We start from the raw sequence: 52,908 nt of genomic DNA, 5'->3' as shown, positions 1-52,908 counted from the left end.
GATGTAAATCAAATACGCCTTTGTCTACCACTTAATGGGTATCCATATGATTTGTCAGGATTTTTATAAGTTATGGAAAAGGCAGACTTTTTTGTTTTGTACTTTTTGTGTACAAAATGAGGTGAAAAAATGCGCGGCTCATATCGGGTCGCGCGACCCCGGATCCACAGGAGAGAAGGCATGACAACCGCACCACTCTGGCTGATACAAAACGTCCATCTGGCGGATCGCGAGGGTTTATGGCAGATAGCGATCGATAAGGGCCGTTTNTCCCGCCGTTTATCGAACCGCATATTCATCTGGATACCACCCAGACGGCAGGCGAGCCGCACTGGAACCAGTCCGGCACGCTGTTTGAAGGGATCGAACGCTGGGCGGAACGCAAGGCGCTGCTCAGCCATGCTGACGTCAAAGCCCGCGCCTGGAAAACGCTGAAGTGGCAGATCGCCAACGGCATCCAGTTTGTGCGTACCCATGTGGATGTTTCTGACCCGACGCTGACAGCGCTGAAGGCGATGCTGGAGGTGAAGCAGGAGGTCGCGCCGTGGGTGGATCTGCAAATTGTGGCGTTTCCGCAGGAAGGGATCCTCTCTTATCCCAACGGCGAGGCGTTGCTGGAAGAGGCGCTGAAGCTCGGCGCAGACGTGGTCGGCGCGATCCCACATTTCGAATTTACCCGTGAATACGGCGTTGAGTCACTGCATATCGCCTTTGCGCTGGCGAAGAAATACCATCGGCCGCTGGATATCCATTGTGATGAAATCGACGACGAACAATCGCGGTTTGTCGAAACCGTGGCGGCGCTGGCGCTGAAAGAGGGGATGGGGCCGCGTGTCACCGCCAGCCATACCACCGCTATGCATTCTTACAACGGCGCGTACACGTCGCGCCTCTTCCGCTTGCTTAAGCTGTCAGGGATTAATTTTGTGGCTAACCCACTGGTGAATATTCATCTGCAGGGGCGCTTTGATGATTACCCGAAACGCCGGGGCATCACCCGCGTAAAAGAACTGCTGGCGGCGGACATCAACGTCTGTTTTGGTCATGACGACGTGTTCGATCCGTGGTACCCGCTGGGCACCGGCAATATGCTGCAGGTGCTGCACATGGGGCTGCATATCTGCCAGATGATGGGCTATGCACAAATCAACGACGGCCTGAAGCTAATCACTCACAACAGCGCGCGCACGTTCGGGCTGAGTGATTACGGTATCGCTACGGGAAACCCGGCAAATCTGGTGATCCTGCCGGTGGAGAATGGTTTTGAAGCGGTGCGGACGCAGTCGCCGGTGCGCTGGTCAATTCGTCAGGGGCGAGTGATTGCCACGACGCAACTGGCACAAACGTGGGTGCAAACGGACAGCGGCGGGGAAGAGGTCTTTTTTACCCGAAACAGCCCCTTTGCCAGCGACAAAGGGGCGTAAGGCTTAGTGGGACGCCGCGGCTGCCACGTTATGCTGGCGGTGGCGGGTCACGAAACCGAGAACGAAACACATCACGAACACGACGGCGTACAGCACGTTGGCCGTCATCAGCGCGGCCTGTGGGCCGCTGTGCGCCACAATCGGGCCAGTGACAACGAAGGTCAGCATGGTGCCGATAGTGCCGCAGGTCAGTACGAAGTTCACCAGCTTCGGTGAGGCCACTTTGGTTTGCTGAGAGCCGAGGGTGATGATCGAGGTGTAAATGGCGCTGGAGAAGAAGCCGAGCGTCAGAATGAACCACGGCATATGCTCCGGCGAACCGGTGATGAACAGGTACATCAGCACGGTCGCCATTCCGGCCAGCACGGTCAGAATGCGTTGCAGATCGAAGAAGCGCAGGATGAAGCTGAACGCCCACATGCCGAACATGTACGACATCCAGAAATCACTCACCAGCTTGCCCGCGTCGTTCAGGCTCATGCCCAGGCCTTTCGCGTACTCCGGCACCCAGGAGATAAAACCCAACTGCCCGAGGATGTAGCACAGCGCGGCAATGGAAAGAAACAGCACGCCAATGCCCCATTTCTCTTTCGCCACCGGCTCGTCGCTGACCTGCGCTTTTTTACCCAGAACCGGGAATTCACAGCCGAAGGTCAGCAGGAAAATCGCTACGTAGACCAGACCGATGCAGGCATAAACCCAGTACCATTCGATGCTGCGCGCCAGTAAAACCGCGGCCACCATCGGGAAAATCATTCCCGCCATGCTGAAGAAGGAGTCGGTGAACAGCAGACGCGCGCCACGCTGACGGCCTTCATACATGTGGGTGATCAGGAAGGTCCCGATGGACATGGTGATCCCGCTGACCAGACCCAGCACAAACATGCAGGCGGAGAACAGTGCCAGGCTGTGACTGAACATCAGGCCGGCGACGGCCAGCACCATCAGGATAAAGCCAAATCGCAACTGTGTTTTTAAGGGCACGATTTCCATCAGCCAGGCGTTCAGGAAGATAGAGATCAGAATGCCTGCGTTGAGGAATGTGAAGGTGTTACTCATACTGGATACAGGCAGATGGAAGTAGTCCGCGATGTTCCCCATCACCATCCCGGTGACGATCACCAACGCACCGGTGAGGGCGTAGGAGAAAAAGCTGATCCATGTAAGCTTGATTCGGTTGCTGTTAGTCATTGACTGGCCTGTGTATAGAGGTGTAAAGCGCATTGACAGCGCGCTGAGCGAACAGATTTTATTCGTTCAGGTGATGTAATCAAACGTTTATTCTGAAATCGGCGGGTGATTGCAAACATTTTCGTGACTGACATCACGTTTTTATATCGGCAGTTCCGGGGTTCAGGCCGTTACAATTGTGTCTGTCAGGTAAAATTAGGTAAATGACTGGCCTGGGTTGAGANAGGCTTTTAAGAATAAAGCCACTCGCTACTGTTACTGCACCCGTTAAGGAATTCGCATGCTCAAATCAACACTGGCGGCGGTCGCTGCCGTCTTCGCATTCTCAGCTATTTCTCCTGCGGCTCTGGCAGCAAAGGGCGATCCGCATGTGCTGCTGACGACCTCTGCGGGGAACATTGAGCTGGAACTGGATAAGCAAAAAGCGCCAGTTTCTGTCGAAAACTTCCTGAACTATGTGAACAGCGGTTTCTATAACAGCACCACGTTCCACCGCGTGATCCCGGGCTTTATGGTTCAGGGCGGCGGTTTTNCGCAATACTCGCGGCACCATCTCCATGGCGCGTACCGCCGATAAAGACAGCGCCACCAGCCAGTTCTTTATCAACGTCGCCGATAACGCCTTCCTTGACCACGGCCAGCGCGATTTTGGCTATGCGGTGTTTGGTAAAGTGGTGAAAGGAATGGACATTGCGGACAAAATCTCCCAGGTGCCGACGCACGATGTTGGTCCTTATCAGAATCGGCAAAAGCCCTGCCGTAACGCCTCTTCGCGCGGGTGCCAGCACCCGCGTCATCATGACCTCCCTGCGTAACTGATAATTGCTGCTTATACTTGTGGCAAACAGGGGACGATCAGTGAGGTCACATGAAACCACTCACCGAAAAGCAAAAAGCCCAATGCTGGGAACGAAGCCGTAACGTTAATTTCCAGGCCAGCCGCCGCCTGGAGCGCGTAGATATTCCACTCGTTACGCTGAATGCCGATGAGATCCAGGTGCGCCTTGAAGAACTGAGGAGGCACTATGAGCGATAAATACGGCAACGATCGCGATGCGTATCTCTACCCCGGCCTGAATGTGATGCGCAACCGGCTGAACATTCACCAGACGGAGCGGCTGGAGCAGGCCGCGTATGAGATGACCGCTCTGCGTGCCGCCACGCTGGAACTGGGGCCGCCTGCCCGCGGGTTGCCGCATCTGTGTGCCATTCATCACCATCTGTATCAGGACATTTTCGACTGGGCGGGGGAATTTCGCGAAGTCGATATTTACCAGGGCGACACCCGCTTCTGCCATTTCGCCTACATCGAAAAAGAGGGCAACGCCCTGATGCAGGAGCTGGAAGAAGAGGACTATCTCGTCGGGCTGAACAAAGACGAGTTTGTCGAACGTCTCAGCCATTACTATTGCGAGATCAACGTGCTGCACCCGTTTCGGTTAGGCAACGGGCTGTCGCAGCGGATTTTCTTTGAGCAACTGGCGATCCATGCGAATTATCTGCTCGACTGGCGGGATATCGATCCTGCAGCCTGGGCGCAGGCCAATCAGAACGGCGCGATGGGCGATCTGCGCGAGCTGAATGCAATCTTCCGTAAAGTGGTCAACGACGCGCGGGAAACTGAGTAGAATAGGGCGGTTTTTTGTTGTGGAGCCGCCATGATCCTGCTGATTGATAACTACGATTCGTTTACCTGGAACCTCTACCAGTATTTCTGCGAGCTTGGCGCTGGGGTGGTGGTCAGGCGTAACGATGAGATTACGCTGGCGGACATCGCCGTGCTGGCACCGGAAAAAATCGTTATCTCCCCCGGACCCTGCACGCCCGATGAATCCGGGATTTCGCTGGACGTTATCCGCCATTACGCCGGTAAACTGCCGATCCTCGGCGTGTGCCTGGGGCATCAGGCTATCGGCCAGGTATTCGGTGCCACCATTGTGCGGGCTGCAAAAGTCATGCATGGTAAAACCTCGGCCATTACGCACAATAATCAGGGCGTTTTCCACGGGCTCAATAACCCGCTCACCGTCACGCGCTACCATTCGCTGGTGATTGACCCGGGCACGCTTCCCGACTGTTTTGAGGTGACGGCACGCAGCGACAGCGGTGAAATCATGGGGATACGCCACCGCGAGTGGGATCTTGAAGGCGTGCAGTTTCACCCCGAAAGCATCCTCAGCGAACAGGGGCACGACCTGCTCGCCCGGTTTATCCATCGCTGAATGTAGTTGTCTTTGACTGATTTTTTATGCATATTTAATGAGTAATTTCTCATAATTTGCTGCACAGAAGGTGGTCAAGGCATGGCAACTGAACAACCTGCAATTACCCGCGCAACATTCGATGAAGTGATCCTGCCGATTTATGCCCCGGCGGAGTTTATTCCGGTGAAGGGCAAAGGCAGCCGGGTGTGGGATCAGCAGGGCAAAGAGTATGTTGATTTCGCGGGCGGCATTGCGGTCACCGCGTTGGGGCATTGTCATCCGCAACTGGTGGCGGCGCTGCATGCGCAGGGTGAGACGCTGTGGCATACCAGCAACGTGTTCACCAATGAACCGGCACTGCGCCTCGGTCGCAAGCTTGTCGACGCCACTTTCGCCGAGCGCGTGGTGTTTATGAATTCGGGGACGGAAGCGAACGAAACTGCCTTCAAACTGGCGCGCTATTATGCCTCGACGCGCCACAGCCCCTATAAAACCAAAATCATCGCTTTCCATAATGCGTTTCACGGCCGTTCGCTGTTTACCGTCTCCGTTGGCGGCCAGCCGAAGTATTCCGACGGCTTTGGCCCGAAACCTGCCGATATTATTCACGTCCCGTTCAACGATCTGCACGCGGTGGAAGCGGTGATGGATGACCATACCTGCGCGGTGGTGGTGGAGCCCATTCAGGGCGAAGGCGGCGTTACGGCGGCCTCGCCTGAGTTTCTGCAAGGGTTGCGCGATCTGTGCGATAAACACCAGGCGCTGCTGGTGTTTGATGAAGTACAGTGCGGCATGGGGCGTACCGGCTCGCTGTTCGCCTACATGCACTACGGTGTGACGCCGGATATTCTCACCAGCGCCAAAGCGTTGGGCGGCGGTTTTCCCATCAGCGCGATGCTGACAACGGAGGCGATCGCCAGCGCCTTTCACGTTGGATCGCACGGCTCTACTTACGGCGGTAACCCGCTGGCCTGTGCGGTGGCGGGTGCGGCGTTCGATATCATTAATACGCCGGAGGTGCTGAATGGCATCAAAGCGAAACGCGAGCTGTTTGTGCAGCATTTGCAGCAGATCGACGCGCAGTTTGATCTGTTCAGCGATATCCGCGGAATGGGCTTACTGATTGGCGCGGAGCTGAAACCGCAGTATCAGGGTCGCGCGCGGGATTTCCTCTACGCCGGGGCGAACGCCGGGGTGATGGTGCTTAATGCCGGGCCAGATGTGATGCGCTTTGCGCCATCGCTGGTGATCGACGACACCGACATTGTTGAAGGGATGACGCGCTTTGCGCAGGCGGTGAAAGCCGTTATTGCAGCGTAGTTTTGCCGAAGCGTTTGGTCAGCCAGATGCCGTGATGCGGCCGCTGGCGCCAGGCCACCGAGGAGATGGTGTGCATCGTATTCAGGTGGCCGAGAACCCGCTGCAGATGCTGTTCCATGGTGCTTAACGCGCCGTGGGACAGCGTTTCCGGCGACTCCATAATATTCGCATCGCCGCTGCTTCCCGCCTCATCATATTCCAGCCGCTGCTGACAACGCTGCAGGGCAATTTCACAGGATTGTAGATAGCGCTGCGCCAGATCCGGCGTCAGCATCGTGTGCTCGCGCGCCAGTGTGGTCATGGCGTTGATATGCTCGACGATAAACTGGCTGTGCGTCACCCACAGTTTCATATCTTCCAGATAACGGGTGTTGAAACCGGGTTCCTGCATCGCCTGGTTGAGCGAGTTAAACAGCGCGTTGTGCGCCTGATTAACACGCATCCGCTGATATGCCAGCGCAGGCGCCTGCGGATCGTTACTCAGAATTAAACGGATGGCCTCCTGATCCGCCTCCAGCGCATCCTGGGCGTTTTTACGCAGCAAACCGCTCTGCCACTGCGGCCACAGCCAGACCATGCCGCCAAAGGCAATCAGACAGCCAATTACCGTATCGATAAAGCGGGCGACGATAAACTGCTCGCCGTTCAGCGTCAGGATCTGAATGGTGAATACGGCAGTCACCGTAAAGCCCACCGTCGCCCAGCCGTAAGCTTTACGAACAATCAGGTAGCTGACGAGGGTGATCACCAGCATAGCCGACAGCGTATAGCCTTCCGGAACGTGGAAGTGCAGTGCGCCGCCGACAATAAACAGCCCGACGAGCGTCCCGGCGGCGCGGTGGAAAATGCGCACCCGCGTCGCGCCGTAGCCGTTTTGCGTCACCAGCAGAATGGTCATCAGGATCCAGTACGGTTTCGGCAGATGCAGCGCGGTTCCCATCAGGCTGGCGATACTCAACATGACGCTGATACGTGCGGCGTTGCGCAGGGCGGAGGATTTCAGCGACAGATAGCTTTTCAGCGCCGGGATCACCGGCAGGCNTTATCGGGATGCTGATCGGCGATTTTCTCCAGCGCACCAATTTGCTTCTCCATACTGAAACGGCTGGGATAGCGGTGATAGAGAATGTCGTCCGCCAGCACCCGCAGGCGGGCGGCAACGGTCTGCGCATTCCAGCGGATCACCGCTTCCGCGTGGCTGCGCTCCACCAGTTTCTGCACCTCTTCGGGCTGGTGGAGGCTGACGGAAATATGCTCCTGAAGATCCAGTCCCACTTGAAACGCGNATCCAGAACCAGAGCCAGTTAAACAGCCCGTACCACAGCGTGCCGAGCGCATAAAGCAGCAGTGGCTGCCAGACGGGCATATTCCCCGCCAGGCTGAGGGTGAAAATCGCGGCAATCAGCGAGGCAGGCAGCAAACGGGCATGCAGTGGGCTTATTTCCGCCGTAACGCCCAACAGCATCGTCAGGGCGGTCAGGATCACCGGCAGTGGAACGTCCCGCGCCAGCGACAACTGGACGATAAGGCTGCAACCCGCGAACAGCGAGCCGCCAATAATCAGGCGTTTGAAAAAGCGCTTATGCGGGGTATCAAGCCCGGCGATGTTGCAGCAGGCGGGAACCAGCGAGAAGAGTAAACCGTGCTGTAGCTGGCCGAAAAGCAGACCCACAATCACAGGGAGAGATAACACCAGCGTCTGTCGCAGTGCGTAGTTAACTTCCGGGTGNAGTCGACGCCACATGAAAAAAGAAAAACGGCGCGTTGTGTTGTGCAACGCGCCGTCGGGCTGTATTAGCGGGTACCGTATACGACGATGGTTTTGCCGTGCGCGGAGATCAGGTTTTGATCTTCCAGCATTTTCAGGATACGACCCACGGTTTCGCGGGAGCACCCTACGATCTGACCGATTTCCTGGCGGGTGATTTTGATCTGCATACCGTCCGGGTGGGTCATGGCGTCTGGCTGTTTGGCCAGGTTCAGCAGCGTCTGTGCGATACGGCCGGTCACGTCGAGGAAGGCGAGGTTACCCACTTTCTCGGAGGTGACCTGCAGACGACGCGCCATTTGGGACGAGAGGCGCATCAGGATGTCCGGGTTAACCTGGATGAGCTGACGGAATTTTTTATAAGAAATTTCAGCCACTTCACAAGCCGTTTTGGCGCGCACCCACGCACTACGTTCCTGCCCTTCTTCAAAGAGGCCTAATTCACCGATGAAATCGCCCTGGTTCAGGTAAGAAAGAATCATCTCTTTACCCTCTTCATCCTTGATGAGTACAGCCACCGAGCCTTTCACGATGTAATACAACGTTTCTGCCTTTTCACCCTGGTGAATCAGCGTGCTCTTCGACGGGTACTTATGAATGTGGCAATGAGACAAGAACCATTCGAGTGTCGGGTCTGTTTGCGGTTTGCCAAGCACCATGTGCGATTATCCTCTGTTATAAGCTGTCTCCAGCGGCATCAGCGTACAGCCACTGGGTTGCAATCGAATTCTTCCCGATACCTGGGAAGGGGCTGATAAAATAATAATAACCAGCCAGTAATGTGATGTCCTCTGCATACATGCACTACTTCATAAGTATCACTGTAGCATCTCGTCTGTTTTAGCATAGCTTTTCCCGCCTGTCTCCTGGTGTCTCGCTTCAGCATGACGCAGGTCGACTTCCGTTGCGAGAAATGTTATGTGCGCGTAATCTGAGAAGAAAATTGCAACCTGGGAGTTAAAAAATATGCAAGCGCGTGTGAAGTGGATTGAGGGGCTGACCTTCCTCGGCGAGTCAGCCTCAGGACATCAAATTCTTATGGATGGAAACTCCGGGGATAAGGCTCCCAGTCCGATGGAGATGGTGTTGATGGCCGCAGGCGGCTGTAGCGCTATCGACGTGGTTTCTATTCTGCAAAAAGGGCGTAACGAGGTGACCGATTGTGAGGTTAAACTGACCTCGGAACGTCGCGAAGAAGCGCCCCGTTATTTTACCTCTATTAACCTGCACTTCATCGTGACAGGAAAAAGTCTGAAAGATGCGGCGGTGTCCCGTGCGGTGGATCTTTCAGCGGAAAAATACTGCTCTGTGGCGTTGATGCTCGAAAAAGCGGTGAAGATTACGCATTCGTACGAAGTGATCGAAGGCTAAGGGTCTGGGCGGGTAGCACAGCGCTTACCCGCCTGCGGTTTTAGCCGATTTTCTTGCCTTCCATAATCCGCTGTACCAGCGGCATCATGATAAGCTCCATCGCCAGCCCCATCTTGCCGCCCGGCACCACCAGCGTATTCATATGCGAAATGAACGAGCCCTGTAACATAGCCAGCAGCCAGGGATAATCGATGCCTTCGAGATTGCGGAAGTGAATCACAACGAAGCTTTCATCCAGCGAAGGAATGCCTTTGGCGGCGAACGGGTTGGAGGTGTCGACGGTCGGTACGCGCTGGAAGTTAATATGGGTGCGCGAAAACTGCGGCGTGATGAAGTTGATGTAGTCTTCCATCGAGCGAACGACGGAATCCATCACCGCTTCCCGCGAATGGCCGCGCTCGCCGGTATCGCGGATCAGTTTCTGGATCCACTCCAGGTTGACGATAGGCACCACGCCGACCAGCAAATCGACGTGGCTGGCGACGTCGTGATCGTTAGTCACCACGCCGCCGTGCAGCCCTTCATAAAATAAAACGTCAGTCGGTTCCGGCAGCGGCTGCCAGGGGGTAAAGGTGCCCGGCACCTGATTCCACGGAACGGCTTCGTCATAGGTATGCAGATATTTCCGCGACTGACCTTTCCCGGAAAGGCCGTACTCGCGGAAGGTCTGCTCCAGCAGACCAAAATCGTTCGCTTCCGGACCAAAATAGCTGATGTGCTTTCCCAGATCGCGCGCCTTACGGATGGCCATGTCCATTTCCGGGCGGGTAAAGCGGTGAAAACTGTCGCCTTCCACTTCGGCTGCATGTAAATCCAGCTGGGCGAAGATCTTACGAAAGGCAAGGCTGGTGGTTGTGGTTCCGGCACCACTGGAGCCCGTGACGGCAATCACCGGATGTTTGGCAGACATAAGCGAACTACTCCCTGAATGGGTTCTTAGTCGGGTGAGTCGCGGAACTGCGAGCGGGGCATGATATTGACCGTCTCGTGAAGTTCAGACCAGATAAGCACGGCCTCACCGTTTTGTAACTGTCGTTTGACGTCAGCGACTTTATCTTTTAGCGAACGTTCATGTTCACCATAGTCTGTGCCTTCGCGTAAGACAAAGCTTTCAATCAGATTATCCAGCGTTTCCGGGGGCAGTTCCTGCCAGGGAATTAACATGATTGCACTCCCAGCCAGCGGCTTAACCAGTCCGGAATGCGCTTCTCCAGCCACATTTCCGGCTTACGCAACGTACCGCCCACAAAGCCCACATGGCCGCCGTGGTCGGTCAGTTGATACTCCACATTCACCGGCAGATGCTCTTTGGGCGGAATGGAGTGGTGGTCCATAAACGGATCGTCCTTCGAATGGATAATCAGCGTTGGTTTTGTCACGTGGCTTAACACCGGCATCGCACTGCACTGGCGGTAATAATCAAGCGCATCGGCGAAACCGTGAATTTTTGCGGTGATCAAATCGTCGAAGTCGCGAATGCGGCGCACGGCTTTTAGCTGGCGTAAATCGACCGGCAGCGTGCCAGGATACGCTTTCAGCTTCCGCGCCGCGTTCGCTTTCAGCAGGTTCAACAGATAGCGCTGGTAGACGCGCGANNCCCCCCGCCGCATCCAGCGGCACCGCATCGCCCTCTTTCGCCAGCAGGCAGCCGAGCATATTACCGCCGAGGGAATAGCCAACCGCCGCCGTCGGCACCTCGCCAAATTCGCGACGCAGCCAGTGCAGAAACCAGGTGCCGTCTTCAGTTTCACCGGAATGGTAAATGCGTTCGTTGCGGTTCGGTTCGCCGCTACAGCCGCGAAAATGCATTACCACGCCCAGCCAGCCGCGCTGCTTCGCCGCATGGACTAAGCCATGCGCATAAGGGCTGTGCAGGCTACCTTCCAGACCGTGGAACACCACCAGCCGGGGTTTATGCCGCGCCTGCGCAGGATCTTCGCTCCACGCCAGATCGACGAAATCGCCATCGGGGAGTTCCAGCCGTTGCCAGTGCGGCGTGAACTGTAATTTGCGGCGAATGAGCCGGGGCAGCATCGTTTGCAGGTGGCGGTTGCTGCCGCCCCGCATCGGAATAAATGCGGCGCTGTCGTTCAGCGGAATGTCGACTTCAACAGGGGTAATCTGAGCCATAAATTGTGCGAGGTATCCAAATAATCAGCGTTTACTATACCGTCACTCCACGTTCGTGTTTGTGAAAATGAGGCAAATGGCGCAGATTTCCGCCGTTAGTTTTCCTGCTGCATCTGCTCGAGCTGTTCCTGCGCTTCCAGCCACGCCATTTCACAGTTCTCGAGACCTGATTTCGCGTTGGCCTGCTGTTGCAGGCAATCCGTCAGCTCGCTTTTACGCTCGGGATCGTACAGCGCGCTGTCGCCCAGTTTTTCTTCCGCCTGTGCCAGCTGGGCGTGCAGTTTTTCCATCTCTTTTTCTAAACGGGCGATCTCTTTGCGCAGCGGTTGCGTCTGTGCGCGAAGCTCCGCGTCACGGCGCTTCTGATCTTTACGCGCCTGTGCGCTGTTGACGTTTTCTTTCGACGCCTCCGCAGGCTGATTTTCCTGTTTCTGAACATCGCTCAGCCATTGCTGATAATCATCCAGATCGCCGTCAAAAGGCTCCACTTTACCGTCATGCACCAGACAGAGATCGTCAGTCGTCGAGCGCAGCAGATGGCGATCATGCGAGACCACCACCAGCGCGCCTTCGAACTCGATCAGCGCTTCGGTCAACGCCTGACGCATGTCGAGATCGAGGTGGTTGGTCGGTTCGTCGAGCAGCAGCAGGTTAGGACGCTGCCAGACGATCAGCGCCAGCACCAGTCGCGCCTTTTCGCCGCCAGAGAAACGGGCGGTGTGTTCGCTCACTTTATCGCCCTGGAAACCAAAGCCGCCGAGATAGTCGCGCAGTTTTTGTTCCAGCTCCTGCGGTGCGAGGCGGGCAAGATGCTGGATCGGCGATTCGTCCGCGCGTAAAAATTCCAGCTGATGCTGGGCGAAATAGCCAAGCTTGATGCCCTTCGCCAGACCAATGTCACCGCTGACCGGCGCCAGTTCGCCCGCCAGCAGCTTAATTAGCGTCGATTTACCGGCTCCGTTGCGGCCCAGCAGACCAATGCGCGAGCCCGGCACCAGATTCAGCTTGATGGAGTCGAGGATAATCCGCTCGCCATAGCCTGCGCTGACCTTTTCCATTTTCAGCAGCGGGTTCGGCAGACTTTCCGGCGCGCGGAAGCTGAAATGGAATGGGTTGTCGACATGCGCCGGGGCGATGAGCTCCATGCGCTCCAGCATCTTAATCCGGCTCTGCGCCTGCTTGGCTTTCGTTGCTTTCGCGCGGAAACGATCGATGTAGCTTTGCAGATGCGCGACGCGTTGCTGCTGGCTTTCATACATCGCCTGCTGCTGTGCAAGACGCGTAGAACGCTGGCGTTCAAACGAGCTGTAGTTGCCGGTGTATTCGAACAGGGTTTCCTGTTCGATATGGATAATTTTATCGACCACCGGATCGAGGAAGTCGCGATCGTGAGAGATAAGGATCAGCGTGCCCTGATAGCTTTTCAGCCATTTTTCCAGCCAGATCACTGCATCAAGATCGAGGTGGTTGGTCGGTTCATCGAGCAGCAGCAGATCGGAACGGCAAATCAGCGCCTGCGCCAGGTTAAGACGCATGCGCCAGCCGCCGGAAAAATCACTGACCGGGCGTTCCAGCTGTTCATTGCTGAAACCCAGACCGTGTAGCAGGCTGGAGGCGCGGGCGCGGATGGTCCAGGCGTCGATGGCGTCCAGTTTGCCATGGACAGTCGCGATTGCATGGCCGTCATTGTGCTCGTTGGCGAGCTTCAGTTCGGCTTCCAACTGGCGATATTCGCGATCGCCGTCGATCACATAGTCTAACGCCGGTTCCGGCAGCGCCGGGGTTTCCTGATTGACCCACGCCAGTTGCCAGTTGCCCGGATAGGTGAAACTGCCGGCATCGGCGGCGATCTCATTTTTCAGTAGCGCCAACAGCGTGGATTTTCCACAGCCGTTTTTACCCACCAGACCGACTTTTTGCCCGGGGTTGATGGTAGCGGTGGCGTTTTCTATAAGGACGCGAACGCCGCGACGAATTTGTAACGAGGAGAAAACAATCATAAGGCGCCGTATGTTCAGACTATGTTAATTTGTCATTATGATAATGTAAGTTGTGGGCAATTTACCGCACCGGGCCGCCATGGTAGCCCAAAACGATGACGATAGACAAAACCGGGAGGGGAATGATGTCCCAGCCAGCGAAAGTTTTGCTGCTGTATGCCCATCCGGAATCTCAGGACTCGGTGGCGAATCGGGTCCTGCTTAAGCCGGCACTGCAGCTCAGTAACGTAACGGTACATGACCTTTACGCACACTATCCTGATTTCTTTATTGATATTCCACGCGAGCAACAATTGCTGCGCGAGCATGATGTGATCGTTTTTCAGCACCCGCTGTATACCTACAGCTGTCCGGCGCTGCTGAAAGAGTGGCTCGACCGCGTGCTCAGCCGCGGGTTTGCCAGCGGGGTGGGAGGAAACCAGCTCGCGGGAAAGTACTGGCGTAGTGTGATCACCACCGGTGAGCCTGAGGCCGCGTATCGTCACGATGGTCTGAACCGCTATCCGATGAGTGACATCCTGCGGCCGTTTGAACTGACGGCGGCGATGTGTCGTATGCACTGGATGAATCCAATCATTGTTTACTNGCGGGCCCCCCCCCCAGCCGACGGAAGCGCTGGCCAGCCACGCGAAAGCCTATGGCGAATGGCTGGCGTCACCGAACGTCACAGGAGGCCTTTGATGGAAGGATCGGATCTGATGCTGGCGGGGGTGATGTTTTTATTTGCGGCGGTNGTCTGGGCATCGGCGCGGTGTTGGGCTATCTGCTGGCGGGGATCGCCATTGGCCCGTGGGGGCTGGGATTCATCAGCGATGTCGATGAAATCCTCCATTTCTCTGAGCTGGGCGTGGTGTTCCTGATGTTCATCATCGGGCTGGAGCTGAACCCGTCGAAGCTCTGGCAATTACGACGTTCTATTTTTGGGATTGGCGCGCTGCAGGTGGCGCTCAGTGCGGCGATACTNNCGTGGCAGGCGGCAGTGGTCGGCGGCATTGGTCTGGCGATGTCTTCAACCGCCATGGCGCTGCAACTGATGCGCGATAAAGGCATGAACCGCAACGAGGCCGGGCAACTCGGTTTTTCGGTGCTGCTGTTTCAGGATTTAGCCGTGATTCCCGCGCTGGCGCTGGTGCCGCTGCTGGCGGGCACGGGAGACGAGCATCCTGACTGGATTAAAATCGGCCTGAAGGTGCTGGTTTTTGCCGGGGTGCTGGTTGGCGGGCGATTCCTGCTGCGCCCGGTGTTCCGTTTTATTGCCGCGTCGGGCGTGCGGGAAGTGTTTACCGCCGCGACGCTGCTGCTGGTGCTCGGCTCGGCNCGCGCTGGGGTTGTCGATGGCGCTGGGAACGTTTATCGCCGGGGTGCTGCTGGCGGAGAGCGAATATCGCCACGAACTGGAAATCGCTATCGATCCGTTTAAAGGGCTGCTGCTGGGGCTCTTTTTCATCTCCGTCGGCATGGCGCTGAATCTCGGCGTGCTCTATACCCATTTGCTGTGGGTGGTCATAAGCGTTGTCGTGCTGGTGGCGGTGAAGACGCTGGTACTTTACGGTCTGGCGCGGGTATACGGGCTGCGTAGTTCGGAGCGGATGCAGTTTGCCGGGGTACTCAGCCAGGGCGGTGAATTTGCCTTTGTGCTTTTTTCCAGCGCCTCATCGCAGCGCCTGTTTCAGGATGACCAGATGGCGCTGCTACTGGTGACCGTCACGATTTCGATGATGACCACGCCGCTGCTGATGAAAACGATTAATGCGCTGCTCTCCCGCCGCTTTAACGCTCCGGAAGAGGAGGGGGAAGCGCAGTGGGTGGAAAACGATAAGCCGCAGGTGATTGTTGTGGGCTTTGGCCGTTTTGGTCAGGTGATTGGCCGTTTGCTGATGGCCAACAAAATGCGCATCACCGTACTTGAGCGCGATATCAGCGCCGTTAACCTGATGCGAAAATATGGCTATAAAGTGTATTTCGGCGATGCCACGCAGGTGGAACTTTTGCGTTCCGCAGGGGCGGAGGACGCGCAGTCAATTGTGATCACCTGCAATGAGCCGGAAGATACCATGAAGCTGGTGGAGATTTGTCAGCAGCACTTCCCGCATCTGCATATTCTGGCGCGAGCGCGAGGGCGCGTTGAAGCGCATGAGTTGTTGCAGGCGGGTGTTAAGCTCTTCTCCCGCGAGACCTTTTCCAGTGCGCTGGAGCTGGGGCGCAAGGCGCTGATTTCTTTAGGCATGCATCCACATCAGGCGCAGCGTGCGCAGTTACATTTCCGGCGGCTCGATATGCGTATGTTGCGCGAGCTGATGCCGGTGCATACGGATACCCAGCAGATCTCCCGCGTCCGTGAGGCGAGACGCGAACTGGAAGAGATTTTCCAGCGAGAGATGCAACAGGAACGACGCCAGCTGGATGGCTGGGACGAATTTGAATAGAAGGTGAACCATGGCGGTGCGTAAACGTTTTATTGCAGGGGCGAAATGCCCGGCATGTCAGGCGCAAGATTCGCTGGCAATGTGGCGAGAGAATAATGTTGATATTGTTGAGTGTGTTAAGTGCGGACACCAGATGCGCGAGGCAGATAAAGAAGCCCGCGAGCACGTTCGCAAAGACGAGCAAGTGATTGGCATTTTTCATCCGGAGTAGCGATCTTCGCCGTCTTTTTTTAAGCTAGTGGGTACACGGGTGCAGAATTCCGCTACAATCTGCGCCACTATTCTTCCCATGCTCAGGAGATATCATGAAAGTAGCAAAAGACCTGGTGGTCAGCCTGGCCTATCAGGTACGTACAGAAGACGGTGTGTTGGTTGATGAGTCTCCGGTGAGTGCGCCGCTGGACTACCTGCATGGTCACGGTTCCCTGATCTCCGGCCTGGAAAACGCGCTGGACGGTCACGAAGTGGGCGACAAATTTGATGTTGCTGTAACGGCAAACGATGCTTACGGTCAGTATGACGAAAACCTGGTTCAGCGTGTGCCGAAAGACGTCTTCATGGGCGTTGATGAGTTGCAGGTAGGCATGCGTTTCCTGGCTGAAACCGACCAGGGTCCGGTTCCGGTTGAAATCACTGAAGTTGAAGATGACCACGTTGTGGTTGATGGCAACCACATGCTGGCTGGCCAGAACCTGAAATTCAACGTTGAAGTGGTTGCCATTCGCGAAGCGACGGCGGAAGAACTGGCTCATGGTCACGTTCATGGTGCGCATGACCATCACCACGATCATGACCACGACCACGACGGTTGCTGCGGCGGCCACGGTCATGATCATGAACACGGTAAAGGTGGTTGCGGCGGTCACGGCGGCTGCGGTTGCCACTAATTACCCATCACCAGAAATCCAGCGGGTATTCTAAGGTTTAAAAGATAAAGCGGAGAAATCTCCGCTTTTTTTTCGCCTTAATAATGTGGCGGTGGCGTCTCTTCGGATTGCGCCGCAATCTGTGACGGCTGGCTGGCTTTCAGCTTTTCCGTCATCAGACGGATATGATCGCGCATCTTCGCCATCTCCATTTCATGGGCGGTGACGGTTTGATTCAGGTCTTCAATGGTGACCTCCTGAAACGCCAGTCGACTCTCTAATTCTGCCAGTCGCGCTTCCATTGTTTTGTCGCTCATCATTGACCCCCTGTTCTGAAATAGTCGCGGCGGATTCTACTTAATTTTACGATTCTTCGCAGCTTTCCGTCGCCGGTCAGGAAACTAATTTACACAAAAATAGTCTCAAAAGACGCGATATTCAGGAGCGTTCGTATGTAGATTTCTTTTGCAACGTTTTATAGTACGCTTCTCATTTACGTTAACCCTGGGGCGAGAGATGCCCCGGCCCTGGAGAGATGGATGAAATCATTTTTTAAAGTAACGCTTCTGGCGACCACAATGGCCGTAGCCCTGAATGCGCCGCTGGCATTCGCTGCTGATGCTGCTAAACCAGCCGCCGCAGCTGACAGCAAGTCTGCATTCAAAAACGACGACCAGAAGTCCGCTTACGCCCTGGGCGCATCGCTGGGTCGTTACATGGAAAACTCCCTGAAAGAGCAAGAGAAACTGGGCATCAAACTGGATAAAAATCAGCTGATCGCCGGTGTTCAGGATGCTTTTGCCAATAAGAGCAAACTCTCCGATCAGGAAATCGAGCAGACCCTGCAGGCTTTCGAAACCCGCGTGAAGACCTCTGCTCAGCAGAAAATCGAGAAAGACGCTGCAGATAACGAAGCGAAAGGCAAAACCTTCCGTGACACCTTCGCCAAAGAGAAAGGCGTGAAAACCTCTTCTACCGGTCTGCTGTATAAAGTAGAGAAAGAAGGGACCGGTGACGCGCCGAAAGACAGCGATACTGTGGTGGTAAACTACAAAGGCACGCTGATCGACGGTAAAGAGTTCGATAACTCCTACACTCGTGGCGAGCCGCTGAGCTTCCGCCTGGACGGCGTGATCCCGGGCTGGACTGAAGGCCTGAAGAACATCAAGAAAGGCGGCAAGATCAAGATGGTTATTCCACCGGATCTGGCCTACGGAAAAACCGGCGTTCCGGGCATCCCGGCTAACTCTACGCTGGTCTTTGATGTTGAGCTGCTGGATATCAAACCAGCACCAAAGGCAGACGCTAAACCGGAAGCTGCCGCGGATGAAAAAGCCGCTGAAACCAGCAAAAAATAAGGCAATCAAAGCCGCCGCCCTACAAGGCGGCGGTTTTTTTATTTCAGGGCAGATATAATTAACACTGGAAAGCGCCTTATGCGCTGTATTACCTTAGATGCCCTTAGAATGATGATGATGAGCCTGCCCTGACCATCTAACGACAGGCTCCTGAAAAGGAGTGCTTTTTTTCATGTCCAGGTCGCTATTAACCAATGAAACCAGTGAGCTTGATTTACTGGATCAACGTCCTTTTGAGCAAACCGACTTCGATATCCTTAAATCCTACGAAGCGGTCGTGGACGGGTTAGCGATGCTTATCGGCTCCCATTGTGAAATTGTGTTGCACTCTTTGCAGGACCTCAAGTGTTCGGCCATCCGTATTGCGAACGGCGAACATACCGGGCGCAAAATCGGATCGCCAATTACCGATCTTGCCCTGCGCATGCTGCACGATATGACCGGAGCAGATAGCAGCGTTTCCAAATGCTATTTCACACGCGCCAAAAGCGGCGTGCTGATGAAGTCGGTCACCATTGCGATTCGCAATCGGGATCAGCGCGTCATCGGCCTGCTGTGCATCAATATGAATCTTGATGTCCCGTTCTCCCAGATTATGGGCACCTTTATTCCGCCGGAAACGCCGGAAGTGAATTCGCAGGTCAACTTTGCCTCTTCCGTTGAGGATCTGGTTACCCAGACGCTGGAGTTCACCATTGAAGAGGTTAATGCCGATCGGAACGTTTCAAATAACGCCAAAAATCGCCAGATCGTCCTTAACCTTTACGAAAAAGGGATCTTCGATATTAAAGACGCCATCAACCAGGTGGCAGACCGCCTGAATATTTCGAAGCATACGGTGTACCTCTATATTCGTCAGTTCAAAAGCGGCGATTTCCTGGGGCAAGATAAGTAATGCGATTTGCCCTGATGGTGACGGGCCCCGCCTACGGTACGCAACAGTCCAGCAGCGCGTTGCAGTTTGCACGCGCGCTGGTCGCGGAAGGGCATGAGCTTGCCAGCGTCTTCTTTTATCGCGAAGGGGTGTATAACGCGAATCAGCTAACGTCGCCCGCCAGCGATGAGTTTGACCTGGTGCGCGCGTGGCAACAGTTGCATGAGCAGCAGGGCGTTGCGTTACATATCTGCGTGGCTGCCGCGCTGCGTCGTGGCGTCACCGATGAAACCGAATCCCGCCAGCTTGGCCTTCCGTCCTTTAACCTGCAACCCGGCTTTACGCTGAGCGGGTTGGGCGCGCTGGCTGAAGCGACGTTAACCTGCGATCGGGTGGTGCAGTTCTGATGAAACGCGTCGCTTTCGTTTTTACCACTGCGCCACACGGCAGCGCCTCAGGGCGCGAAGGGCTGGATGCGCTGCTGGCCACCTCTGCGCTGACCGATGAGATCGGCGTGTTCTTTGTGGGTGACGGCGTGCTGCAAATCCTCGGCGGGCAGCAACCGCAATCTGTACTGGCGCGCGATTACATCGCGACCTTCAAACTGCTGCCGCTGTACGATATCGAACAGTACTGGCTGTGCGCGGCCTCGCTGCGCGAGCGCGGCATTCGCGGCGACGCGGAATGGGTGATTGACGCTGTAGCGCTGGAGCCCGAGGCGCTCCGCCAGCAGCTCGATCGTTTTGATGTCATTCTCCGTTTCTGAGGCACTCATGCTCCATACTCTAGGTTGTTCTCCCTGGCATGCGGATATCGACGCACTCTTGCGTCTGGTGAAAGCGGGCGATGACCTGCTACTGCTCTCCGACGGCGTGCTGGCAGCGGTTGAGGGAAGCCGCTTCATTGAAATCCTGAAAAAGGCCCCCATATCGCTTCATGCACTACAGGAAGACGTTGAAGCCCGGGGTCTTTCCGGTCAAATTTCGAGCAGTGTCGTCAGGGTTGACTATACTGACTTCGTCAGACTCACCGTCAAACATCCAGGGCAGCTGGCCTGGTGAAAACGAGATCGTTGTATATTTCTTGACACCTTTTCAGCGTGGCCCTAAAATTTCGCGTCCTCATATTGTATGAGGTCGATTTATTACGTGTTTACGAAGCAAAAGCTAAAACCAGGAGCTATTTAATGGCAACAGTTAACCAGCTGGTACGCAAACCACGTGCACGCAAAGTTGCAAAGAGCAACGTGCCTGCGCTGGAAGCATGCCCGCAGAAACGTGGCGTATGTACTCGTGTATATACCACCACTCCTAAGAAACCGAACTCCGCACTGCGTAAAGTTTGCCGTGTGCGTCTGACTAACGGTTTCGAAGTCACCTCCTACATCGGTGGTGAAGGTCACAACCTGCAGGAGCACTCCGTGATCCTGATCCGTGGCGGTCGTGTAAAAGACCTCCCGGGTGTTCGTTACCACACCGTTCGTGGTGCGCTTGACTGCTCCGGCGTTAAAGACCGTAAGCAGGCTCGCTCCAAGTACGGCGTGAAGCGTCCTAAGGCTTAATGGTTCTCCGTTAAGTAAGGCCAAACGTTTTATATTAATGTCAAACTTAACTCTTTGAGTTTTGGACAATCCTGAATTAACAACGGAGTATTTCCATGCCACGTCGTCGCGTCATTGGTCAGCGTAAAATTCTGCCGGATCCGAAGTTCGGATCAGAACTGCTGGCTAAATTTGTCAATATCCTGATGGTAGATGGTAAAAAATCTACCGCAGAATCAATCGTATACAGCGCGCTGGAGACCCTGGCTCAGCGCTCTGGTAAAAATGAACTGGAAGCTTTCGAAGTAGCCCTCGAAAACGTGCGCCCGACTGTCGAAGTTAAGTCTCGCCGCGTTGGTGGTTCTACTTATCAGGTACCAGTTGAAGTCCGTCCGGTCCGCCGCAATGCTCTGGCAATGCGTTGGATCGTTGAAGCTGCTCGTAAACGCGGTGATAAATCTATGGCCCTGCGTCTGGCGAACGAACTCACTGACGCTGCAGATAACAAAGGTACTGCAGTGAAGAAACGTGAAGACGTTCACCGCATGGCAGAAGCCAACAAGGCGTTCGCACACTACCGTTGGTAATCCCTTCGGAGTTTTAGTCACCAGGCGGGCGCTTCAGGTAAGCAGCCCGCACTGGGTTACCTAATCTGAACGCCTAAAGAAACAAACGAGGAATCAAATGGCTCGTACAACACCCATCGCACGCTACCGTAACATCGGTATCAGTGCGCACATCGACGCCGGTAAAACCACTACTACCGAACGTATTCTGTTCTACACCGGTGTAAACCATAAAATCGGTGAAGTTCATGACGGCGCCGCTACCATGGACTGGATGGAGCAGGAGCAGGAACGTGGTATCACCATCACGTCCGCTGCGACTACTGCATTCTGGTCTGGTATGGCTAAGCAGTATGAACCGCATCGCGTAAACATCATCGACACCCCGGGGCACGTTGACTTCACTATCGAAGTAGAACGTTCCATGCGTGTACTCGATGGTGCGGTAATGGTTTACTGCGCAGTTGGTGGTGTTCAGCCGCAGTCTGAAACCGTATGGCGTCAGGCGAACAAATATAAAGTTCCACGCATTGCGTTCGTTAACAAAATGGACCGCATGGGCGCGAACTTCCTGAAAGTTGTTGGTCAGATCAAATCCCGTCTGGGCGCGAACCCGGTTCCGCTGCAGCTGGCAATTGGTGCTGAAGAAGGTTTCACCGGTGTTGTTGACCTGGTGAAAATGAAAGCCATCAACTGGAACGATGCAGACCAGGGCGTTACCTTCGAATACGAAGATATCCCGGCTGACATGCAGGACCTGGCTGACGAATGGCACCAGAACCTGATCGAATCCGCAGCTGAAGCTTCTGAAGAGCTGATGGAAAAATACCTGGGTGGTGAAGAACTGACTGAAGAAGAGATCAAAAAAGCTCTGCGTCAGCGTGTTCTGAACAACGAAATCATCCTGGTAACCTGTGGTTCAGCGTTCAAGAACAAAGGTGTTCAGGCGATGCTGGATGCGGTAATTGATTACCTGCCATCCCCGACTGACGTACCGGCAATCAACGGTATTCTGGACGACGGTAAAGATACGCCGGCTGAGCGTCACGCTAGCGATGAAGAGCCTTTCTCTGCACTGGCATTCAAAATCGCTACCGACCCGTTCGTGGGTAACCTGACCTTCTTCCGCGTGTACTCTGGTGTGGTTAACTCCGGTGATACCATCCTGAACTCCGTGAAAGCCGCGCGTGAACGTTTTGGCCGTATCGTTCAGATGCACGCCAACAAACGTGAAGAGATCAAAGAAGTTCGCGCAGGCGACATCGCTGCAGCGATCGGTCTGAAAGATGTGACCACAGGTGACACCCTGTGCGATCCGGATCATCCGATCATTCTGGAGCGTATGGAATTCCCGGAACCGGTAATCTCCATCGCCGTAGAACCGAAAACCAAAGCTGACCAGGAAAAAATGGGTCTGGCTCTGGGCCGTCTGGCTAAAGAAGACCCGTCTTTCCGTGTGTGGACTGACGAAGAATCTAACCAGACCATTATCGCAGGTATGGGTGAACTGCACCTCGACATCATCGTTGACCGTATGAAACGTGAATTCAACGTTGAAGCGAACGTCGGTAAACCTCAGGTTGCTTACCGCGAAGCGATTCGCGCGAAAGTTACCGATATCGAAGGTAAACACGCCAAGCAGTCTGGTGGTCGTGGTCAGTACGGTCATGTTGTTATCGACATGTACCCGCTGGAGCCGGGCTCAAACCCGAAAGGTTACGAGTTCATCAACGACATCAAAGGTGGTGTAATTCCTGGCGAATACATCCCTGCCGTTGATAAAGGCATCCAGGAGCAGCTGAAGTCTGGTCCGCTGGCGGGTTACCCGGTAGTTGATCTCGGTGTGCGTCTGCACTTCGGTTCTTACCATGACGTTGACTCCTCTGAGCTGGCGTTTAAACTGGCGGCTTCTATCGCCTTTAAAGATGGCTTTAAGAAAGCAAAACCTGTTCTTCTTGAGCCGATCATGAAGGTTGAAGTTGAAACGCCGGAAGAGAACACCGGTGACGTTATCGGTGACTTGAGCCGTCGTCGCGGTATGCTGCGTGGTCAGGAATCCGAAGTGACTGGCGTTAAGATCCACGCTGAAGTTCCGCTGTCTGAAATGTTCGGATATGCAACTCAGCTGCGTTCTCTGACCAAAGGTCGTGCATCATACACCATGGAATTCCTGAAGTATGATGATGCGCCGAACAACGTTGCTCAGGCCGTAATTGAAGCCCGTGGTAAATAAGCCGCAGGGTTAAAACCAAAGTCCCGTGCTCTCTCCACGAGGGGAGAGCACTATAGTAAGGAATATAGCCGTGTCTAAAGAAAAATTTGAACGTACAAAACCGCACGTCAACGTCGGTACTATCGGCCACGTTGACCATGGTAAAACTACCCTGACCGCTGCCATCACTACCGTACTGGCTAAAACCTACGGTGGTGCTGCTCGCGCATTCGACCAGATCGATAACGCGCCGGAAGAAAAAGCACGTGGTATCACCATCAACACTTCTCACGTTGAATACGATACCCCGACTCGCCACTACGCACACGTAGACTGCCCGGGCCACGCCGACTATGTTAAAAACATGATCACTGGTGCGGCTCAGATGGACGGCGCGATCCTGGTTGTTGCTGCGACTGACGGCCCGATGCCGCAGACCCGTGAGCACATCCTGCTGGGTCGTCAGGTAGGCGTTCCGTACATCATCGTGTTCCTGAACAAATGCGACATGGTTGATGACGAAGAGCTGCTGGAACTGGTAGAGATGGAAGTTCGCGAACTGCTGTCTCAGTACGATTTCCCGGGCGACGACACCCCGATCGTTCGCGGTTCTGCTCTGAAAGCGCTGGAAGGCGATGCAGAGTGGGAAGCGAAAATCATCGAACTGGCTGGCTTCCTGGATTCTTACATTCCGGAACCAGAGCGTGCGATTGACAAGCCGTTCCTGCTGCCGATTGAAGACGTATTCTCCATCTCCGGTCGTGGTACCGTTGTTACCGGTCGTGTAGAGCGCGGTATCATCAAAGTGGGCGAAGAAGTTGAAATCGTTGGTATCAAAGAGACGGCGAAGTCTACCTGTACTGGCGTTGAAATGTTCCGCAAACTGCTGGACGAAGGCCGTGCTAAAGAGACGGCGAAGTCTACCTGTACTGGCGTTGAAATGTTCCGCAAACTGCTGGACGAAGGCCGTGCGGGTGAGAACGTAGGTGTTCTGCTGCGTGGTATCAAACGTGAAGAAATCGAACGTGGTCAGGTACTGGCGAAGCCGGGCACCATCAACCCGCACACCAAGTTCGAATCTGAAGTGTACATTCTGTCCAAAGACGAAGGCGGCCGTCATACTCCGTTCTTCAAAGGCTACCGTCCGCAGTTCTACTTCCGTACAACTGACGTGACTGGCACCATCGAACTGCCGGAAGGCGTAGAGATGGTAATGCCGGGCGACAACATCAAAATGGTTGTTACCCTGATCCACCCGATCGCGATGGACGACGGTCTGCGTTTCGCAATCCGTGAAGGCGGCCGTACTGTAGGTGCGGGCGTTGTTGCTAAAGTTCTGAGCTAATTATTAGCTTTGAATAAAAAAGGGCGCTTCGGCGCCCTTTTTGCTTTTTGTTATTTCCCGGAAACATTCGTATGCATTTTAATCGCTGTCACCGCCGCGGTTTCTTAATTGTGCTATTGTAATCATAACTATTCTCATTTACACTTTGCGCATAAAGTAAGCGGGAGTGATTATGTTCGTTTGTTTGTGCAATGGTATAAGCGATAAAAAAATACGGCAGGCCGTTCGCCAGTTTCATCCACAGTCGTTTCAGCAACTTCGCAAGTTCATTCCCGTTGGAAATCAATGTGGTAAGTGCACGCGTGCCGCTCGCGAGATAATGCAGGATGAATTAACCCAGATGCCGGAATATAAAGAGATCGCCTGAGGCGTACTCTTTTTTTTGACATCCCTGTAGCCCCATCTACGCTTCAATAAGTGGAAGCGGAGGGACTATAAAATGAAAGGTGATGTTAAGGTTATAAATTATCTCAATAAATTATTGGGAAATGAGCTTGTCGCAATCAACCAATACTTTCTCCATGCGAGAATGTTCAAAAACTGGGGCCTGATGCGCCTCAACGACGTTGAGTATCACGAGTCCATCGATGAAATGAAGCATGCCGATAAATACATCGAGCGCATTCTTTTTCTCGAAGGTATTCCCAACCTGCAGGACCTTGGCAAACTCAACATCGGTGAAGATGTAGAAGAAATGCTGCGCTCCGATCTCGCGCTTGAGCTTGATGGTGCACAAAATCTCCGTGAAGCGATTGCCTATGCTGATTCCGTTCACGACTATGTCAGCCGCGATATGATGATCGAAATCCTTGCGGATGAAGAGGGTCATATTGACTGGCTTGAAACTGAACTGGATCTGATTACTAAACTGGGTCTGCAGAACTATCTCCAGTCGCAAATCAAAGTGGAAGACTGAGTACCGTCTCCCAGCTACAAATCCAACCCGCTGCCGCCAGAAATGGCCCGAAAGGCAGCGGGTTTTTTATGGGGCGCAGGGAAAGCGCATCAATCGCCTGGATACAAAAAAACAATAACGCCAGGCTTGCCGCGATACACACGAGCTGTGGAAGCTGCTGCCAGCCGTGCCACGCACCTAACGCCGCCAGAAATTTCACATCGCCATATCCCAACCCTTCCTGCTTGCGAATCCAGCGGTATCCCCAATAGACGGCGGCGAAAGCCAGATAACCAATGATGGCGCCGAGCACGGACAGTGGAAGCCATTCCGGGAATAAGCAGAGATAAAACAGTATTCCACTCCACAGCAGTGGGCAGGTAAACCTGTCAGGTAACAGGTGCGATTTGAGATCGTGCCAGCCCAGCGTCAGCGTCAATCCGGCGTAAATAAGGAAGAAGGGGAGAGCAGCAATCATCGATTTAACCCGTTAGCCAGAATAAGTCGCCGCAGTGTCGGCGCAACGGCAGTGTGGCTGCAAAAGACAAAATGGGGTGTTGCGTAGCGCTATCCAGAGAATCTCCGTTCGTTGCCGTTGTTGAGGTAAAAACGCCAGTCAGGATCGCATCTCCGGAGTGTTTAAAGAATAAACACAGCTTGCTTCGCGGCGAGATTTGCGTATAATGCGCGGGCTTGTCAAAATTGACGGCGAGTTCGATATGAACTCTGACGGAGTTAATTTTCCGTCAAACAATGTTCCCAATCGGGGAACTACGTAAGAACGGTTACACTCCCCCATCAATCGTAATGGGTGTGAGGAGTAATCATTTTCGTTTATAAAATAATTGGAGCTCTGGTCTCATGCAGAACCAAAGAATCCGTATCCGCCTTAAAGCGTTCGATCACCGTCTGATCGATCAATCAACCGCGGAAATCGTCGAGACTGCTAAGCGCACTGGTGCGCAAGTCCGTGGTCCGATCCCGCTGCCGACCCGCAAAGAGCGCTTCACCGTTCTGATCTCCCCGCACGTCAACAAAGACGCGCGCGATCAGTACGAAATCCGCACTCACAAGCGTCTGGTTGACATCGTTGAGCCAACTGAGAAAACCGTTGATGCTCTGATGCGTCTGGATCTGGCTGCCGGTGTAGACGTGCAGATCAGCCTGGGTTAATCAGGTCATCGAGCGATTGAGAGGTTGAAACAATGATTGGTTTAGTCGGTAAAAAAGTGGGTATGACCCGCATCTTCACTGAAGATGGCGTCTCTATCCCAGTAACCGTAATCGAAGTTGAAGCAAACCGCGTTACTCAGGTTAAAGATCTGGCTAACGATGGCTACCGTGCCATTCAGGTGACTACCGGTGCTAAAAAAGCTAACCGTGTAACCAAGCCGGAAGCGGGTCACTTCGCTAAAGCTGGCGTAGAAGCTGGCCGTGGTCTGTGGGAATTCCGCCTTGCTGAAGGCGAAGAGTTCACCGTAGGTCAGAACATTAGCGTTGAGCTGTTTGCTGAAGTTAAAAAAGTTGACGTAACTGGCACCTCTAAAGGTAAAGGTTTCGCTGGTACCGTTAAGCGCTGGAACTTCCGTACCCAGGACGCGACTCACGGTAACTCCTTGTCTCACCGTGTTCCGGGTTCTATCGGTCAGAACCAGACTCCGGGCAAAGTGTTCAAAGGCAAGAAAATGGCAGGTCAGCTGGGTAACGAACGCGTAACCGTTCAGAGCCTGGACGTAGTACGTGTTGACGCTGAGCGCAACCTGCTGCTGGTTAAAGGTGCTGTCCCGGGTGCAACCGGTAGCGACCTGATCGTTAAACCAGCTGTGAAGGCGTGAGGAGATAGCAATGGAATTAGTATTGAAAGACGCGCAGAGCGCGCTGACTGTTTCCGAAACTACCTTCGGTCGTGATTTCAACGAAGCGCTGGTTCACCAGGTTGTTGTTGCTTATGCAGCTGGTGCTCGTCAGGGCACTCGTGCTCAGAAGACCCGTGCTGAAGTAACTGGTTCCGGTAAAAAACCGTGGCGTCAGAAAGGCACCGGCCGTGCGCGTTCAGGTTCTATCAAGAGCCCGATCTGGCGTTCTGGTGGCGTGACCTTCGCTGCGCGTCCGCAGGACCACAGTCAAAAAGTTAACAAAAAGATGTACCGCGGCGCGCTGAAAAGCATTCTGTCCGAGCTGGTACGTCAGGATCGTCTGATCGTTGTCGAGAAGTTCTCTGTAGAAGCGCCGAAAACTAAGCTGCTGGCACAGAAACTGAAAGACATGGCTCTGGAAGATGTGCTGATCATCACCGGTGAGCTGGACGAGAACCTGTTCCTGGCTGCGCGCAACCTGCACAAGGTTGACGTACGCGATGCAACTGGTATCGACCCGGTTAGCCTGATCGCCTTCGACAAAGTCGTAATGACTGCTGATGCTGTTAAGCAAGTTGAGGAGATGCTGGCATGATTCGTGAAGAACGTCTGCTGAAGGTGCTGCGTGCACCGCACGTTTCTGAAAAAGCGTCTACTGCGATGGAAAAAACAAACACCATCGTTCTCAAAGTTGCTAAAGACGCGACTAAAGCAGAAATCAAAGCTGCTGTGCAGAAACTGTTTGAAGTCAAAGTTGATACCGTACGTACCCTGGTCGTTAAAGGCAAGGTGAAGCGTCACGGACAGCGTATCGGTCGTCGTAGCGACTGGAAAAAAGCTTACGTCACCCTGGAAGAAGGCCAGAATCTGGACTTCGTTGGCGGCGCTGAGTAAGTCGGAGGAGTAATACAATGGCAGTTGTTAAATGTAAACCGACATCTCCGGGTCGTCGCCACGTCGTTAAAGTGGTAAACCCTGAGCTGCACAAGGGCAAACCTTTTGCTCCGCTGCTGGAAAAAAACAGCAAATCCGGTGGTCGTAACAACAATGGCCGTATCACCACTCGTCATATCGGTGGTGGCCACAAGCAGGCATACCGTATTGTTGACTTCAAACGCAACAAAGATGGTATCCCGGCAGTTGTTGAACGTCTTGAGTACGATCCGAACCGTTCCGCGAACATCGCGCTGGTTCTGTACAAAGACGGCGAACGCCGTTACATCCTGGCCCCTAAAGGCCTGAAAGCGGGCGACCAGATTCAGTCTGGCGTTGATGCTGCAATCAAAGCGGGTAACACCCTGCCGATGCGCAATATCCCGGTTGGTTCTACCGTTCATAACGTAGAAATGAAACCAGGTAAAGGCGGTCAGCTGGCGCGTTCTGCTGGTACTTACGTTCAGATCGTTGCTCGTGATGGTGCTTATGTCACCCTGCGTCTGCGTTCTGGTGAAATGCGTAAAGTCGAAGCAGATTGCCGCGCGACTCTGGGCGAAGTTGGCAATGCTGAGCATATGCTGCGCGTTCTGGGTAAAGCAGGTGCTGCACGCTGGCGTGGTGTTCGTCCTACCGTTCGCGGTACTGCGATGAACCCGGTCGACCACCCACATGGTGGTGGTGAAGGTCGTAACTTTGGTAAGCACCCGGTAACTCCGTGGGGCGTTCAGACCAAAGGTAAGAAGACCCGCAGCAACAAGCGTACTGATAAATTCATCGTACGTCGCCGTAGCAAATAATATTAGAGGATAAGCCATGCCACGTTCTCTCAAGAAAGGTCCTTTTATTGACCTGCACTTGCTGAAGAAGGTAGAGAAAGCGGTGGAAAGCGGAGACAAGAAGCCCCTGCGCACTTGGTCCCGTCGTTCAACGATCTTTCCAAACATGATCGGTTTGACCATCGCTGTCCATAATGGTCGTCAGCACGTTCCGGTATTTGTTTCCGACGAAATGGTCGGTCACAAACTGGGTGAATTCGCACCGACTCGTACTTATCGCGGCCATGCTGCTGATAAAAAAGCGAAGAAGAAATAAGGTAGGAGGAAGAGATGGAAACTTTAGCTCAACATCGCCATGCTCGTTCTTCTGCTCAGAAGGTCCGCCTTGTTGCTGACCTGATTCGCGGTAAGAAAGTGTCGCAGGCCCTGGATATTCTGACCTACACCAATAAGAAAGCGGCTGTACTGGTCAAGAAAGTTCTGGAATCTGCCATTGCTAACGCTGAACACAACGATGGCGCTGACATTGACGATCTGAAAGTTGCGAAAATTTTCGTAGACGAAGGCCCGAGCATGAAGCGCATTATGCCGCGTGCGAAAGGTCGTGCAGATCGCATCCTGAAGCGCACCAGCCACATCACTGTGGTTGTGTCCGATCGCTGAGACTCTGGAGACTAGCAATGGGTCAGAAAGTACATCCTAATGGTATTCGCCTGGGTATTGTCAAACCTTGGAACTCTACCTGGTTCGCGAACACCAAAGAATTCGCTGACAACCTGGACAGCGATTTTAAAGTACGTCAGTACCTGACGAAGGAACTGGCAAAAGCGTCCGTATCTCGTATCGTTATCGAGCGTCCGGCTAAGAGCATCCGTGTGACTATTCACACTGCTCGCCCGGGTATCGTTATCGGTAAGAAAGGCGAAGACGTAGAAAAACTGCGCAAGGTCGTAGCGGATATCGCTGGCGTTCCTGCACAGATCAATATCGCCGAGGTTCGTAAACCTGAACTGGACGCAAAACTGGTTGCTGACAGCATCACTTCTCAGCTGGAACGTCGTGTTATGTTCCGTCGTGCTATGAAGCGTGCTGTACAGAACGCCATGCGTCTGGGCGCTAAAGGTATCAAAGTTGAAGTTAGCGGCCGTCTGGGCGGCGCGGAAATCGCACGTACCGAATGGTACCGCGAAGGTCGCGTACCGCTGCACACTCTGCGTGCTGACATTGACTACAACACCTCTGAAGCGCACACCACTTACGGTGTAATCGGCGTTAAAGTGTGGATCTTCAAAGGTGAGATCCTGGGTGGTATGGCTGCTGTTGAACAACCGGAAAAACCGGCTGCGCAACCTAAAAAGCAGCAGCGTAAAGGCCGTAAATAAGGAGCGTCGCTGATGTTACAACCAAAGCGTACAAAATTCCGTAAAGTGCACAAAGGCCGCAACCGTGGTCTGGCGCAGGGTACGGATGTTAGCTTCGGCACTTTCGGTCTGAAAGCTGTTGGCCGTGGTCGTCTGACTGCACGTCAGATCGAAGCAGCACGTCGTGCAATGACCCGTGCAGTGAAGCGTCAAGGTAAGATCTGGATCCGTGTATTCCCGGACAAACCGATCACCGAGAAGCCGCTGGAAGTTCGTATGGGTAAAGGTAAAGGTAACGTGGAGTATTGGGTTGCCTTGATTCAGCCGGGTAAAGTCCTGTATGAAATGGACGGCGTACCGGAAGAGCTGGCCCGTGAAGCATTCGGCCTGGCAGCAGCGAAACTGCCGATCAAAACCACCTTTGTAACTAAGACGGTGATGTAATGAAAGCAAAAGAGCTGCGTGAAAAAAGCGTTGAAGAGCTGAACACCGAGCTGCTGAACCTGCTGCGCGAGCAGTTCAATCTGCGCATGCAGGCTGCAAGTGGCCAGCTGCAACAGACTCACCTGCTGAAGCAGGTTCGTCGTGATGTTGCACGCGTTAAGACTTTACTGACTGAGAAGGCGGGTGCGTAATGACCGATAAAATCCGTACTCTGCAAGGTCGCGTTGTGAGTGACAAAATGGAGAAATCCATTGTTGTTGCCATCGAGCGTTTTGTGAAACACCCGATCTACGGTAAATTCATCAAACGTACGACCAAACTGCACGTACATGACGAGAACAACGAAAGCGGTATCGGTGACGTGGTTGAAATCCGCGAATGCCGTCCGCTGTCCAAGACTAAGTCCTGGACGCTGGTTCGCGTTGTAGAGAAAGCGGTTCTGTAATACAGTACGCAATCTCGATACGGATAAACGGCTCAGCGATGAGCCGTTTATTTTTTCTACCCATATTCTGAGAGCGGTGTTATAATGCTGCGCCCTCGATATGGGGCTTTTTTAACGACCCTAATTTTGGGGTCTCAGTAGTAGTTGACATTAGCGGAGCACTGAAATGATCCAAGAACAGACTATGCTGAACGTCGCCGACAACTCCGGTGCGCGTCGCGTAATGTGTATCAAGGTTCTGGGTGGCTCGCACCGTCGCTACGCAGGCGTAGGCGACATCATCAAGATCACCATCAAGGAAGCAATTCCGCGTGGTAAGGTCAAAAAAGGTGATGTGCTGAAGGCGGTAGTGGTGCGCACCAAGAAGGGTGTTCGTCGCCCTGACGGTTCTGTCGTTCGCTTCGATGGCAATGCTTGTGTTCTTCTGAACAACAACAGCGAGCAGCCTATCGGTACGCGTATTTTTGGGCCGGTAACTCGTGAACTTCGTTCTGAGAAGTTTATGAAAATCATCTCTCTGGCACCAGAAGTACTCTAAGGAGCGAATCATGGCAGCGAAAATCCGTCGTGATGACGAAGTTATCGTGTTAACCGGTAAAGATAAAGGTAAGCGCGGTAAAGTTAAGAATGTTCTGTCTTCCGGCAAGATCATTGTTGAAGGTATCAACCTGGTTAAGAAACATCAGAAGCCGGTTCCGGCCCTGAACCAACCGGGTGGCATCGTTGAAAAAGAAGCTGCTATTCAGGTTTCTAACGTTGCAATCTTCAATACGGCAACCGGCAAGGCTGACCGTGTAGGCTTTAGATTCGAAGACGGTAAAAAAGTCCGTTTCTTCAAGTCTAATAGCGAAACTATCAAGTAATTTGGAGTAGTACGATGGCGAAACTGCATGATTACTACAAAGACGAAGTAGTTAAGAAACTCATGACTGAGTTTAACTACAATTCTGTCATGCAAGTCCCTCGGGTCGAGAAGATCACCCTGAACATGGGTGTTGGTGAAGCGATCGCTGACAAGAAACTGCTGGATAACGCAGCAGCTGACCTGGCAGCAATCTCCGGTCAAAAACCGCTGATCACCAAAGCACGCAAATCAGTTGCAGGCTTCAAAATCCGTCAGGGCTATCCGATCGGCTGTAAAGTAACTCTGCGTGGCGAACGCATGTGGGAGTTCTTTGAGCGCCTGATCACTATTGCTGTACCGCGTATTCGTGACTTCCGTGGCCTGTCTACGAAGTCTTTCGATGGTCGTGGTAACTACAGCATGGGTGTCCGTGAGCAGATCATCTTCCCAGAAATCGACTACGACAAAGTCGATCGCGTTCGTGGTTTGGATATTACCATTACCACTACTGCGACCTCTGACGAAGAAGGCCGTGCTCTGCTGGCTGCCTTTGACTTCCCGTTCCGCAAGTAAGGTAGGGTTACTGAATGGCTAAGCAATCAATGAAAGCACGCGAAGTAAAACGCGTAGCTTTAGCTGATAAATACTTCGCGAAACGCGCTGAACTGAAAGCGATCATCTCTGATGTGAACGCTTCCGACGAAGATCGTTGGAACGCAGTTCTCAAGCTGCAGACTCTGCCGCGTGATTCCAGCCCGTCTCGTCAGCGTAACCGCTGCCGTCAAACAGGTCGTCCGCATGGTTTCCTGCGGAAGTTCGGGTTGAGCCGTATTAAGGTCCGTGAAGCCGCTATGCGCGGTGAAATCCCGGGTCTGAAAAAGGCTAGCTGGTAATTGTCACCAATTGAATCACGGGAGTAAAGACAGATGAGCATGCAAGATCCGATCGCGGATATGCTGACCCGTATCCGTAACGGTCAGGCCGCGAACAAAGCTGCGGTCACCATGCCTTCCTCCAAGCTGAAAGTGGCAATTGCCAACGTGCTGAAGGAAGAAGGTTTTATCGAAGATTTTAAAGTTGAAGGCGACACCAAGCCGGAACTGGAAGTGACACTTAAGTACTTCCAGGGGAAAGCTGTTGTAGAAAGCATTCAGCGTGTCAGCCGCCCAGGTCTGCGCATCTATAAAAGAAAAGATGAGCTGCCGAAAGTTATGGCGGGTCTGGGTATCGCGGTTGTTTCTACCTCTAAAGGTGTTATGACTGATCGTGCAGCGCGCCAGGCTGGTCTTGGTGGCGAAATTATCTGCTACGTAGCCTAATCGGAGGAAAAAATGTCTCGTGTTGCTAAAGCACCGGTCGTTGTTCCTGCCGGCGTTGATGTAAAAATCAACGGTCAGGTTATTACGATCAAAGGTAAAAACGGCGAGCTGACTCGTACTCTCAACGATGCTGTTGAAGTTAAACATGCAGATAATGCACTGACCTTCGGTCCGCGTGATGGTTACGTAGACGGTTGGGCTCAGGCTGGTACCGCGCGTGCCCTGCTGAACTCAATGGTTGTCGGTGTTACCGAAGGCTTCACTAAGAAGCTGCAGCTGGTTGGTGTAGGTTATCGTGCAGCGGTTAAAGGCAATGTTGTTAACCTGGCTCTGGGTTTCTCCCATCCGGTTGATCACCAGCTGCCGGCCGGCATCACTGCAGAATGTCCGTCTCAGACTGAAATCGTGCTGAAAGGCGCTGATAAACAGCTGATCGGCCAGGTTGCAGCAGATCTGCGCGCCTACCGTCGTCCTGAGCCTTATAAAGGCAAGGGTGTTCGTTACGCCGACGAAGTCGTGCGTACCAAAGAGGCTAAGAAGAAGTAAGGTAACACTATGGATAAGAAATCTGCTCGTATCCGTCGTGCGACCCGCGCACGCCGCAAGCTCCAGGAGCTGGGTGCAACTCGCCTGGTGGTACATCGTACCCCGCGTCACATTTACGCACAGGTCATTGCATCGAACGGTTCTGAAGTTCTGGTAGCTGCTTCTACTGTAGAAAAAGCTATCGCTGAACAACTGAAGTACACCGGTAACAAAGACGCTGCAGCAGCTGTGGGTAAAGCTGTCGCTGAACGCGCTCTGGAAAAAGGCATCAAAGATGTTTCCTTTGACCGTTCCGGGTTCCAATATCATGGTCGTGTCCAGGCACTGGCAGATGCTGCCCGTGAAGCTGGCCTTCAGTTCTAAGGTAGAGGTGTAAGATGGCTCACATCGAAAAACAAGCTGGCGAACTGCAGGAAAAGCTGATCGCGGTTAACCGCGTATCTAAAACCGTTAAAGGTGGTCGTATTTTCTCCTTCACAGCTCTGACTGTTGTTGGTGATGGTAACGGTCGCGTTGGTTTTGGTTACGGTAAAGCACGCGAAGTTCCGGCAGCGATCCAGAAAGCGATGGAAAAAGCCCGTCGCAATATGATTAACGTCGCGCTGAACCACGGCACCCTGCAGCACCCGGTTAAGGGTACTCACACGGGTTCTCGTGTATTCATGCAGCCGGCTTCCGAAGGTACCGGTATCATCGCCGGTGGTGCAATGCGCGCCGTTCTGGAAGTCGCTGGAGTTCGTAACGTTCTGGCTAAAGCGTATGGTTCCACCAACCCGATTAACGTGGTTCGTGCAACTATCGATGGCCTGGAAAATATGAATTCTCCAGAAATGGTCGCTGCCAAGCGTGGTAAATCCGTTGAAGAAATTCTGGGGTAATTGACCATGGCAAAGACTATTAAAATCACTCAAACCCGCAGTGCAATCGGTCGTCTGCCGAAACACAAGGCAACGCTGCTTGGCCTGGGTCTGCGTCGTATTGGTCATACTGTAGAACGTGAGGATACTCCTGCCGTTCGTGGTATGGTCAACGCGGTTTCCTTCATGGTTAAAGTTGAGGAGTAAGAGATGCGTTTAAATACTCTGTCTCCGGCCGAAGGCTCCAAAAAGGCGGGTAAACGCCTGGGTCGTGGTATCGGTTCTGGCCTCGGTAAAACCGGTGGTCGTGGTCACAAAGGTCAGAAGTCTCGTTCTGGCGGTGGCGTACGTCGCGGTTTCGAGGGTGGTCAGATGCCTCTGTACCGTCGTCTGCCGAAATTCGGTTTCACTTCACGTAAAGCAATGATTACGGCAGAGGTTCGTCTGTCCGATCTGGCTAAAGTAGAAGGCGACGTAGTTGACCTGAACACGCTGAAAGCGGCTAACATTATCGGCATCCAGATCGAGTTCGCGAAAGTGATCCTGGCTGGTGAAGTATCTCGTCCGGTAACTATCCGTGGCCTGCGTGTTACTAAAGGCGCTCGTGCTGCTATCGAAGCTGCTGGCGGTAAAATTGAGGAATAAGTAGCAGATGGCTAAGCAACCGGGATTAGATTTTCAAAGTGCCAAAGGCGGTTTCGGCGAACTGAAACGCAGACTTTTGTTTGTTATCGGCGCGCTGATTGTGTTCCGAATTGGCTCTTTTATTCCGATCCCTGGTATCGATGCCGCTGTACTTGCCAAACTGCTTGAGCAACAGCGAGGCACCATCATTGAAATGTTCAACATGTTCTCTGGTGGTGCTCTCAGCCGTGCTTCTATCTTTGCTCTGGGTATTATGCCGTACATTTCGGCATCCATTATTATCCAGCTGCTGACGGTGGTTCATCCAACGCTCGCAGAAATTAAGAAAGAAGGGGAGTCTGGTCGTCGTAAGATCAGCCAGTACACTCGCTACGGTACTCTGGTGCTGGCAATATTCCAGTCGATCGGTATTGCTACCGGTCTGCCGAATATGCCTGGTATGCAGGGCCTGGTCATTAACCCAGGCTTTGCATTCTATTTCACCGCTGTTGTAAGTCTGGTCACAGGAACCATGTTCCTGATGTGGCTCGGCGAACAGATTACTGAACGTGGTATCGGTAACGGTATTTCGATCATTATCTTCGCTGGTATTGTTGCGGGACTCCCGCCAGCCATCGCCCATACGATCGAGCAAGCGCGTCAAGGCGACCTGCACTTCCTCCTGTTGCTGTTGGTTGCAGTATTAGTATTTGCAGTGACCTTCTTTGTTGTCTTCGTTGAACGTGGTCAACGCCGCATTGTGGTGAACTACGCTAAGCGTCAACAAGGTCGTCGTGTCTATGCTGCACAGAGCACACATTTGCCGCTGAAAGTGAATATGGCGGGGGTAATCCCGGCAATCTTCGCTTCCAGTATTATTCTGTTCCCGGCAACCATCGCGTCATGGTTCGGGGGCGGTACTGGTTGGAACTGGCTGACAACAATTTCGCTGTATTTGCAGCCTGGGCAACCGCTTTATGTGTTACTCTATGCGTCTGCAATCATCTTCTTCTGTTTCTTCTACACGGCGTTGGTCTTCAACCCGCGTGAAACAGCAGATAACCTGAAGAAGTCCGGTGCATTTGTACCAGGAATTCGTCCGGGAGAGCAAACGGCGAAGTATATCGATAAAGTAATGACTCGCCTGACTCTAATCGGTGCGTTGTATATTACTTTTATCTGCCTGATCCCGGAGTTCATGCGTGATGCAATGAAAGTACCGTTCTACTTCGGTGGGACCTCACTGCTTATCGTTGTCGTCGTGATAATGGACTTTATGGCTCAAGTGCAAACTCTGATGATGTCCAGTCAGTATGAGTCTGCATTGAAGAAGGCGAACCTGAAAGGCTACGGCCGTTAATTGGTCGCCTGAGAAGTTACGGAGAGTAAAAATGAAAGTTCGTGCTTCCGTCAAGAAATTATGCCGTAACTGCAAAATCGTTAAGCGTGATGGTGTCATCCGTGTGATTTGCAGTGCCGAGCCGAAACATAAACAGCGCCAAGGCTGATTTATTTCGCATATTTTTCTTGCAAAGTTGGGTTGAGCTGGCTAGATTAGCCAGCCAATCTTTTGTATGTCTGTGCGTTTCCATTTGAGTATCCTGAAAACGGGCTTTTCAGCATGGAACGTGCAATTCAAATAGTAGGAGTGCATAGTGGCCCGTATAGCAGGCATTAACATTCCTGATCACAAACATACCGTAATCGCTTTAACTGCAATTTTCGGTATCGGCAAGACCCGTTCTAAGGCTATTTGTGCCTCAGCGGGAATCGCTGAACATGTTAAGATCAGTGAGCTGTCTGAAGAACAGATCGAAACGCTGCGCGACGAAGTCGGTAAATTCGTCGTTGAAGGTGATCTGCGTCGTGAAATCACCCTGAGCATCAAGCGTCTGATGGACCTTGGTTGCTACCGTGGTTTGCGTCATCGTCGTGGTCTCCCGGTTCGCGGTCAGCGTACCAAGACCAACGCACGTACCCGTAAGGGTCCGCGCAAACCGATCAAGAAATAATCGGGGTGATTGAATAATGGCAAAGGCACCAATTCGTGCACGTAAGCGTGTAAGAAAACAAGTCTCTGACGGCGTGGCTCATATCCATGCTTCTTTCAACAACACCATCGTTACTATTACTGATCGTCAGGGTAACGCTTTGGGTTGGGCAACAGCCGGTGGTTCCGGTTTCCGTGGTTCACGCAAATCCACTCCGTTTGCAGCTCAGGTTGCAGCAGAGCGTTGCGCTGAAGCCGTAAAAGAATACGGCATCAAGAATCTGGAAGTTATGGTCAAGGGACCGGGTCCGGGTCGCGAATCTACTATTCGTGCTCTGAACGCCGCTGGTTTCCGCATCACTAATATTACTGATGTGACTCCGATCCCTCACAACGGTTGTCGTCCGCCGAAAAAACGTCGCGTATAACGCGGTCGTTTTCTAGGATTGTTGGAGAAAGAAAATGGCAAGATATTTGGGTCCTAAGCTCAAGCTGAGCCGTCGCGAGGGCACAGACCTCTTCCTGAAGTCTGGCGTTCGCGCGATCGATACCAAGTGTAAAATTGAACAAGCTCCTGGCCAGCACGGTGCGCGTAAACCGCGTCTGTCTGACTATGGTGTGCAGTTGCGTGAAAAGCAAAAAGTTCGCCGTATCTACGGTGTGCTGGAGCGTCAGTTCCGTAACTATTATAAAGAAGCAGCACGTCTGAAAGGCAACACCGGTGAAAACCTGTTGGCTCTGCTGGAAGGTCGTCTGGACAACGTTGTATACCGTATGGGCTTTGGCGCCACTCGTGCTGAAGCACGCCAGCTGGTTAGCCACAAGGCTATCATGGTAAACGGTCGTGTTGTTAACATCGCTTCTTATCAGGTTAAAGCGAATGACGTTGTTAGCATTCGTGAGAAAGCGAAAAAGCAGTCTCGCGTGAAAGCCGCTCTGGAGCTGGCTGAGCAGCGTGAAAAGCCAACCTGGCTGGAAGTTGATGCTGGCAAGATGGAAGGTACGTTCAAGCGTCAGCCGGAACGTTCTGATCTGTCTGCGGACATTAACGAACACCTGATCGTCGAGCTTTACTCCAAGTAAAGCTTAGTACCAAAGAGAGGACACAATGCAGGGTTCTGTGACAGAGTTTCTAAAACCGCGCCTGGTAGATATCGAGCAAGTGAGTTCGACGCACGCCAAGGTGACCCTTGAGCCTTTAGAGCGTGGCTTTGGCCATACTCTGGGTAACGCACTGCGCCGTATTCTGCTTTCATCAATGCCGGGTTGCGCGGTGACCGAGGTTGAGATTGATGGTGTACTGCACGAGTACAGCACCAAAGAAGGCGTTCAGGAAGATATCCTGGAAATCCTGCTCAACCTGAAAGGGCTGGCGGTGAAAGTTCATGGTAAAGATGAAGTTATTCTTACTTTGAATAAATCTGGCATTGGCCCTGTGACCGCAGCCGACATTACCACCGATGGTGATGTCGAAATCGTCAAGCCGCAGCACGTTATCTGCCACCTGACCGATGAAAACGCCGCTATTAGCATGCGTATCAAAGTTCAGCGCGGTCGTGGTTATGTGCCGGCGTCTGCCCGAATTCATTCGGAAGAAGATGAGCGCCCGATCGGACGTCTGCTGGTCGACGCCTGCTACAGCCCTGTAGAGCGTATTGCCTACAATGTTGAAGCAGCGCGTGTAGAACAGCGTACCGACCTGGACAAGCTGGTCATCGAAATGGAAACCAATGGCACAATCGATCCTGAAGAGGCGATTCGTCGTGCGGCAACCATCCTGGCTGAACAACTTGAAGCTTTCGTTGATTTACGTGATGTACGTCAGCCGGAAGTTAAAGAAGAGAAACCAGAATTCGATCCGATCCTGCTGCGCCCTGTTGACGATCTGGAATTGACTGTCCGCTCTGCTAACTGCCTCAAGGCAGAAGCTATCCACTATATCGGTGATCTGGTACAGCGTACCGAGGTTGAGTTGCTGAAAACGCCGAACCTGGGTAAAAAATCTCTTACCGAGATTAAAGACGTGCTGGCCTCCCGTGGTCTGTCTCTGGGCATGCGCCTGGAAAACTGGCCACCGGCAAGCATTGCTGACGAGTAACCGGATCACAGGTTAAGGTTTTACTGAGAAGGATAAGGTCATGCGCCATCGTAAGAGTGGTCGTCAACTGAACCGCAACAGCAGCCATCGCCAGGCTATGTTCCGCAACATGGCAGGTTCGCTGGTTCGTCATGAGATCATCNATCGCGCGGAGCCGAAAGCAGAAGCTGCTGCAGAGTAATCTGTAGTAACGTAGAAAAACCCGCCCCGGCGGGTTTTTTTATATCCTCCGTACCCCCATCTCACTACAATATCTCTACACTTCTGTTCAATCCCCTGGAGCCGACGCATGTGGTTGCTAGATCAGTGGGCGGAACGCCATATCCTGGATGCCCAAAAAAGCGGCGAGTTTGATAATTTACCCGGTACGGGTGAACCGCTGCTGCTCGAAGATGACTCCCATATTCCTGAAGCGCTTCGTGCAGGTTACCGCCTGCTGAAAAATGCGGGCTGCTTACCGCCGGAACTTGTCCAGCGCAAAGAGGCGGTAGAATTGATGGATCTGTTAAACGGCATCCGTCAGGACGATCCCCGCTATCAGGAACTGAGCCGCCGACTGACGTTGCTGGAGCTAAAATTACGCCAGGCGGGGTTGAATACGGATTTTCTGCGCGGGGAATATGCAGACAGATTACTACAGAAAATGAACAAGGGTTGAACATGTACCGTATCGGTGAACTGGCGAAATTAGCGGATGTAACCCCGGATACCATTCGCTATTACGAAAAACAGCAGATGATGGACCATGACGTTCGTACTGAAGGCGGTTTTCGTCTCTATTCCGACAACGATCTGCAGCGTCTGCGCTTTATCCGTTATGCACGGCAACTGGGGTTTACGCTGGAGTCGATCCGCGAACTGCTGTCGATCCGTATCGATCCCGAGCATCACACCTGCCAGGAGTCCAAAGGGATTGTCCAGGCACGGTTAAGTGAAGTCGAAGAGAGGATAGAAGAACTGCAGACCATGCGCCGCTCGTTGCAGCGTCTGAACGATGCCTGTTGCGGAACAGCTCACAGCAGCGTCTACTGTTCGATTCTTGAAGCGCTGGAACAAGGCGCAAGCACGCCGCGTGCTGCCCGTTGATCTTTTTTGATACCGGGATTACACTCCCGCCGTCAAAACACACAAACTGGAGAAATTATGAGCCGCTATCAGCACAAGAAGGGGCAAATTAAGGATAACGCCATTGAGGCTTTACTTCATGACCCGCTGTTTCGCCAGCGCGTTGAGAAAAATAAGAAAGGGAAAGGCAGTTATTTACGCAAAGATAAGCACGATAAACGAGGTAACTGGGAGGCCAGTGGCAAGAAAGCAAAACGCTTTTTTACCACTGGTCTTCTGGCTTTTACGCGTCAGATCATGAACGGTTATTTTGTTCTTTCAGCAGATCGCGAATTTCAGAAAGCAGGACTTCTTCTTTAGACGGTGCCGGCGCCTCCTTCGGCTCCGCTTCATTGCGACGAAGTTTATTTATCAGCTTAATTGCCATAAAAATCGCAAATGCAACGATGATAAAGTCGAAGATATTTTGAATGAATACACCATAGTTCATCACTACTGCAGGAATATCCCCCGCAGCCGGGCGTAGTGTCCAGGCAAATTGCTTGAAATCAATCCCGCCAATTAACAGCCCCAGTGGCGGCATAATAATATCGGCAACCAGTGACGATACGATTTTACCGAATGCGGCACCAATAATGACACCCACGGCTAAATCGACAACATTCCCGCGCATCGCGAATTCGCGAAACTCTTTTAATAAGCTCATTTTTTTCTCCATGTGCCAGCTGACGTTTATAAGTTTAACAAATGTTTAGTCATTTTCCATTACACCCGGCGAATCAAAGAAATTGATTAGTCCTTAAATAATAAAGGGTTAATTAAGAAAGCGCCCCTGAGAGCGCTTTGAAGAACGTTAGAGGAAGAAGGGGCTTGGCTGGAAAAGTCGTTCAACATCAGTAATAAACTTTTTATCCGTCAGGAACATAATCACATGGTCGCCCTGTTCAATGCGAAGATTATCATTAGCGATCATGACATCATTTCCGCGAACTACGGCACCAATAATCGTTCCCGGTGGCAATTTAATTTCATCAATAACCCTGCCGACCACTCTGGATGTCGTTTCATCACCGTGTGCAACGGCTTCGATAGCTTCGGCAACGCCCCGGCGCAATGAAGAGACGCCGACAATATCGGCTTTACGCACGTGGCTCAGCAAGGCGGAAATTGTCGCCTGCTGAGGCGAAATGGCGATATCAATAACGCTACCCTGCACGAGATCGACATAAGCGCGGCGCTGGATCAGCACCATTACTTTTTTCGCCCCCATGCGTTTTGCCAGCATAGCCGACATGATATTCGCTTCGTCGTCGTTGGTCACTGCGATGAAGAGATCGACCTGATCGATATGCTCTTCTGTAAGCAGTTCCTGATCCGACGCATCGCCGAAGAAGACGATCGTATTTTGCAGCTTCTCTGCCAGTTCTGCCGCCCGCTGCTGATCGCGCTCGATTAGCTTAACGCTGTAGTCTTTTTCCAGACGTTGGGCCAGCCCCGCACCGATATTCCCGCCCCCCACGAGCATAATGCGTTTATAGGGTTTTTCCAGACGCTGCAACTCGCTCATCACCGCGCGAATATGCTGCGAGGCGGCGATGAAAAAGACTTCGTCACCTGCTTCAACGATGGTTGAGCCCTGAGGGCGAATCGGCCTGTCATGGCGGAAAATCGCCGCCACACGGGTATCGATATGCGGCATATGCTCGCGCATGGTGGAGAGCGCGTTACCAACCAGTGGACCGCCGTAGTAGGCATTAACCACCGCAAGGCTTACTTTACCTTCGGCAAAGTTCACTACCTGCAGTGCGCCGGGATACTCGATCAAACGGTAGATACTGTCGATAACCAACTGTTCCGGAGCGATCAAATGGTCGATGGGTACTGCTTCAGAGTGAAACAGTTTATCGGCGTCACGAACGTAATCCGGCGCACGAATACGCGCAATACGATTTGGCGTGTTAAACAGGGAATAGGCGACCTGGCAGGCTACCATATTGGTTTCGTCTGAACTGGTGACTGCAACGAGCATATCCGCATCATCAGCGCCTGCTTCGCGCAGCACGCGAGGGTGCGAACCGTGCCCCTGCACGACGCGCAGATCGAATTTATCCTGCAGGGTGCGCAGGCGCTCGCCATTAATGTCGACAACGGTAATGTCGTTATTCTCGCCCACCAGGTTTTCCGCCAGCGTGCCGCCAACCTGACCCGCACCGAGTATGATAATTTTCATCTGTCGCGATCCGTTATCCGATCATTTCTTGATTAGCTTAGCGTAAAAGAAGCCATCACCTTCTTCCGCAGCAGGCAGGTTTTGCTTGCCCGGCTGCTCTGGCGTTCCTGTGTCGCGCAATACCGCATCCGGCGTACGCTCAAGGAATGCACAAACCTGCTCGCTGTTCTCTTCCGGCAGAACGGAACAGGTGGCGTAAACCAGCGTTCCACCAGGCTTCAGGTGCGGCCACACGGCATCGAGAATTTCGCGTTGCAGCGCGGCGAGTTCAGGAATGTCGCGATCGCGACGCAGCCATTTGATGTCCGGATGGCGACGAATCACGCCGGTGGCAGAGCAGGGCGCATCCAGCAGGATACGATCAAACTGCATATCGTCACACCACTGCGCGGGAAAACGACCATCACCCTGTTTTACCTGCGCTTTCATCCCCAGGCGTTTCAGATTGTCATATACACGGGACAGACGTTTTTCATCCACATCGACAGCCATCACCTCAGCACCCGGTGCCGCTTCGAGAATATGCGTTGTTTTACCGCCCGGCGCGGCGCAGAGATCGAGGATCTGCTCGCCATTCTCTGGTGCCAGGAAGGTCATGCAGCCCTGTGCGGAAGCGTCCTGTACCGTCACCCAGCCCTGCTCAAACCCCGGTAGAGCATGAACAGGCAACGGTGATTCCAGCCGGACGGCGTCAGGATNCCCCCCCCAGCCACATCGGCGGTCGTTGGTTATTCGCCTCAACAATGGCTTCCCACTGCTGCGGATAGGCTTTCTGCAACCGTTTCAGCAGCCAGGAAGGATGAAGCGAACGGCTTTCGCTTTTGGCAAACGCCTCAAGTAACGCCTCCTGCTGGCGCTGAAACTGGCGCAGCACGCCGTTAATCAGCCCTTTCAGTTGCGGACGCTTTATGACCACAGCGCCTTCAACGGTCTCGGCCAGCGCGGCATGCGGAGGAATTCGGGTGTAAAGCAGCTGATAGAAACCAACCATGATCAGGTAATGGATGGTGCGCTGTTTACCGGTCATCGGGCGCGACATCAGCTTATTGATGAGCCATTCCAGTTGGGAAAGGGTGCGCAGAACGCCAAAGCAAAGCTCCTGAAGCAGTGCTCTATCTTTGTCAGACACTTTTTGCTGGAGCGGCGGGAGCACGTTACTGAGCGATTGTCCGTTTTCGACCACCTGCTCCACGGCCTGGGCCGCGAGGCTGCGTAAATTAGTATTTTTTTTCATAACCGCAAAAATAAAAACGCCCGGCAGCACCGGGCTTAAGACGTTTCACCCTCAGGCGAGACGATGACCGGGAATAAACCACTCCCGGCGGGAATTTAACAGATCCTGCACGTTCATCGCTTTCTTGCCAGCAGGCTGCAGCGACTGCAGGTTCAGAATACCGTCGCCGGTAGCCACCTGAACGCCGTTTTTATTGGCATCAAGGATGGTGCCTGGTTCGGCATTCGCGGGCGTATTAATCACCGACGCCTGCCAGACCTTCACCGGCTGATCGTTAATGATGATATAGCTCATCGGCCAGGGATTGAATGCACGAATATTACGTTCAAGCTGGGCGGCGGAAAGCGTCCAGTCGACGCGGGCCTCTTCTTTACTGAGTTTCTCAGCATAGGTGACCAGCGATTCATCCTGCACTTCGGGTTTTGCCGTACCGTGCGCCAGTTGATTCAACGTGAGCAGCAAACCTTCAGGACCCATCCCGGCCAGCTTGTCGTACAGTGACGCGCTGGTATCTTCAGGCGTGATGGGGCAGGCGAGCTTACACAGCATATCGCCGGTATCCAGACCTACATCCATCTGCATGATGGTTACGCCGGTTTCAGCATCACCGGCCCACAGCGAGCGTTGGATTGGGGCGGCGCCACGCCAGCGCGGCAGCAGCGAACCATGTACGTTGATACAGCCCAGACGCGGCATCTCCAGCACGGCTTTCGGCAGTATCAGGCCATAAGCCACTACCACCATGACGTCGGCGTTGAGATCGGCAACGAGCTGCTGGTTTTCCTGTGGGCGAAGCGAGACGGGCTGGAAAACCGGCAGGCCTTTTTCTTCGGCAAGCACTTTTACCGGGCTCGGCATCAGTTTTTTGCCGCGGCCTGCAGGGCGATCGGGTTGGGTGAACACACCAACAATCTGATGCTCAGACGACAACAGCGCGTCAAGATGACGCGCTGCAAAGTCAGGGGTGCCCGCAAAAATAATACGTAGTGAATCTGACACGTTGATTCTTGTCCTTAAGCTCGCGCGTTCAGGCGGTCGAGTTTTTCAACTTTCTGGCGAATACGCTGTTGCTTCAGCGGCGACAGGTAGTCGATAAACAGCTTACCGACCAGGTGATCCATTTCATGCTGAATACAGATCGCCAGCAGGCCATCGGCTTCCAGTTCATACGGTTTGCCTTCACGGTCCAGCGCACGGATTTTCACTTTCTCAGCGCGCGATACCAGAGCGCGTTGCTCCGGAATAGAAAGACAACCTTCTTCGATACCGGTTTCACCGCTTTTTTCCAGCAGCTCCGGGTTGATCAGGACCAGGCGTTCGTCGCGGTTTTCGGAAACATCAATCACGATGATGCGCTGATGGATATCCACCTGCGTTGCCGCCAGACCGATACCTTCTTCAGCGTACATCGTCTCGAACATATCATCGACGATACGCTGAATTTCTGCATTGACTTCTTTGACCGGCGTAGCGACTTTGCGAAGGCGCTCGTCCGGAATATGTAACACTTGCAAAACTGCCATAAATTTCCAGAGTCGTGTTCAGGAGTTGAAAAGATAATTACCACTATTCTAGACAAAACCCCACCTGATTGACAGCATCACTGACCAATCGCAAGGATTGCCGAAGCCGCTTGTGGCAGGGAGAAGAGATGACATCAACAGAAACTGGGCTGCGTCTGATGGCGGTAGCGGGAATATACGGTGACGCCATGCTCGATGCGTTTCGGGCGCTCAAAACGTCTCCTTCTATCGAGACGAGTGATTTAACGCAGGCAGGCCTTTCCGTCAGACAAGCGTCGCAGTTTCTTGCTGTTTCGGATGCCGAACTGGAAACTTCGCTGCAATGGCTTGAGCACCCGGACCATCATTTGATTACCGCAGACAATGATGTCTACCCTGAGGCGCTGCGCGCTATTGTGGATTATCCCGCGCTGCTGTTTGTCGCAGGGGATCCCGCTCTGCTTCGTTCTCCGCAACTGGCAGTGGTGGGGAGCCGGGCGCACTCCTGGTACGGCGAACGCTGGGGAAGCTATTTCTGCGAAGCGCTGGCGAAACACGGTTTGACTATTACCAGCGGGCTGGCGCTGGGCATTGACGGCGTAGCTCACCGTGCAGCGCTGAAAGCCGAAGGGAAAACTATCGCCGTGCTGGGGCATGGGCTTTCGTTAATTCATCCCCGGCGTCATCTTCAACTGGCAAAGCAAATTCTGGAAACGGGCGGCGCGCTGGTTTCTGAGTTTCCGCTGATGACAAAGCCGCTGGCGCATCACTTTCCACGTCGAAACCGGGTAATCAGCGGTCTCAGCCAGGGAGTATTCGTTGTCGAGGCGGCGCTGAAAAGCGGTTCCCTGGTGACTGCCCGATGTGCGCTCGAACAGGGCAGAGAAGTGTTTGCATTACCCGGCCCGGTAGGGCACCCCGGAACGGAAGGCCCGCACTGGCTCATTCGACAGGGCGCGATTCTCGTGAACTCACCCGAGGAAATTCTGGAAAATTTGCAATATGGTTTCCATTGGTTGCCAGATGACGCTGAAAAAACAAATTATTCACCGGATCATCAGAGTGTGGCATTGCCATTTCCTGAGCTCCTGGCTAACGTAGGAGATGAGGTAACACCTGTTGACGTCGTCGCTGAACGTGCCGGCCAACCTGTGCCAGTAACGGTGGCTCAGCTACTCGAACTGGAGTTAGCAGGGTGGATCGCAGCTGTACCCGGCGGCTATGTCCGTTTAAGGAGGGCATGCCATGTTCGACGTACTAATGTATTTGTTTGAGACTTACATCCATAACGAAGCTGAAATGCGCGTGGATCAGGACAAACTAACGCGGGATCTTACCGACGCGGGTTTTGATCGTGAGGATATTTATAACGCGCTGTTGTGGCTTGAAAAGCTCGCTGACTATCAGGAAGGCCTCGCCGAACCGATGCAGCTCGCTTCTGACCCACTCTCCGTTCGTATCTATACGGAAGAAGAGTGTCAACGGCTGGATGCCAGTTGCCGGGGATTCTTGTTATTCCTGGAGCAGATTCAGGTGCTAAACCTCGAAACGCGTGAAATGGTGATTGAACGCGTCATGGCGCTGGATGCCGCAGAGTTCGATCTGGAAGACCTGAAATGGGTCATTCTGATGGTGCTGTTTAACATCCCGGGTTGTGAAAACGCGTATCAACAAATGGAAGAATTACTCTTCGAAGTGAATGAAGGTATGCTGCATTAATCATTTGTGCAGCATCAAGAGTTGTTATGGCCAAATCAGCACTGTTTACGGTGCGTAAAAACGAGCCCTGCCCGCAGTGCGGGGCTGAACTGGTTATCCGATCCGGGAAGCACGGCCCGTTTCTCGGTTGCTCTCATTATCCGGAATGCGATTACGTCCGTCCCCTGAAAAGTCAGGCGGACGGGCATATCGTTAAAGTTCTGGAGGGGCAGTTGTGTCCTGCCTGTGGTGCTGAACTGGTGTTGCGCCAGGGGCGTTTTGGCATGTTTATTGGGTGCAGCCGATACCCGGAGTGTGAACATACTGAAGTGATCGACAAGCCCGATGAAACCGCAATCCGCTGCCCACAATGCCATCAGGGGCATCTCGTCCAGCGCCGCTCGCGCTACGGTAAAACCTTTCATTCCTGCGATCGCTACCCGGAATGTCAGTTCGTCATCAATTTCAAACCTGTTGCGGGTGAGTGTCCTGAGTGTCATTACCCGCTGCTCATCGAAAAGAAAACCGCACAGGGCGTGAAGCGTTTCTGTGCCAGTAAACAATGTGGAAAGCCGGTAACGGCGGAACAAATCAGTGAATAATTACCTGCCATCAGACACCGTGACCAAAGCCGTTGCGGTGTTAAATAATGAAAACGTCATCGCCTATCCCACAGAAGCTGTTTTTGGTGTCGGTTGCGACCCGGACAGCGAAACTGCGGTGATGAAACTGCTGGATCTCAAACAACGTCCGGTTGAAAAAGGCCTGATTCTGATCGCCGCCGATTTTGAACAGCTCAAACCTTATATCGACGATTCCCGGCTGACGGACGAACAACGCGACGCCGTCTTCGCCTGCTGGCCTGGTCCTGTGACCTTTGTTTTCCCTGCGCGAGCCACAACGCCGCGCTGGCTGACGGGGCGTTTCGACTCGCTGGCGGTACGTGTTACCGATCACCCTTTGGTGATCGAGCTCTGCCGCGCTTACGGTAAACCGCTGGTCTCCACCAGTGCTAATCTGACCGGGCTTCCGCCATGCCGTACTACTGAAGAGGTTCGCGCGCAGTTTGGGGATGATTTCCCGGTTGTGGACGGCCTCACCGGCGGGCGCCTGAATCCTTCGGAAATTCGGGATGCGTTAACGGGCGAACTTTTTCGCCAGGGGTAATCTATGGAAACCTACGCTGTCTTTGGTAATCCGATCGCGCACAGTAAATCGCCGTTTATTCATCAGCAGTTTGCAAAACAGCTCCGGATCGAACACCCGTACGGGCGCGTGCTGGCGCCCGTGGATGATTTCATCACTACGCTGAACGCCTTTTTCGCCGCAGGCGGTCAGGGCGCTAACGTGACTGTTCCTTTCAAGGAAGAGGCGTTCGCCAGAGCGGATGAACTCACGGAGCGTGCAGCGCTGGCTGGTGCGGTGAATACACTTAAGCGTCTGGAAGACGGACGCTTATTGGGCGATAACACCGACGGTATTGGTTTACTGAGTGATCTGGAACGTCTCGATCTTATCAAGCCAGGTTTTCGCATTTTGCTGATTGGCGCGGGCGGCGCGGCGCGAGGGGTATTGCTGCCGCTGCTGTCACTGAACTGCGCGGTCACGATCGCGAACCGGACGTTTTCCCGCGCTCAGGAACTGGCGCAGCTTTTTGCCCATACCGGCAGCGTCAATGCAGTCGACATTGACCGTCTCGACGGGCTGGAGTTTGATCTCATCATCAATGCCACCTCGAGCGGTATTGGCGGCGAGGTGCCGGCGATTCCCTCCTCCCTCATTAATGCGCATGTGCGTTGCTACGACATGTTTTACCAGAAAGGAAATACCCCTTTTTTACGCTGGTGCGAGCAGCATGGCGCGAAGATGTGTGCTGATGGGCTGGGGATGCTGGTGGCTCAGGCGGCGCATGCGGTATTGCTCTGGCACGGCGTACTGCCGGAAACCACGCCGGTGATTGAGGCCCTTTCCCGGGAACTGCAGGCGTGAATCAGGCGATTCAGTTTCCTGACAGAGAATTCTGGGACGAAGAACTCAGCGCGGTTGTCTTTCCGGCGCTGGTGAATGGCATGCAGCTAATCTGTGCCATTAAAGGGGAAGCGCTGGCGCACCGCTTTGGTGGCGGTACGCCAGAAACGTGGCTGGCTGGTTTTCGCGAACACCGTTGGGATCTGGAAGAAGAAGCCGAACAGGCGATTCGAGAAGAACAGGAAGACGGTCAGGGCTGGTTCTGGCTCTCCTGACGCAAATAGTCATCCTTCCATTTCACGTAGTTGTTCGCAGAATAGCGCAGCCCCGCAATTTCCGCTTCCGTCAGGGGGCGGATCTGCTTCACCGGGCTGCCTAAATAGAGATAGCCGCTTTCCAGGCGCTTGTTTTGTGGCACGAGGCTCCCGGCGCCAATCATTACATCATCCTCAACAATCACCCCATCAAGGAGAATCGATCCCATTCCCACCAGCACACGATTGCCAATCGTACAACCGTGCAGCATCACTTTATGCCCCACGGTGACATCCTCTCCCACAATCAGCGGGTTACCTTCTGGATTATACGAAGACTTATGGGTGACATGGAGCACGCTCCCGTCCTGGATGTTGCTGCGGGATCCGATGGATACGTAATTAACGTCGCCGCGAATGGCAACCAGCGGCCAGATGCTGACGTCATCGGCTAAACGCACGTCACCGATCACCACGCTAGTGGCATCAATCATCACGTTTTGGCCGAGTTTGGGAAAAGTATCCTTATAAGGACGAAGCTTTGCAGACATGATTACCTCTGTTTGATCACGTATCGCTGCATTATCGACCATCAGCCAGGCTTTCACACCGCAAAAAAGCAGCAGATCGTACAGGATCGCCGCAGAAAGCCCGAAAAATCAGCAGTCAGAAAAAAAGATCCAAAAAACGCTTGTGCAAAAAAATGGGATCCCTATAATGCGCCTCCGTTGAGACGACAACGTGAATCACTTCACGAGCGAGTCGGAACGGCTGAAGAGAGCATAAAGATGCGGCGGGTACCAAAACGGTCTGCCAGCCAGCCGCTGACCGGGATCAGCATCGCCACCGTCAGGGTGTAGCTGATGATGGCGGACTGCATTGCCAGCGGGGAACGGTTCAGGCTGTGTGCAATAGCGGGGAGCGCAGTGTTAAGAATAGTAGCGTCCAGTGCCTGCATAAAAAACGCCATTGCCGCAATCCACGGCAATCCGGCCATACTGTGCGCTTTCTTCGTCATTCGGTGTCCTTTACTGTTGCGGAGTATTCAGTAGCGTCTGGCATGCCAGCAGCGCGCGCTGCCCGTCACCGTCCTGAATGGCGTCCACGATAGCCTGGTGGAGATCGAGCTTCACCACTTCATTTTGAGTAATCGACGTAAAGTAGGTGTGATAGACCGAATGGAACAGCGAAGCGAACGACGTAAGGAAAGGATTCGCGCTCATTTCATAGATATGTTCGTGCCAGGCCATATCGACGTCGATCCAGCGATCGCGGTTGAACTGTTTCTTCAGTTGAACCATTTCGTCCATCAATGTGTTGAGTTCTGCTTTCTGTTCCGCGGTACCTTGCGTCGCGGCCAGGAAACAGGCCTGCGGCTCCAGGCTGCTGCGCATTACGAGGAAATGCGTCACCACAGCTTCAAAATTGTCTTCGGTAAGCCACCAGGCAAGCAGCTCTTTATCAAGGAAGTTCCAGTGGCTTTGCGGCATCACGCGCGTGCCGATGCGCGGGCGAGGAAGAACCATGCCTTTCGCGGTCAGCGTTTTAACGGCTTCACGGACGGCGGTTCGGCTGACGCCGAAGAGATCGCCCAGTTCCATTTCGCCAGGGAGGATGCTGCCTGGGGCGTACTCACCGGTTAAAATTTTCTGCGCCAGTTTTTCTGCTAATACCCAGGAGATATTCTTCTGAGCTGCCAACTGCTGAGCACTTAAAGACATACATGCCGTTCCTTTATCGTTTTTTCACTATTTAGTATGCCATTCGATGAGAAAATTCGGTGGTTAAAACAGCAGATAGTGCATTTTATGGCAATTCACGGCCTGTATTGGTGAAAAAAAGCGCGAACGAAAACTTTTTTTAAATTTCCTCTTGTCACCTCAGAATTACTCCCTATAATGCGCCTCCACTGACACGGCACAACGGCGTAAACACCGGCCTGTCAGGTGAAGTTAAACAAAATAAGATGTTGACTTCACGGAGGGAAAGCGTAATATACGCCACCTCGCGACAGTGCGCTGTAAGCCGCGTCGCAACTGCTCTTTAACAATTTATCAGACAATCTGTGTGGGCACTCGGAGTGACATGGATTCTTAACGTCGAAAGACGAAAAATGAATACCAAGTCTCAAAGAGTGAACACGTAATTCATTACGAAGTTTAATTCTGTGAGCATCAAACTTAAATTGAAGAGTTTGATCATGGCTCAGATTGAACGCTGGCGGCAGGCCTAACACATGCAAGTCGAGCGGTAACAGAAAGTAGCTTGCTACTTTGCTGAAATTGAAGAGTTTGATCATGGCTCAGATTGAACGCTGGCGGCAGGCCTAACACATGCAAGTCGAGCGGCAGCGGGGGAAAGCTTGCTTTCCCGCCGGCGAGCGGCGGACGGGTGAGTAATGTCTGGGAAACTGCCTGATGGAGGGGGATAACTACTGGAAACGGTAGCTAATACCGCATAACGTCTTCGGACCAAAGTGGGGGACCTTCGGGCCTCATGCCATCAGATGTGCCCAGATGGGATTAGCTAGTAGGTGGGGTAACGGCTCACCTAGGCGACGATCCCTAGCTGGTCTGAGAGGATGACCAGCCACACTGGAACTGAGACACGGTCCAGACTCCTACGGGAGGCAGCAGTGGGGAATATTGCACAATGGGCGCAAGCCTGATGCAGCCATGCCGCGTGTATGAAGAAGGCCTTCGGGTTGTAAAGTACTTTCAGCGGGGAGGAAGGGGAGATGGTTAATAACCATTTTCTGATGCAGCCATGCCGCGTGTATGAAGAAGGCCTTCGGGTTGTAAAGTACTTTCAGCGGGGAGGAAGGCAATACGGTTAATAACCGTGTTGATTGACGTTACCCGCAGAAGAAGCACCGGCTAACTCCGTGCCAGCAGCCGCGGTAATACGGAGGGTGCAAGCGTTAATCGGAATTACTGGGCGTAAAGCGCACGCAGGCGGTCTGTCAAGTCGGATGTGAAATCCCCGGGCTCAACCTGGGAACTGCATCCGAAACTGGCAGGCTTGAGTCTTGTAGAGGGGGGTAGAATTCCAGGTGTAGCGGTGAAATGCGTAGAGATCTGGAGGAATACCGGTGGCGAAGGCGGCCCCCTGGACAAAGACTGACGCTCAGGTGCGAAAGCGTGGGGAGCAAACAGGATTAGATACCCTGGTAGTCCACGCCGTAAACGATGTCGACTTGGAGGTTGTGCCCTTGAGGCGTGGCTTCCGGAGCTAACGCGTTAAGTCGACCGCCTGGGGAGTACGGCCGCAAGGTTAAAACTCAAATGAATTGACGGGGGCCCGCACAAGCGGTGGAGCATGTGGTTTAATTCGATGCAACGCGAAGAACCTTACCTGGTCTTGACATCCAC

The 52,908-nt window shown here is 53.3% G+C and carries 67 protein-coding genes, 1 rRNA gene and 9 pseudogenes; 60 read left to right on the top strand and 17 right to left on the bottom strand.

The genetic code is table 11. From position 1 onward, the window contains the following. The first annotated feature begins 180 nt into the window (after positions 1-180). A pseudogene (locus tag GM30_RS00405) lies at positions 181-1,424 on the top strand (cytosine deaminase). Positions 1,425-1,427: 3 nt separating this feature from the next. On the opposite strand, the gene tsgA reads toward GM30_RS00405, so the two are convergent. After that, positions 1,428-2,615: an MFS transporter TsgA gene (gene tsgA, locus GM30_RS00400; RefSeq protein ID WP_049847049.1), complete on the bottom strand. Its 1,188-nt coding sequence runs from the start codon at positions 2,613-2,615 to the stop codon at positions 1,428-1,430. Positions 2,616-2,895: 280 nt separating this feature from the next. On the opposite strand from tsgA, the pseudogene GM30_RS00395 reads away from it, so the two are divergent. From GM30_RS00395 to argD, 5 genes and pseudogenes are all read left to right on the top strand, one after another. After that, a pseudogene (locus GM30_RS00395) lies at positions 2,896-3,430 on the top strand (peptidylprolyl isomerase). 53 nt (positions 3,431-3,483) lie between these two features. Continuing rightward, entirely contained in the window at positions 3,484-3,651 is a 168-nt protein-coding gene (locus tag GM30_RS23385) for a YhfG family protein (protein ID WP_072092074.1), read from the top strand. Beyond that, positions 3,641-4,243 carry a putative adenosine monophosphate-protein transferase Fic gene (locus tag GM30_RS00385; RefSeq protein ID WP_049847047.1) on the top strand — a complete coding sequence of 201 codons (603 nt, stop codon included), beginning with the start codon at positions 3,641-3,643 and terminating at the stop codon, positions 4,241-4,243. Before GM30_RS23385 ends, GM30_RS00385 begins: the two co-directional genes overlap by 11 nt. 30 nt (positions 4,244-4,273) lie before the next feature. Then, complete coding sequence (pabA, locus tag GM30_RS00380) at positions 4,274-4,837, top strand: aminodeoxychorismate synthase component 2 (RefSeq protein WP_049847046.1); 564 nt, start codon at positions 4,274-4,276, stop codon at positions 4,835-4,837. An 81-nt stretch (positions 4,838-4,918) separates the two neighbouring features. Further along, positions 4,919-6,139, top strand: coding sequence for a bifunctional acetylornithine/succinyldiaminopimelate transaminase (argD, locus tag GM30_RS00375; RefSeq protein WP_049847045.1), 1,221 nt, complete (start codon positions 4,919-4,921; stop codon positions 6,137-6,139). Here the strand turns inward: argD and GM30_RS00370 are convergent. Continuing rightward, positions 6,126-7,883: pseudogene (locus GM30_RS00370) on the bottom strand (FUSC family membrane protein). The gene argD and the pseudogene GM30_RS00370 overlap by 14 nt on opposite strands. A gap of 50 nt (positions 7,884-7,933) precedes the next feature. Beyond that, positions 7,934-8,566: a cAMP-activated global transcriptional regulator CRP gene (crp, locus tag GM30_RS00365; protein ID WP_000242758.1), complete on the bottom strand. Its 633-nt coding sequence runs from the start codon at positions 8,564-8,566 to the stop codon at positions 7,934-7,936. Between the two features lie 307 nt (positions 8,567-8,873). Between crp and GM30_RS00360 the strand changes: the two genes are divergently transcribed. Beyond that, the gene (locus GM30_RS00360; protein ID WP_049847044.1) at positions 8,874-9,278 is read left to right on the top strand and encodes an OsmC family protein; all 405 of its coding nucleotides are present in this window, start codon (positions 8,874-8,876) and stop codon (positions 9,276-9,278) included. Positions 9,279-9,318: 40 nt separating this feature from the next. Here GM30_RS00360 and GM30_RS00355 read toward each other — a convergent pair whose 3' ends face one another. From GM30_RS00355 to GM30_RS00340, 4 genes and pseudogenes are all read right to left on the bottom strand, one after another. Further along, on the bottom strand, positions 9,319-10,188 hold the full coding sequence (locus GM30_RS00355; protein WP_049847043.1) for a phosphoribulokinase: 870 nt from the start codon (positions 10,186-10,188) through the stop codon (positions 9,319-9,321). A gap of 26 nt (positions 10,189-10,214) precedes the next feature. Beyond that, positions 10,215-10,442, bottom strand: a complete 228-nt coding sequence (locus GM30_RS00350; protein ID WP_038158635.1) for a YheU family protein — start codon at positions 10,440-10,442, stop codon at positions 10,215-10,217. Further along, a pseudogene (locus tag GM30_RS00345) lies at positions 10,436-11,345 on the bottom strand (hydrolase). Before GM30_RS00345 ends, GM30_RS00350 begins: the two are co-directional and overlap by 7 nt. Positions 11,346-11,503: 158 nt before the next feature. Beyond that, entirely contained in the window at positions 11,504-13,408 is a 1,905-nt protein-coding gene (locus tag GM30_RS00340) for an ABC transporter ATP-binding protein (protein ID WP_049847042.1), read from the bottom strand. 125 nt (positions 13,409-13,533) lie between these two features. Here GM30_RS00340 and kefG point away from each other — a divergent pair. The 4 genes and pseudogenes from kefG (at position 13,534) to slyD (ending at position 16,721) form a co-directional block, all read left to right on the top strand. Further along, a pseudogene (gene kefG, locus GM30_RS00335) lies at positions 13,534-14,089 on the top strand (glutathione-regulated potassium-efflux system ancillary protein KefG). Beyond that, positions 14,089-15,834, top strand: a pseudogene (kefB, locus tag GM30_RS00330) (glutathione-regulated potassium-efflux system protein KefB). The pseudogenes kefG and kefB overlap by 1 nt, the downstream one beginning before the upstream one ends. 10 nt (positions 15,835-15,844) lie before the next feature. Further along, positions 15,845-16,045: a YheV family putative zinc ribbon protein gene (locus tag GM30_RS00325; protein WP_043081150.1), complete on the top strand. Its 201-nt coding sequence runs from the start codon at positions 15,845-15,847 to the stop codon at positions 16,043-16,045. A 94-nt stretch (positions 16,046-16,139) separates the two neighbouring features. Beyond that, positions 16,140-16,721 carry a peptidylprolyl isomerase gene (gene slyD, locus GM30_RS00320; protein ID WP_049847041.1) on the top strand — a complete coding sequence of 194 codons (582 nt, stop codon included), beginning with the start codon at positions 16,140-16,142 and terminating at the stop codon, positions 16,719-16,721. Positions 16,722-16,798: 77 nt separating this feature from the next. Here slyD and GM30_RS00315 read toward each other — a convergent pair whose 3' ends face one another. Continuing rightward, positions 16,799-17,017, bottom strand: a complete 219-nt coding sequence (locus tag GM30_RS00315) for a protein SlyX (RefSeq protein ID WP_049847040.1) — start codon at positions 17,015-17,017, stop codon at positions 16,799-16,801. 222 nt (positions 17,018-17,239) lie between these two features. Between GM30_RS00315 and fkpA the strand changes: the two genes are divergently transcribed. The 11 genes from fkpA to bfr all read left to right on the top strand — a co-directional run bounded on the left by fkpA (position 17,240) and on the right by bfr (position 25,511). Further along, entirely contained in the window at positions 17,240-18,058 is an 819-nt protein-coding gene (fkpA, locus tag GM30_RS00310; protein ID WP_049847039.1) for an FKBP-type peptidyl-prolyl cis-trans isomerase, read from the top strand. Positions 18,059-18,230: 172 nt separating this feature from the next. Beyond that, positions 18,231-18,953: a helix-turn-helix transcriptional regulator gene (locus GM30_RS00305; protein ID WP_038158607.1), complete on the top strand. Its 723-nt coding sequence runs from the start codon at positions 18,231-18,233 to the stop codon at positions 18,951-18,953. After that, positions 18,953-19,339 (top strand): sulfurtransferase complex subunit TusD, encoded by a 387-nt coding sequence (tusD, locus tag GM30_RS00300; protein WP_049847038.1) that lies wholly within the window; start codon positions 18,953-18,955, stop codon positions 19,337-19,339. Before GM30_RS00305 ends, tusD begins: the two co-directional genes overlap by 1 nt. After that, positions 19,339-19,698, top strand: a complete 360-nt coding sequence (gene tusC, locus GM30_RS00295; RefSeq protein WP_049847037.1) for a sulfurtransferase complex subunit TusC — start codon at positions 19,339-19,341, stop codon at positions 19,696-19,698. Before tusD ends, tusC begins: the two co-directional genes overlap by 1 nt. Positions 19,699-19,705: 7 nt before the next feature. Then, positions 19,706-19,993: a sulfurtransferase complex subunit TusB gene (tusB, locus tag GM30_RS00290; RefSeq protein ID WP_049847088.1), complete on the top strand. Its 288-nt coding sequence runs from the start codon at positions 19,706-19,708 to the stop codon at positions 19,991-19,993. Positions 19,994-20,118: 125 nt separating this feature from the next. Further along, complete coding sequence (rpsL, locus tag GM30_RS00285) at positions 20,119-20,493, top strand: 30S ribosomal protein S12 (RefSeq protein WP_000246815.1); 375 nt, start codon at positions 20,119-20,121, stop codon at positions 20,491-20,493. Positions 20,494-20,588: 95 nt separating this feature from the next. Next, on the top strand, positions 20,589-21,059 hold the full coding sequence (gene rpsG / locus GM30_RS00280; protein ID WP_013364441.1) for a 30S ribosomal protein S7: 471 nt from the start codon (positions 20,589-20,591) through the stop codon (positions 21,057-21,059). A gap of 97 nt (positions 21,060-21,156) precedes the next feature. Next, positions 21,157-23,271 carry an elongation factor G gene (gene fusA, locus GM30_RS00275; protein WP_049847036.1) on the top strand — a complete coding sequence of 705 codons (2,115 nt, stop codon included), beginning with the start codon at positions 21,157-21,159 and terminating at the stop codon, positions 23,269-23,271. Between the two features lie 70 nt (positions 23,272-23,341). Beyond that, on the top strand, positions 23,342-24,595 hold the full coding sequence (gene tuf / locus GM30_RS00270) for an elongation factor Tu (RefSeq protein WP_049847035.1): 1,254 nt from the start codon (positions 23,342-23,344) through the stop codon (positions 24,593-24,595). A gap of 172 nt (positions 24,596-24,767) precedes the next feature. Then, on the top strand, positions 24,768-24,962 hold the full coding sequence (bfd, locus tag GM30_RS00265; RefSeq protein WP_049847034.1) for a bacterioferritin-associated ferredoxin: 195 nt from the start codon (positions 24,768-24,770) through the stop codon (positions 24,960-24,962). Between the two features lie 72 nt (positions 24,963-25,034). Beyond that, positions 25,035-25,511 carry a bacterioferritin gene (gene bfr, locus GM30_RS00260; RefSeq protein WP_049847033.1) on the top strand — a complete coding sequence of 159 codons (477 nt, stop codon included), beginning with the start codon at positions 25,035-25,037 and terminating at the stop codon, positions 25,509-25,511. Here bfr and GM30_RS00255 read toward each other — a convergent pair. After that, positions 25,495-25,968 carry a prepilin peptidase gene (locus tag GM30_RS00255; protein WP_049847032.1) on the bottom strand — a complete coding sequence of 158 codons (474 nt, stop codon included), beginning with the start codon at positions 25,966-25,968 and terminating at the stop codon, positions 25,495-25,497. The genes bfr and GM30_RS00255 overlap by 17 nt on opposite strands. Before the next feature lie 383 nt (positions 25,969-26,351). Between GM30_RS00255 and rpsJ the strand changes: the two genes are divergently transcribed. The 31 genes and pseudogenes from rpsJ to GM30_RS00110 all read left to right on the top strand — a co-directional run bounded on the left by rpsJ (position 26,352) and on the right by GM30_RS00110 (position 41,011). Further along, the gene (gene rpsJ / locus GM30_RS00250) at positions 26,352-26,663 is read left to right on the top strand and encodes a 30S ribosomal protein S10 (RefSeq protein ID WP_001181005.1); all 312 of its coding nucleotides are present in this window, start codon (positions 26,352-26,354) and stop codon (positions 26,661-26,663) included. A 32-nt stretch (positions 26,664-26,695) separates the two neighbouring features. Then, positions 26,696-27,325, top strand: a complete 630-nt coding sequence (gene rplC, locus GM30_RS00245) for a 50S ribosomal protein L3 (protein ID WP_015962738.1) — start codon at positions 26,696-26,698, stop codon at positions 27,323-27,325. A 10-nt stretch (positions 27,326-27,335) separates the two neighbouring features. Continuing rightward, positions 27,336-27,941 (top strand): 50S ribosomal protein L4, encoded by a 606-nt coding sequence (gene rplD, locus GM30_RS00240; RefSeq protein ID WP_000424395.1) that lies wholly within the window; start codon positions 27,336-27,338, stop codon positions 27,939-27,941. Further along, positions 27,938-28,240 (top strand): 50S ribosomal protein L23, encoded by a 303-nt coding sequence (gene rplW, locus GM30_RS00235; RefSeq protein ID WP_038158532.1) that lies wholly within the window; start codon positions 27,938-27,940, stop codon positions 28,238-28,240. The genes rplD and rplW overlap by 4 nt, the downstream gene beginning before the upstream one ends. 17 nt (positions 28,241-28,257) lie before the next feature. After that, positions 28,258-29,079: a 50S ribosomal protein L2 gene (gene rplB, locus GM30_RS00230; RefSeq protein WP_000301859.1), complete on the top strand. Its 822-nt coding sequence runs from the start codon at positions 28,258-28,260 to the stop codon at positions 29,077-29,079. Between the two features lie 16 nt (positions 29,080-29,095). Next, positions 29,096-29,374: a 30S ribosomal protein S19 gene (rpsS, locus tag GM30_RS00225; protein ID WP_001138115.1), complete on the top strand. Its 279-nt coding sequence runs from the start codon at positions 29,096-29,098 to the stop codon at positions 29,372-29,374. 14 nt (positions 29,375-29,388) lie between these two features. Continuing rightward, positions 29,389-29,721 carry a 50S ribosomal protein L22 gene (gene rplV / locus GM30_RS00220; RefSeq protein WP_002919773.1) on the top strand — a complete coding sequence of 111 codons (333 nt, stop codon included), beginning with the start codon at positions 29,389-29,391 and terminating at the stop codon, positions 29,719-29,721. A gap of 17 nt (positions 29,722-29,738) precedes the next feature. Continuing rightward, positions 29,739-30,440, top strand: coding sequence for a 30S ribosomal protein S3 (gene rpsC, locus GM30_RS00215; RefSeq protein ID WP_000529945.1), 702 nt, complete (start codon positions 29,739-29,741; stop codon positions 30,438-30,440). 12 nt (positions 30,441-30,452) lie between these two features. Beyond that, entirely contained in the window at positions 30,453-30,863 is a 411-nt protein-coding gene (gene rplP, locus GM30_RS00210) for a 50S ribosomal protein L16 (protein ID WP_002919759.1), read from the top strand. Further along, a complete protein-coding gene (rpmC, locus tag GM30_RS00205; protein ID WP_004388609.1) occupies positions 30,863-31,054 on the top strand; it encodes a 50S ribosomal protein L29 in 192 nt (63 codons plus the stop codon). Before rplP ends, rpmC begins: the two co-directional genes overlap by 1 nt. Next, positions 31,054-31,308: a 30S ribosomal protein S17 gene (gene rpsQ / locus GM30_RS00200; protein WP_024549501.1), complete on the top strand. Its 255-nt coding sequence runs from the start codon at positions 31,054-31,056 to the stop codon at positions 31,306-31,308. The genes rpmC and rpsQ overlap by 1 nt, the downstream gene beginning before the upstream one ends. Positions 31,309-31,474: 166 nt before the next feature. Then, the gene (gene rplN / locus GM30_RS00195; RefSeq protein WP_004388611.1) at positions 31,475-31,846 is read left to right on the top strand and encodes a 50S ribosomal protein L14; all 372 of its coding nucleotides are present in this window, start codon (positions 31,475-31,477) and stop codon (positions 31,844-31,846) included. A gap of 10 nt (positions 31,847-31,856) precedes the next feature. Continuing rightward, positions 31,857-32,171: a 50S ribosomal protein L24 gene (gene rplX / locus GM30_RS00190; RefSeq protein WP_038158520.1), complete on the top strand. Its 315-nt coding sequence runs from the start codon at positions 31,857-31,859 to the stop codon at positions 32,169-32,171. Positions 32,172-32,185: 14 nt separating this feature from the next. Beyond that, positions 32,186-32,725 carry a 50S ribosomal protein L5 gene (gene rplE / locus GM30_RS00185; RefSeq protein ID WP_049847031.1) on the top strand — a complete coding sequence of 180 codons (540 nt, stop codon included), beginning with the start codon at positions 32,186-32,188 and terminating at the stop codon, positions 32,723-32,725. A gap of 14 nt (positions 32,726-32,739) precedes the next feature. Then, positions 32,740-33,045, top strand: a complete 306-nt coding sequence (rpsN, locus tag GM30_RS00180) for a 30S ribosomal protein S14 (protein WP_001118930.1) — start codon at positions 32,740-32,742, stop codon at positions 33,043-33,045. Between the two features lie 33 nt (positions 33,046-33,078). Continuing rightward, positions 33,079-33,471 carry a 30S ribosomal protein S8 gene (gene rpsH, locus GM30_RS00175; protein ID WP_012908428.1) on the top strand — a complete coding sequence of 131 codons (393 nt, stop codon included), beginning with the start codon at positions 33,079-33,081 and terminating at the stop codon, positions 33,469-33,471. 12 nt (positions 33,472-33,483) lie between these two features. After that, on the top strand, positions 33,484-34,017 hold the full coding sequence (gene rplF / locus GM30_RS00170) for a 50S ribosomal protein L6 (protein ID WP_049847030.1): 534 nt from the start codon (positions 33,484-33,486) through the stop codon (positions 34,015-34,017). Positions 34,018-34,026: 9 nt separating this feature from the next. Beyond that, positions 34,027-34,380 carry a 50S ribosomal protein L18 gene (gene rplR, locus GM30_RS00165; protein WP_038158510.1) on the top strand — a complete coding sequence of 118 codons (354 nt, stop codon included), beginning with the start codon at positions 34,027-34,029 and terminating at the stop codon, positions 34,378-34,380. A 14-nt stretch (positions 34,381-34,394) separates the two neighbouring features. Continuing rightward, a complete protein-coding gene (gene rpsE, locus GM30_RS00160) occupies positions 34,395-34,895 on the top strand; it encodes a 30S ribosomal protein S5 (protein WP_049847029.1) in 501 nt (166 codons plus the stop codon). Positions 34,896-34,901: 6 nt separating this feature from the next. Then, positions 34,902-35,081: a 50S ribosomal protein L30 gene (gene rpmD, locus GM30_RS00155; RefSeq protein WP_001140434.1), complete on the top strand. Its 180-nt coding sequence runs from the start codon at positions 34,902-34,904 to the stop codon at positions 35,079-35,081. A gap of 3 nt (positions 35,082-35,084) precedes the next feature. Then, a complete protein-coding gene (gene rplO, locus GM30_RS00150; protein ID WP_049847028.1) occupies positions 35,085-35,519 on the top strand; it encodes a 50S ribosomal protein L15 in 435 nt (144 codons plus the stop codon). Between the two features lie 7 nt (positions 35,520-35,526). Next, the gene (gene secY, locus GM30_RS00145; protein WP_038158504.1) at positions 35,527-36,858 is read left to right on the top strand and encodes a preprotein translocase subunit SecY; all 1,332 of its coding nucleotides are present in this window, start codon (positions 35,527-35,529) and stop codon (positions 36,856-36,858) included. 31 nt (positions 36,859-36,889) lie between these two features. Beyond that, positions 36,890-37,006: a 50S ribosomal protein L36 gene (gene rpmJ, locus GM30_RS23370; protein WP_000868187.1), complete on the top strand. Its 117-nt coding sequence runs from the start codon at positions 36,890-36,892 to the stop codon at positions 37,004-37,006. A 147-nt stretch (positions 37,007-37,153) separates the two neighbouring features. After that, entirely contained in the window at positions 37,154-37,510 is a 357-nt protein-coding gene (gene rpsM, locus GM30_RS00140) for a 30S ribosomal protein S13 (RefSeq protein WP_049847027.1), read from the top strand. A gap of 16 nt (positions 37,511-37,526) precedes the next feature. Beyond that, entirely contained in the window at positions 37,527-37,916 is a 390-nt protein-coding gene (rpsK, locus tag GM30_RS00135; protein WP_002919257.1) for a 30S ribosomal protein S11, read from the top strand. Between the two features lie 34 nt (positions 37,917-37,950). Continuing rightward, positions 37,951-38,571 carry a 30S ribosomal protein S4 gene (gene rpsD / locus GM30_RS00130; RefSeq protein ID WP_038158499.1) on the top strand — a complete coding sequence of 207 codons (621 nt, stop codon included), beginning with the start codon at positions 37,951-37,953 and terminating at the stop codon, positions 38,569-38,571. Between the two features lie 25 nt (positions 38,572-38,596). Further along, positions 38,597-39,586: a DNA-directed RNA polymerase subunit alpha gene (locus GM30_RS00125; RefSeq protein ID WP_049847026.1), complete on the top strand. Its 990-nt coding sequence runs from the start codon at positions 38,597-38,599 to the stop codon at positions 39,584-39,586. A 40-nt stretch (positions 39,587-39,626) separates the two neighbouring features. After that, positions 39,627-39,752: pseudogene (rplQ, locus tag GM30_RS23365) on the top strand (50S ribosomal protein L17); the annotation flags it as partial. A 123-nt stretch (positions 39,753-39,875) separates the two neighbouring features. Further along, positions 39,876-40,244 (top strand): DnaJ family domain-containing protein, encoded by a 369-nt coding sequence (locus GM30_RS00120; RefSeq protein ID WP_049847025.1) that lies wholly within the window; start codon positions 39,876-39,878, stop codon positions 40,242-40,244. 2 nt (positions 40,245-40,246) lie between these two features. Then, on the top strand, positions 40,247-40,672 hold the full coding sequence (gene zntR / locus GM30_RS00115) for a Zn(2+)-responsive transcriptional regulator (protein WP_049847024.1): 426 nt from the start codon (positions 40,247-40,249) through the stop codon (positions 40,670-40,672). Positions 40,673-40,729: 57 nt separating this feature from the next. Continuing rightward, positions 40,730-41,011 (top strand): alternative ribosome-rescue factor A, encoded by a 282-nt coding sequence (locus tag GM30_RS00110; protein ID WP_049847023.1) that lies wholly within the window; start codon positions 40,730-40,732, stop codon positions 41,009-41,011. On the opposite strand, the gene mscL is transcribed toward GM30_RS00110, so the two are convergent. From mscL to def, 5 genes and pseudogenes are all read right to left on the bottom strand, one after another. Next, positions 40,947-41,357 (bottom strand): large-conductance mechanosensitive channel protein MscL, encoded by a 411-nt coding sequence (gene mscL, locus GM30_RS00105; RefSeq protein WP_049847022.1) that lies wholly within the window; start codon positions 41,355-41,357, stop codon positions 40,947-40,949. The two genes, GM30_RS00110 and mscL, sit on opposite strands and share 65 nt — an antisense overlap. 147 nt (positions 41,358-41,504) lie before the next feature. Continuing rightward, complete coding sequence (gene trkA, locus GM30_RS00100) at positions 41,505-42,881, bottom strand: Trk system potassium transporter TrkA (protein ID WP_049847021.1); 1,377 nt, start codon at positions 42,879-42,881, stop codon at positions 41,505-41,507. A 21-nt stretch (positions 42,882-42,902) separates the two neighbouring features. After that, positions 42,903-44,115, bottom strand: a pseudogene (gene rsmB / locus GM30_RS00095) (16S rRNA (cytosine(967)-C(5))-methyltransferase RsmB). A 51-nt stretch (positions 44,116-44,166) separates the two neighbouring features. Further along, positions 44,167-45,114: a methionyl-tRNA formyltransferase gene (gene fmt / locus GM30_RS00090; RefSeq protein WP_049847020.1), complete on the bottom strand. Its 948-nt coding sequence runs from the start codon at positions 45,112-45,114 to the stop codon at positions 44,167-44,169. A 14-nt stretch (positions 45,115-45,128) separates the two neighbouring features. Next, a complete protein-coding gene (gene def, locus GM30_RS00085) occupies positions 45,129-45,638 on the bottom strand; it encodes a peptide deformylase (protein ID WP_049847019.1) in 510 nt (169 codons plus the stop codon). 128 nt (positions 45,639-45,766) lie between these two features. Here def and dprA point away from each other — a divergent pair, with 128 nt between their 5' ends. The 6 genes from dprA to GM30_RS00055 are packed head-to-tail and all read left to right on the top strand — an operon-like array spanning position 45,767 to position 49,558. Beyond that, a complete protein-coding gene (gene dprA / locus GM30_RS00080; RefSeq protein ID WP_049847018.1) occupies positions 45,767-46,891 on the top strand; it encodes a DNA-protecting protein DprA in 1,125 nt (374 codons plus the stop codon). Beyond that, entirely contained in the window at positions 46,863-47,336 is a 474-nt protein-coding gene (gene smg, locus GM30_RS00075; protein WP_038158479.1) for a DUF494 family protein Smg, read from the top strand. Before dprA ends, smg begins: the two co-directional genes overlap by 29 nt. Before the next feature lie 26 nt (positions 47,337-47,362). Further along, positions 47,363-47,917, top strand: a complete 555-nt coding sequence (locus GM30_RS00070; RefSeq protein WP_049847017.1) for a DNA topoisomerase family protein — start codon at positions 47,363-47,365, stop codon at positions 47,915-47,917. Further along, positions 47,910-48,482 (top strand): L-threonylcarbamoyladenylate synthase type 1 TsaC, encoded by a 573-nt coding sequence (tsaC, locus tag GM30_RS00065; protein ID WP_049847016.1) that lies wholly within the window; start codon positions 47,910-47,912, stop codon positions 48,480-48,482. The genes GM30_RS00070 and tsaC overlap by 8 nt, the downstream gene beginning before the upstream one ends. A gap of 3 nt (positions 48,483-48,485) precedes the next feature. Further along, positions 48,486-49,304: a shikimate dehydrogenase gene (aroE, locus tag GM30_RS00060; protein ID WP_049847015.1), complete on the top strand. Its 819-nt coding sequence runs from the start codon at positions 48,486-48,488 to the stop codon at positions 49,302-49,304. Next, positions 49,301-49,558: a DUF1488 family protein gene (locus GM30_RS00055; protein ID WP_049847014.1), complete on the top strand. Its 258-nt coding sequence runs from the start codon at positions 49,301-49,303 to the stop codon at positions 49,556-49,558. Before aroE ends, GM30_RS00055 begins: the two co-directional genes overlap by 4 nt. On the opposite strand, the gene GM30_RS00050 is transcribed toward GM30_RS00055, so the two are convergent. The 3 genes and pseudogenes from GM30_RS00050 to GM30_RS00040 all read right to left on the bottom strand — a co-directional run bounded on the left by GM30_RS00050 (position 49,534) and on the right by GM30_RS00040 (position 51,258). Then, complete coding sequence (locus GM30_RS00050; protein WP_049847087.1) at positions 49,534-50,088, bottom strand: gamma carbonic anhydrase family protein; 555 nt, start codon at positions 50,086-50,088, stop codon at positions 49,534-49,536. The two genes, GM30_RS00055 and GM30_RS00050, sit on opposite strands and share 25 nt — an antisense overlap. Before the next feature lie 209 nt (positions 50,089-50,297). Next, positions 50,298-50,555 (bottom strand): annotated as a pseudogene (locus GM30_RS00045) (MFS transporter); the annotation flags it as partial. 10 nt (positions 50,556-50,565) lie between these two features. Continuing rightward, positions 50,566-51,258, bottom strand: coding sequence for a FadR/GntR family transcriptional regulator (locus tag GM30_RS00040; RefSeq protein ID WP_049847012.1), 693 nt, complete (start codon positions 51,256-51,258; stop codon positions 50,566-50,568). A gap of 558 nt (positions 51,259-51,816) precedes the next feature. Here GM30_RS00040 and GM30_RS00035 point away from each other — a divergent pair. After that, positions 51,817-52,908: ribosomal RNA gene (locus GM30_RS00035) — 16S ribosomal RNA — on the top strand; the annotation flags it as partial.

Source organism: Trabulsiella odontotermitis (genome assembly GCF_001188485.1).
Classification (GTDB): domain Bacteria; phylum Pseudomonadota; class Gammaproteobacteria; order Enterobacterales; family Enterobacteriaceae; genus Trabulsiella; species Trabulsiella odontotermitis_A.
The sequence above is the reverse complement of the archived record's forward strand: the minus strand, read 5'-3'. Positions and strand labels throughout refer to the sequence as shown.

Bases quoted from the DNA above. Each gene is read 5' to 3' on its own strand.
- tsgA (WP_049847049.1), bottom strand. From the start codon at position 2,615: ATGACTAACAGCAACCGAATCAAGCTTACATGGATCAGCTTTTTCTCC.
- GM30_RS23385 (WP_072092074.1), top strand. From the start codon at position 3,484: ATGAAACCACTCACCGAAAAGCAAAAAGCCCAATGCTGGGAACGAAGC.
- GM30_RS00385 (WP_049847047.1), top strand. From the start codon at position 3,641: ATGAGCGATAAATACGGCAACGATCGCGATGCGTATCTCTACCCCGGC.
- pabA (WP_049847046.1), top strand. From the start codon at position 4,274: ATGATCCTGCTGATTGATAACTACGATTCGTTTACCTGGAACCTCTAC.
- argD (WP_049847045.1), top strand. From the start codon at position 4,919: ATGGCAACTGAACAACCTGCAATTACCCGCGCAACATTCGATGAAGTG.
- crp (WP_000242758.1), bottom strand. From the start codon at position 8,566: ATGGTGCTTGGCAAACCGCAAACAGACCCGACACTCGAATGGTTCTTG.
- GM30_RS00360 (WP_049847044.1), top strand. From the start codon at position 8,874: ATGCAAGCGCGTGTGAAGTGGATTGAGGGGCTGACCTTCCTCGGCGAG.
- GM30_RS00355 (WP_049847043.1), bottom strand. From the start codon at position 10,188: ATGTCTGCCAAACATCCGGTGATTGCCGTCACGGGCTCCAGTGGTGCC.
- GM30_RS00350 (WP_038158635.1), bottom strand. From the start codon at position 10,442: ATGTTAATTCCCTGGCAGGAACTGCCCCCGGAAACGCTGGATAATCTG.
- GM30_RS00340 (WP_049847042.1), bottom strand. From the start codon at position 13,408: ATGATTGTTTTCTCCTCGTTACAAATTCGTCGCGGCGTTCGCGTCCTT.
- GM30_RS00325 (WP_043081150.1), top strand. From the start codon at position 15,845: ATGGCGGTGCGTAAACGTTTTATTGCAGGGGCGAAATGCCCGGCATGT.
- slyD (WP_049847041.1), top strand. From the start codon at position 16,140: ATGAAAGTAGCAAAAGACCTGGTGGTCAGCCTGGCCTATCAGGTACGT.
- GM30_RS00315 (WP_049847040.1), bottom strand. From the start codon at position 17,017: ATGAGCGACAAAACAATGGAAGCGCGACTGGCAGAATTAGAGAGTCGA.
- fkpA (WP_049847039.1), top strand. From the start codon at position 17,240: ATGAAATCATTTTTTAAAGTAACGCTTCTGGCGACCACAATGGCCGTA.
- GM30_RS00305 (WP_038158607.1), top strand. From the start codon at position 18,231: ATGTCCAGGTCGCTATTAACCAATGAAACCAGTGAGCTTGATTTACTG.
- tusD (WP_049847038.1), top strand. From the start codon at position 18,953: ATGCGATTTGCCCTGATGGTGACGGGCCCCGCCTACGGTACGCAACAG.
- tusC (WP_049847037.1), top strand. From the start codon at position 19,339: ATGAAACGCGTCGCTTTCGTTTTTACCACTGCGCCACACGGCAGCGCC.
- tusB (WP_049847088.1), top strand. From the start codon at position 19,706: ATGCTCCATACTCTAGGTTGTTCTCCCTGGCATGCGGATATCGACGCA.
- rpsL (WP_000246815.1), top strand. From the start codon at position 20,119: ATGGCAACAGTTAACCAGCTGGTACGCAAACCACGTGCACGCAAAGTT.
- rpsG (WP_013364441.1), top strand. From the start codon at position 20,589: ATGCCACGTCGTCGCGTCATTGGTCAGCGTAAAATTCTGCCGGATCCG.
- fusA (WP_049847036.1), top strand. From the start codon at position 21,157: ATGGCTCGTACAACACCCATCGCACGCTACCGTAACATCGGTATCAGT.
- bfd (WP_049847034.1), top strand. From the start codon at position 24,768: ATGTTCGTTTGTTTGTGCAATGGTATAAGCGATAAAAAAATACGGCAG.
- bfr (WP_049847033.1), top strand. From the start codon at position 25,035: ATGAAAGGTGATGTTAAGGTTATAAATTATCTCAATAAATTATTGGGA.
- GM30_RS00255 (WP_049847032.1), bottom strand. From the start codon at position 25,968: ATGATTGCTGCTCTCCCCTTCTTCCTTATTTACGCCGGATTGACGCTG.
- rpsJ (WP_001181005.1), top strand. From the start codon at position 26,352: ATGCAGAACCAAAGAATCCGTATCCGCCTTAAAGCGTTCGATCACCGT.
- rplC (WP_015962738.1), top strand. From the start codon at position 26,696: ATGATTGGTTTAGTCGGTAAAAAAGTGGGTATGACCCGCATCTTCACT.
- rplD (WP_000424395.1), top strand. From the start codon at position 27,336: ATGGAATTAGTATTGAAAGACGCGCAGAGCGCGCTGACTGTTTCCGAA.
- rplW (WP_038158532.1), top strand. From the start codon at position 27,938: ATGATTCGTGAAGAACGTCTGCTGAAGGTGCTGCGTGCACCGCACGTT.
- rplB (WP_000301859.1), top strand. From the start codon at position 28,258: ATGGCAGTTGTTAAATGTAAACCGACATCTCCGGGTCGTCGCCACGTC.
- rpsS (WP_001138115.1), top strand. From the start codon at position 29,096: ATGCCACGTTCTCTCAAGAAAGGTCCTTTTATTGACCTGCACTTGCTG.
- rplV (WP_002919773.1), top strand. From the start codon at position 29,389: ATGGAAACTTTAGCTCAACATCGCCATGCTCGTTCTTCTGCTCAGAAG.
- rpsC (WP_000529945.1), top strand. From the start codon at position 29,739: ATGGGTCAGAAAGTACATCCTAATGGTATTCGCCTGGGTATTGTCAAA.
- rplP (WP_002919759.1), top strand. From the start codon at position 30,453: ATGTTACAACCAAAGCGTACAAAATTCCGTAAAGTGCACAAAGGCCGC.
- rpmC (WP_004388609.1), top strand. From the start codon at position 30,863: ATGAAAGCAAAAGAGCTGCGTGAAAAAAGCGTTGAAGAGCTGAACACC.
- rpsQ (WP_024549501.1), top strand. From the start codon at position 31,054: ATGACCGATAAAATCCGTACTCTGCAAGGTCGCGTTGTGAGTGACAAA.
- rplN (WP_004388611.1), top strand. From the start codon at position 31,475: ATGATCCAAGAACAGACTATGCTGAACGTCGCCGACAACTCCGGTGCG.
- rplX (WP_038158520.1), top strand. From the start codon at position 31,857: ATGGCAGCGAAAATCCGTCGTGATGACGAAGTTATCGTGTTAACCGGT.
- rplE (WP_049847031.1), top strand. From the start codon at position 32,186: ATGGCGAAACTGCATGATTACTACAAAGACGAAGTAGTTAAGAAACTC.
- rpsN (WP_001118930.1), top strand. From the start codon at position 32,740: ATGGCTAAGCAATCAATGAAAGCACGCGAAGTAAAACGCGTAGCTTTA.
- rpsH (WP_012908428.1), top strand. From the start codon at position 33,079: ATGAGCATGCAAGATCCGATCGCGGATATGCTGACCCGTATCCGTAAC.
- rplF (WP_049847030.1), top strand. From the start codon at position 33,484: ATGTCTCGTGTTGCTAAAGCACCGGTCGTTGTTCCTGCCGGCGTTGAT.
- rplR (WP_038158510.1), top strand. From the start codon at position 34,027: ATGGATAAGAAATCTGCTCGTATCCGTCGTGCGACCCGCGCACGCCGC.
- rpsE (WP_049847029.1), top strand. From the start codon at position 34,395: ATGGCTCACATCGAAAAACAAGCTGGCGAACTGCAGGAAAAGCTGATC.
- rpmD (WP_001140434.1), top strand. From the start codon at position 34,902: ATGGCAAAGACTATTAAAATCACTCAAACCCGCAGTGCAATCGGTCGT.
- rplO (WP_049847028.1), top strand. From the start codon at position 35,085: ATGCGTTTAAATACTCTGTCTCCGGCCGAAGGCTCCAAAAAGGCGGGT.
- secY (WP_038158504.1), top strand. From the start codon at position 35,527: ATGGCTAAGCAACCGGGATTAGATTTTCAAAGTGCCAAAGGCGGTTTC.
- rpmJ (WP_000868187.1), top strand. From the start codon at position 36,890: ATGAAAGTTCGTGCTTCCGTCAAGAAATTATGCCGTAACTGCAAAATC.
- rpsK (WP_002919257.1), top strand. From the start codon at position 37,527: ATGGCAAAGGCACCAATTCGTGCACGTAAGCGTGTAAGAAAACAAGTC.
- rpsD (WP_038158499.1), top strand. From the start codon at position 37,951: ATGGCAAGATATTTGGGTCCTAAGCTCAAGCTGAGCCGTCGCGAGGGC.
- GM30_RS00125 (WP_049847026.1), top strand. From the start codon at position 38,597: ATGCAGGGTTCTGTGACAGAGTTTCTAAAACCGCGCCTGGTAGATATC.
- GM30_RS00120 (WP_049847025.1), top strand. From the start codon at position 39,876: ATGTGGTTGCTAGATCAGTGGGCGGAACGCCATATCCTGGATGCCCAA.
- zntR (WP_049847024.1), top strand. From the start codon at position 40,247: ATGTACCGTATCGGTGAACTGGCGAAATTAGCGGATGTAACCCCGGAT.
- GM30_RS00110 (WP_049847023.1), top strand. From the start codon at position 40,730: ATGAGCCGCTATCAGCACAAGAAGGGGCAAATTAAGGATAACGCCATT.
- mscL (WP_049847022.1), bottom strand. From the start codon at position 41,357: ATGAGCTTATTAAAAGAGTTTCGCGAATTCGCGATGCGCGGGAATGTT.
- trkA (WP_049847021.1), bottom strand. From the start codon at position 42,881: ATGAAAATTATCATACTCGGTGCGGGTCAGGTTGGCGGCACGCTGGCG.
- def (WP_049847019.1), bottom strand. From the start codon at position 45,638: ATGGCAGTTTTGCAAGTGTTACATATTCCGGACGAGCGCCTTCGCAAA.
- dprA (WP_049847018.1), top strand. From the start codon at position 45,767: ATGACATCAACAGAAACTGGGCTGCGTCTGATGGCGGTAGCGGGAATA.
- smg (WP_038158479.1), top strand. From the start codon at position 46,863: ATGTTCGACGTACTAATGTATTTGTTTGAGACTTACATCCATAACGAA.
- GM30_RS00070 (WP_049847017.1), top strand. From the start codon at position 47,363: ATGGCCAAATCAGCACTGTTTACGGTGCGTAAAAACGAGCCCTGCCCG.
- aroE (WP_049847015.1), top strand. From the start codon at position 48,486: ATGGAAACCTACGCTGTCTTTGGTAATCCGATCGCGCACAGTAAATCG.
- GM30_RS00050 (WP_049847087.1), bottom strand. From the start codon at position 50,088: ATGTCTGCAAAGCTTCGTCCTTATAAGGATACTTTTCCCAAACTCGGC.
- GM30_RS00040 (WP_049847012.1), bottom strand. From the start codon at position 51,258: ATGTCTTTAAGTGCTCAGCAGTTGGCAGCTCAGAAGAATATCTCCTGG.